Origin of the sequence: Streptomyces sp. NPDC001137, assembly GCF_040298885.1 — a bacterium.
Classification (GTDB): Bacteria; Actinomycetota; Actinomycetes; order Streptomycetales; family Streptomycetaceae; genus Streptomyces.
Genome location: NZ_JBEPBA010000019.1, coordinates 115,344 through 170,047, shown reverse-complemented (window position 1 = coordinate 170,047; position 54,704 = coordinate 115,344). Strand labels below are relative to the sequence as shown.

Here is a 54,704-nt window from a genome sequence, read left to right as displayed (position 1 = left end):
ACCGGTACCCGGCAGCCGTGCCCCCCCGCGGCGGCACACGCTCGAGGCGGACTCGAGCCGACCGGGACATCGTGATCGCGTCAATACGGTGGACCCCACACGGAGGCCGATCATGAGCGCGGTTGTCAGCAGCGATCTCTACTTCCAAGTGCAGCACTTCTACGCCCGGCAGATGCAGGCACTGGACAACGGGCGGCTGGAGGAGCACGCCCACACGTTCACCAAGGACGGCAGCTTCGCGCTCGTCCCGGGCAAGGAGCCCGCGGTCGGTCCGGACGCCATCCTCGAGGAACTGCGCTCGTTCGTGAGGCAGTTCGAGAACAACCCCACGCAACTGCGCCACCACTTCAACCAGATCCTGCTCGACCCGCAGGACGACGGCACCGTCGTCTCCACCGTCTACGCCCTGATCGTGCAGGTACGGCCCGACCAGCAGCCGGAGATCATGGTGAGCGTCGTCCTCCACGACGTCATCGATGTGACGGGCGACCGGTTCCTGCTGCGCTCCCGCTCCGTCAGCTACGACCAGATGGCCTGATCCGGCTGTCCGCACGGCGTCCTGGGCCCGGGCGACGCCTTGGCCCAGGACGCCCGCGCCAGCGCTATGCGGCGTGCGCGTACGGAGTGGAGGAGGGGACTTCCAGGTCGTCCTCATTGGCCAGGATGGCCTGGTGCAGGCGCTGCAACCGGGGTGAGGGCTCGACGCCGAGTTCCTCGATGAGGGCCTGGCGCAGCGCCTGGAAGGCCTCGAGGGCGCGCCAGGGGTGACCGGCCCGGTAGAGGGCGGTCATCAGCTGGGCGGTCAGGGTCTCGTGCAGGGGCTGCCGGCTGACCAGCATGCGCAGCTCGCCGATGATCTCGGCGTGCCGGCCGAGCCTGAGGTCGGCGTCGAGGCGCATCTCCAGCGCCCAGGCGCGCTCCTCCTGCATGCCGATGACCTCGGTGGAGAGGACTTCCCCGACCGGGACGTCGGCGAGGGCCGGGCCGCGCCACAGGTCCAGGGACCGGGCCAGCAGCCCGGTGGCCGTCGCCGGGTCGTTCCCGGCGAGGGCCCGGCCGCCCAGGCGGACCAGCCGCTGGAACTCCAGGAGGTCGAAGGAGAACTCCGCCGGATCGAGATCCAGCCGGTAGCCGCCATAACAAGTCGTCAGGACCTCCTTGGCGGTGCGGCCGGTTTCCTCCACTCCCGTCTCGGTCAGTTTCCGACGCAGTTGCAGGATGTAGGTCTGGAGCGTGGTGGAGGCGCTGCGCGGAATTGCGTCGCCCCACACCTCGGCCATCAGTGTTTCCACTTGTACGACGCGTCCTGCCCGGATCGCGAGCAGAGACAGGATCTGTCGGGGTTTTCCAGCGGTCGGCACAATGGACATGTTGTGGATGCGTGCTTCGAGCGGTCCGAGAACTCCCAATTCCATTGGTCGAGCATCGCAGCATGATTGCGTGTGCAACCAGTGATGCCGGCACGAGTGGGTGTGAAGATCTCATACGCCCTGCGTCGGAGCATCAGAGGTGCAGGCAGGGGCACCCCCGGCTGCCTGATCCAGCCACATACCGACCGGGTTCCCCGTTTCCCGTCGGCGTCCGGCGGTCAGCTGGTAACGTCGTTATCAGGTCCACGGCCGCACAAAGGGGTTCGGCGACGCGAAAACGCGGTTACGAACAACCAGGGGGAAACCGTTGGCTTTCATGGGAATGATCGGCCCGTTAACGGGCCGTTACGATTTCGTCAGAAATTCAACGGCCGGGGTACCTGAATCTCCGGTCCGCATTGATCCGACGGTCCGGCTGGCTCTCGCGCGGCCCAGGTGGACCGGCGTTCTGATCACCGCTCTGCCGCAGACCGTGCTGACGGCACTCGCCGTGGCCCTGGGCCTGACGCCGGACGGCGACCGGCAAAGGGTGATGACCGCCGTGGCGATGGCATGGCTGTGCTGCCTGCCGGTGGTGGTCGTACGGCGGCTGGGCCACTGCCTGATGGTGATCGCCCTGATGACCGCCGCCCTCGGCTTCGTCCTGGACCCCGGTGGACTCGCCTATGTCGCCTTCTGCGCGGGTACCGCCGCCGTGGCCGCGCACTGCCTGCACCGGCTGAGGGCGACCCTCGACGCCTGCCGCTCCCATGTGTACGGCGAACGCCGGCGCGCCGCCCAGCAGCACCGCCGGCTGCAGCGCGATCTGCACGACCTGCTCGGCTACAGCCTCTCCGCGATCGTCGTACAGGCCGAACTGGTCCGGCACCGTCTCGCCGGAGAGCACACCGAGGGGCAGGCCGAGGCCGTGGAGCTGATCTCGCTCTCCCGCCGGGCCCTCGCCGAGGCGCGCTCCCTGGCGGCCGGCCCGCAGCAGCTCTCGCTCACCCGTGAACTCGCCTCCGTCCAGCGGGTCCTGAGGACCGCGGGTCTGGACATCGATGTCGACGTCGATGCTCCGGCGGCGTACGACCGGGAGGTGGAGGCCGCGCTGGCCGCCGTGCTGCGTGAGGGGACCACCAACATCCTGCGCCACAGCCACGCCCGTGCGTGCCGGATCACCATGGGCAGACACGGGAACCGGACGGTCCTGGTGCTGTCCAACGACGGCTTCGAACCCTCCGGCGGCGAGGAGTCGGGCACCGGTCTCGAAAGCCTGTCCGAGCGGGTGGAGGCGGTCGGGGGCACGCTGACGTGGTCGCACGACAAGGGCTGGTTCAGGCTGCGCGCGGTGTGCCCGGCGGCATCGGGCAGGGTGGCTCCCTCGGCTACAGCCAGCCGGCCTGATCCGCGATCCGCACGGCGTCCAGTCGATTGCGCGCGTTCAGCCTCGTCACCGCGGAGGTGAGGTAGTTGCGCACGGTACCCACGGAGAGGTTCATGCGCTGAGCGATCTCGACGGGCTCGGCGCCGCTCGCCGCATGTCTCAGGACGTCCGTCTCGCGCGCCGTCAGCGGGCTGACATCGCTCTCCCATGACGCCAGCGCCAGCTCCGAGGCGATCACCCGGCCTCCCTGGGCTATCTTCCGTATGGCGTTCGCCAGTTCACGCGGCGGCTGGTCCTTCAGCAGGAAGCCGCTGACCTGGGCGGCCAGGGCGCGTTGGAGTATGCCGGGGCGCCCGAGAGCGGTCAGCACCAGGGTGCGGCACTCGGGAAGCCGTCTGCGCAGTGCCGCCGCGGCGGACAGACCGTCGACACCCGGCAGGTCGACGTCGATGACTGCCACATCGGGTCGGCACTCCAGCGCCTTGGGCACGATGGCGTCCCCGCGGTCGACCTCCGCGACCACCGTCAGGTCGGGCTCCGCCTCCAGCAGGACGACCAGAGCCCCCCGCACCATGTGCATGTCCTCGGCCAGCATGACTCGAATCACTGAGCCTTCCCCCGCTTCCCGTTCCCCGAATACGGTCGGCTACGAGGCGATCATACATAGTCAATTCAAGTTACACGCTTGGCCGAAATGCACTGTTCCGGCACCCGGTCGGCCGAATCTCCATTATCAGGCGGAGAGTTTTTGCTAAGTGATTGAATTTCGAGCTAATGGAGGCGCTCAGGGAGCGGGGACCCAGCGGACGGGGAGTCGCCGCGGACCCCGGATGAGCAGGCCCGAACGCCAGGCCAGGGTCTCGGGGGGTGCGTCCAGGGACAGGGTGGGGCATCGGGCCAGGAGTTCGGTGACGGCCGTGGCGGTCTGGAGCCGGGCCAGGGGGGCGCCCAGGCAGTAGTGGATGCCGTGGCCGAAGGCGAGGTGACCGCCTGTCGCGCGGCGGATGTCGAAGCGGTCCGGCTCGGGGAAGCGCGCGGGGTCACGATCGGCGTCGACCAGCGCGATCAGTACCAGTTCACCCCCTCCGGGGACCCACACGCCGGCGATCTCCACGGGCTCGGTGGTGAAGCGGTACGTGGTGGTCTCGACCGGGCTGTCATAGCGGAGCATCTCCTCGACGGCGTTGTCGACGAGGGTGAAGTCAGCCCGCAGCGCGGCGAGTTGGTCCGGGTGACGGAGCAGCGCGAGGACACCAGAGGCGATGAGGTTGACGGTGGTCTCGAAACCGGTGACCAGCAGCAGCCAGGCCATGCCGATGAGTTCGTCCGGGGAGAGCCGGTCGCCGTCCTCCTCGGTGGTACGGATCAGGGCGCTCATCAGATCGTCGTGGGGCCGGGCGCGTTTCTCGTCCACCATGCCGACGAGGTACTGCGTCATCGCGGCCGTGGCGGACGTCCTTATGTGCCGGTCCGGGCTGCTCAGCGCCTGTTCGGCCCACGCCCGGAAGGCGGCGCGGTCGAGGAAGGGCACACCGAGGAGTTCACAGATGATGCCCATGGCCAGCGGGAAGGACAGGGCTTCGACCAGGTCCGCCCGTCCGTCGGGCCGGGCGAGCATGGTGTCGAGGAGTTCGCCGGTCAGGGCCCGCACTCTCGGGGCGAGGGACTCGATACGGCGCGGCGTGAACTCCCTGGCCACCAGCTTGCGCAGCCGGGTGTGGTCCGGCGGGTCGGAGCTGAGCAGGTTCTCGCCGGCGGAGAGCCGGGCCAGGGGCAGGTCGGGTGACGCGTGCCTCCAGGACTTGGACAGCGTGGGGTCGGTGAGGGCGGACCGGCACGCCTCGTGGCCGACCACGAGCCAGGCCTCGGCGCCCTCCGGCACCCGTATACGGTGCACCGGTCCCTGGGCGCGGAGTCCGGCGTACACCGGATGCGGGTCTCTGAAGAATTCCTCGCCGAGCGTCGCGAAGTCTGCCGCGATGTCCGTTTCCATGGTGGCCGGCTTCCCTTTGTCAATGGATGGTTGATGAAAGTGCTTACTGAGCAGGTGTGGCCGATTTCTCTAATACGTCCCCGGCCACCGCGATGGCATTGAGCGTCCGCGGAAATCCGGCGTGGGCCGCCACATGCATCAGCGTTTCCACGACCTGTGCCGGGCTCAGCAGCGGTGCTCAGGCCGTGCCGATCGCGATGACGTTGCCCTCGCTGATGTATCCGTCCGGATCGCGCAGCGGGTGGGCCGGGTGGTCGGGGTCCAGGAACGGGGCCCAGTCCCCGGGGATGTCCAGGCTCGTCGCCTGCCGGGCGAAGCGCGCGCACGCGTTGCCGTAGAAGCGCAGGGCGGCCGGGGACAGCGGCGCGTGGTGCTCCATGAGGATCGTGCGCTGCCGCACCGACGTCAGCCCGGCCGCGCGCAGCCGGCGGTACAGGTCGCGTCCTCTCAGCAACTGCCGGGCGTACCCGTTGGACTCGGCGGACGCGCGGAAGAAGTCGGTGATCAGGAACGGGTCCGCCGGGCGTACGGTGCTCAGGGTGCCGTCCACGTCCTTGACGGCGACCAGGCCCCCGGGTCTGGTGACCCGGCGCAGTTCGGCGAGCGCCCGCGCCAGCTGCCCGTCGTCCAGGTACTGCGTGGTGTTCGCGCACCAGACGGCGTCGAACGTGCCGTCCGCGTAGGGCAGTTCGAGGACGCTGCCCTGCCGTACCTCAAGAGGCGCACGGGCGGGGTGCCCCCGCATCCGCTCGGCGGCGCGTTCCGCGCTCTCCGCGGCCAGGTCGAGGGCCGAGATGCCGCCCTGCGGGCCGACGAGTTCCGCGATCCGGGGCAGGAAGGCTCCGCTGCCGCAGCCCGCGTCCAGCACCTGCCAGCCGGGCTGGATGCCCAGGTCGTCCAGCGCGTCCTCGTAGTAGGCGGCACAGGCCTCGAAGTGCGGGTCCACGATCTCCTCGTGGGTGAAGGCCAGTCCGGTGGAGGTCGTGTATCCCCAGTCTGTGTGGGCCGTCCTCAGCATGCGGACGCCCCCTCCGCCGGCACCCCGGCACTCCCGGCCTTCTCCGCTCGCGTGAGCAGGTCCGTGAGGATCTCCACGGTCGTCTCCGGCGCCTCCAGCGGGGCGAGGTGGCCCACCTCGGGAAGGGTGACGAGCCGGCCCCGGGGCAGTGCGGCCGACGTCTCGCGGGCCTCGGCGAGGGTGACGAGTTCGTCCTCCTCACCGATGACGACGACGGCGGGTACGTCGGTGGCGTGCAGGACGGCCGTGGCGTCCGCCCGTGCCGCGATGGCCCGTTGCGCCCAGGCGATGGAGTGCGGCCGGGCCGCCCGGGCCACATCCGTCACCTCCGCCAGAAGCCGGCGCCGCCCGGCCCGCGTGGTGGCACCCAGCAGGGACGGCGTGGTCTCGGCCACCACCCGGTCGCGCAGGGAGTCGTCCAGGATCAGGTCGGCGAACCGCAGGCGCGCTCCGGCCGCCTGCGGCGTGTCCGCCGTGGCCCGGGCGGCCAGCAGGGCCAGGGCGCGGACCCGCCCGGGGTGGCGGCGCAGGAAGGAGAGCGCCACATAGCCGCCCATCGAGCAGCCGGCGAGGGCGACGGAGTCGATGCCCCGCCGGTCGAGTTCCCGGGCCAGGTCGTCGGCCACGAGATCGAGCGAGGGCGGCTCGTCGGGCAGCGGCATGGTGCCGAAGCCCCGCTGGTCCAGGGCGATGACATGGTGGTCGCGGGCGCGCAGGCGCCGGGCCGTCTCGTCCCACATGGACGCGTCGAGGGGCAGGGCGTGCAGGAGGACGAGCGGGAGAGGGCCGGTGTCCGTACGTCCCGCGGCCTGCGCGCCGGGCCGGACGGCGCTCACCGCCGCGCCGCCCGTTCCGCGGCGGCGACGAACTCCCCGACGTGCTCCGGCAGTTCGCTGCCCCGTAGCCAGGCCAGGGCCACCGGGGAGGGCGGCAGGTCGTGTACCGGGACGACCCTGATGTCGGACGGCAGGACCGCGTCCAGGGACTGGAACGACACATGCATCGCGTCGGTGGTCCGAAGCCGCTCCACCAGGGCGGTGAGAGTCGTCATCGAGTGCACACGGCGGATGGTGCGGCCCTGCGGGGTCCGTGGTGGCACCACCAGGTCCCAGACCTTGGCCGGGAAGTCGCCGGGGCACCGGTAGCCGTCGTAGTCGGCGACCTCCTCGACCGAGACCGTGTCACGGCCGGCCAGCGGGTGGCGGGCACCGACGAGAACGGCCCGCCCGTCGAAGGCGACGGGTCCGCTGACGACGATGTCCGGCTCGAACGGGTCGTACTTGACGATCATGATGTCGAGGTGTCCGGCGCGCAGCGGCGCGAACGGCTCGGTGACCTCGTAGGGGACGTACTCCACCGACGAGCGCGGATGGCCGGCGGCGGCCACGACGCGGGACGCGAGGTGGGCCGAGCCATGGATGCCCAGACGGATGGTGCGCGGTGCGGGGTCGGTGCGGGGGGTGGGCAACTCAGACCTCCGTGGTCAGTCCGGCGTATGCCTGGAGCTGGTCCGGGCGGTGGACATCGCTGTCGACGCGGAGCATGGCGAACCGCGCGCCCAGGCCCGTCAGCCGGGGCACGAACCGCAGCGTCAGGCGGTCCCCGGGGCGGATCAGCCCGTCCATGACGGCCTCGGCGAGCAGGTGGTTGATGTGCACGAGTGCGTGGGCGACGGTCACCTTGGCGGTGGCGATGTACAGGTCGCGGTGGGCCGCGGGGCCGCAGCGCGCGGTGCCGGGCACCGTGACGGCGGCCGGGGGCCGCGCGGTCAGCTCGTCCGGAGCCTCGAGGGCCTTGAGCAGCCGGCGCAGGGGGGCCGTCGCCGCGCCGGGTGCCGGCCCGGCCCAGGCCGTCGATCCGTCGTCGGCGACGTGGTCGAAGGTGAACCGCTCCCGGAGGTTGGCCGGGCGGCCCGCCAGGTAGACGGTGCGGGTGAAGGAGCGCCGCCAGGCATCCCGTTCCCCGGGGGTCAGGGCGAGGGCGAAGGCGCAGGTCTCGCGCACCCACCGGGGCAGATCGAGGCGGCCGACCACGACCACGGCCAGCACCTCGCTCTCGACGGCGCGCGCGGTGTGGAATCCGGCCCTGAGGGCCCCCAGGGCCTGGGCGCTGGACAGGTCGACACGGTCCGCGAGCTCCGGGCGGGCCGTCCGTATGCGGTCCACGGCCACCTTGAGCAGGGCGGCCGAGGACAGGGGATGGGGCGGGGGCGGCGCGAGGGCGGCGCCGGCCGTGGGGTCGAGGGAACTGGTCACAGGTACACCGCCGACAGGAGTCCGGGATCGGGAGCGGGCCGTCTGCTGCCCAGCAGGGAGCAGGTGAGCCGGTAGGGATCGACATAGGTGTGGCCCCGCCGGTGCCGTTCGAGCGTGCCGGGCAGATCGCCCGCTCCGCTCGCGGCGGCTTTGGAGCGGTTCAGGAGCCGGGCGGCCACGGTCAGGCAGTTGCGCAGCAGATCGTGGCGGAACGACTCGTGCTGGCCGGGGCCGAGGGTCGCGATGAAGTACAGGCGCATGCCGAGCCGTACGGCCTCCGCGTCCTCGCACGTCTCGGCCGCGGCTTGCAGCAGCACGGAGGCCGTGTGGCCACGCCAGCCGCCGTGCCGGGCGGAGGCGATCCTGCCGTCGATGGGCACCCGGCCGATCGGCACGCGGCGCACCGCCGGCCCGAACCTGGTCAGGACGCGGTTCAGCAACTGGTAGTCCGCGTCGAGTTCACGGTCGTAGAGCAGGACGACCTCGTCGTACCAGGGGGCGAGCGGCAGCAGCTCGCGCAGGGCGCAGGCGAGGTAGTTGGGGCGGCCGTCCGCGGTGACGATCCGGCGCAGGGGCATGCCGTAGCGGGTGAGGTCCAGATAGACGGGGCCGCCACAGTTGCGCTGGTCGAGGACGAGTCCCGCGGCGGAGAGCCGTTCGGTCATCTCCTCCAGGCCGAGGCCGGGCGGCTGGTGCTCCCTGAGGCCGGGATCGTGCATGCCCAGACGCTCGTAGTGCCCGGCCCACAGCCGCAGCATCCGCTCGCTCGCGGGATGCACCCAGCCGCTGTGCTCGACCGCGTCCCGGTAGGGCTGCAGGGCCTCGGCGCTCTGGGGCTGCTGGGCGGACCGGTAGCGGACGTAGAGGTCGCCGATGTCCTCTTCGGAGAGCTGGGTGCAGTCGGTGTCGCCGTGGGCGCGGTCGAGGTACTCCCAGAAGCCGACCGTCTGCTCGGTGACGTGGTAGGTGGTGTGGCTGTAGCGGTAGGTGACCTCGGCGAGCGGCGCGGTGGCCCGGAACATCACGTCCGTCCACAGCAGGCCCTTGAGATGGCTGGGGGTCAGCGGCTTGGTCGGGGTGATCGTGACCGGTGCCAGCAGGACGTTCTTGCGCGGCGGCATCGTCATCCTCCTTCCTGGGCGGCGATGGCGTGCCGGAGTTCGGCGTGGGTCGGGGGCCGGGGTCCGGACGGCGCGGGCGGTGCGGGGGCCTCGGCCACGGCCCGTACGCGGGCCAGGAAATCCTCGTCGGCGAAGATCTCCGCGGGGGTGCTCAGGCTCGTCTGGACGCGGACGACACCCCGCCATACGACGGGATCGGTGGCGGCGGCCGTCAGCGCGGCCGCCCACAGGCGCCGGGGCACGGCCGGCGCCGGGTGGCCGGTCCTGGCGGGCACGGGCGCGCCGGTCGCGGACCGCCAGCGTTCGATGCGCGACCAGGAGTCGTGCACGGCCTGGTCGTACCAGGGGCGCAGCAGCTCCTCGGCCAGGTCGGCGGCGGCCCGGCTCAACTCCCCCTCCGCCACCGGATGTTCGCGGATCACGTCGGCGAGCAGGAAGGCGTGCGCGAGCGCCAGGGACATGCCGCGGCCGAACATCGGGTCGGTGACACACGCGGCGTCCCCCGTGTGCAGGAGCCCCGTGACCGGGCGCCGTCGGCCGGTCGCGGTGGACCGCAGGATGTTCGGGGGCATGCCGATGACCCGTACCGGGCCGAGCGGCTCCACGACGTCCTCGTCGACCCAGGCGGCCAGGTGGGGGGAGAGCCGGCAGGCGGCGGTGAAGGCGCCGGGCGTGCGCAGGGCCGTCGTCGCCCGGTCGCCGGGCAGGGTGCCCAGGGTGATGGCGAAGACGTCGTTGTCCGCCGGGTGCAGCACGGCGGAGTAGTGGTCCCAGATGCCGCCGGCCGCGTTGCCCCGGTTGAGCGGCCCCGGCCGGGGGCCGCCGGGGTCGCGCAGTCGGTAGAAGCGGCCGAAGGCACGCAACTGGCTGGGCCCGGTCAGGTCGTCCGGCACCTCGACGCCCGCCGCGGTGAGCCAGGAGCGGGACGCGGACCTGCGCCCGGACGCGTCCACGACCACGTCGGCGGGGATCCGCTCACCGTCGGCCGTCACGACTCCCCTCACCCGGTGTCCCGATGGCCCGGACGCCTCCAGCAGCAGTCCGGCCACGGTGGTGCGGTGGCTGACGGTCACCTCGGGCAGCGCCTCGGCGGCCCGGTGCAGTACGAGGTCGAGGACGGGACGGCGGCAGACCAGCGTGACCAGGTCGTCGTCGCCGGGGGCGGCCGGCCCCGCGGGGGCCGCGGTGGTGAGATCCAGCAGCCGGGCGCCCTCCGCCAGGACCGCGTCGAGGACCTCCGGTGCGTGGTGACGGAGCATCCGCACGCCGAGCGCGTTGAGGATGTGGTCGTGCAGTGCCTGCGGAACCGTGGGCCGCCGCCACAGTTCCGCGCTCTTCGCGGCCGGCCCGTCCGGCGGCGGCTCACCGCGTTCCAGCACCCGCACCCGGTGTCCGCGCCCGCCGAGCGCCAGGGCCAGGGCCAGGCCGGCGGGGCCGCCGCCCACGATCACGGTGGTCGCCATGGTCAGCGACGCCTGCCGTGCACGAAGAACACCCGCCGTACGTTCTTCACCTCACGCGGCGGCACCGGGTCGGGCCACCGTCCGTAGTCGGCGTCCGGCTCACCGGGCTGGGCGGCGCGGACGTCGAACCCGTACCGCTCGAACAGGGCCTCCGGCTCGTCGGTGCCGAACACCCAGGGGCAGCCCCAGCCGGCGAACACGTCCAGCAGCCCGCGCATGTGGGGCAGGGTCAGCGCGGCCCGGTTGACGATGTCGGCGGCGATCCGGCTGCCGGGCGCGGAGATCGCGGCGACCCGCTCCAGCACGCGGTGCGCGTCGGCCTCGGGGATGTAGTACAGCAGCCCCTCCAGCAGCCAGGTCGAGGGGACGGCCGGGTCGTAGCCGGCCGCGAGGAGACGGTTCTCCCAGTCGTCGTCGGTGAGGTCGACGGCGACCGTGCGGTGGTCCACCCGGGGCCGGGCGCCGCGCAGCCGCTCGGCCTTGAAGGCGAGCACCGCCTCCCGGTCCACCTCGAAGTAGCGGATGCGGTCGGGCCAGCCGAGGCGGTAGGCACGCGAGTCCATGCCGGCCGGGGCCAGCACGATCTGGGTCGTCTCCGGGTCCCGGGCGGCCTGTTGCAGCAGGTCGTCGAAGAACCGGGTGCGGATGGCGTTGTAGTCGGGGGTGCTGGGCAGGGACCGCGGCCGGTCGGGCGGGAAGGTCGCGGCCCGGATCTCGGCCAGCAGTCCCGGCCCGGTGTCCGCGGCCAGCCGGTCGGCGTACGGGTCCTCGTACAGCCGGTCCTCGCGACGGGTCTCGGCGGCGCGCAGGGCGGCGGTGAGCAGGGCGGTGCGTTCGACGGGATCGAGCACGGGCATGGGGGGCTCCTCGTCGGGGGAGGGGAGGGGCGGACGTCCGGCGCGTGGGGGTGCGTTCGGCAGGCTGGACAGGGGTCAGCTGCCCGGTGTGCCGGTCAGGCGCCGCCAGAGGGTGTCGTCCTGCCGGAAAAGGCGGTCCTTGACCTGGGTCGGGCGGATGCCCGTGCCGACCGTCTCGTGCCAGTCACGGGCGAACGCCTCGCCGTCCAGCAGGCACACGGTGGGCGCCCCGAGCCGGCCGGCCGCCCGGGCCCGGGCGTACCCGTCGGACTCCACCGCCAGGGACCGGTCCAGCGCGAGGGCGCAACGGCCGGTCTCGTCCTCGGTCCAAGCGGTGAGGGGAGCGAGGGCGAACACGTAGTGGCTGGTGCCGTCCGCGTTCGGTTCGACCCGGCACGCGGCGTTGCGCAGGGCGAGTCCGCCGGAGTCCAGGGCGGCGCGCAGGGCCCGGACGACCTGGGCGTCGCGCAGCCGCTCCCCGGCCGCGTCGGACCTGCCGCCCCGGCCCGCGTACTCCACCCGCGGCACTCCTGACGTGTGGTCCACGACCCGGACGACGTCGCCGACGGCGTACCGGTACAGCCCGCCGACATGGCTGAAGACGACGTGGTAGTCCTGGCCGGCCTCCAGTTCGTGCGGCAGCAGGGTGGCGGAGTCGGGTACGAGATCCTCCTCGGCCGGCACGAACTCGTACACGGAGGCCGACGCGACGAGACTGCCCGCCGAGGCGTGCCGGTCCAGCGCCACGCCCACCGGCCCCTCCGAGGCGGCCACCGGCGCGGGCAGCGCGGTGACATTGACGCCGAACTCCTCACGCAGCGCGGGCAGATACAGCGAGGCCACACCGGTCGTCCAGCAGAACAGGGCACGGATGCGCGGCCACACATGGGCGGGGCGCACGGTCCCGAAGTACTCGGCCAGCCGCTCCAGTTCGGCTGCGCGGCCGGGGTCCGGTGCTCCGTGGGGCAGACCGCCGAGCGTGCCGTCGCGCACCTCCTTCACGATCCGCGGCCACCACAGGTTCAGCTGGTGGGGGACGGCGGCGATCATGGCGGGGTTGATGCCGATCAGGCAGCGCACATCGCTCTGCACGGCCAGCCGGAGCCGCAGATACATCCGCTCCAGGTGGTCGCCGGGCTCGGTGGGTACGGGAAGCGTCGCCCAGGGTGCGCCCGTGCCGGGTTCGGCGGAGAGGGGTTCGCCGAAGCGGGCTCCGAAGTCGACCTGGCTGGCGCCCACGTGCGGGCGGCCGTCGGCGGTGGTGGGCGGGGCGGACACCGGGTCGTGCTTGAGGTTGAGGACCGCGTCGGGCCGCTCCAGCAGTTCGGGGAAGTGCTCGGTCAGCGGGGCCCACGCCGCGAAGTAGAACGGCATGAAGGTGGTGCTCATGAAGCGCCGGGTGACGGGCACCTTCTTGTGCGTTCCGGTGCTGCCGCTGCTGGTGAAGTAGACCTCGGGGGCGTCGGCCGACAGCAGGTTGCGCTCTCCGGCGGCCGTCCGCTCGATCAGGGGGGCGTGAGCGGCGTAGTCCTGGACCGGGACGGCCCGGCGGAACTCGTCGACGGTGCGGATACGGCCGAAGCCGTGCCGCCGGCCGAACTCGGTGCCGGCGTTGAAGTCCAGCAGGTCGGCCAGCACGCGCTGCTGGGTGCCCCGCAGGTCGGCGTGCTCGGCGGCCAGCCGCTCGCGCGCGGCGAGAACGCGCGCCCGGTAGCGGCCGGGGTGGCCCGCGGAGTGCCAGACGGAGGGGGCGGAGGGGGCGGGGGCGGTCATGCGGTGAGCACCTCCCGTACGGCGTCGGCGGCGCGGCCGGCGTCGGGCTGCTCCGGCAGCACGGTCACCGGGAGGTCCCTGACCTCCTCCAGCAGGAGCTTCCGCAGGTTCTTCTGGTAGGTCTCGAAGCCCGCCCAATCGGCGCTGTCGCCGTCGTACTCCAGGGCGTTGAGCTGCGTCCCGTCTCCGCGGCGGCGCCAGGCGGACGCGGGCGAGACATCGAGGAAGAGCACCCGGTCCGGCTGTGGGAAGGAGCGCCACCAGGAGTAGATCCGGCTGTCCTGGACGCCGGCCAGCCGGCACTTCGCCAGGATCTTGTAGTAGTACGAGTCCACGAGAACCGGCACCCCGGGCTCCCCCGCGTGCAGCTGGTCCCTGAGGTGGATCACGGCCGTCTGCAGCACGCCGGCAAGGAGGTCGACCGAGTAGGCGGCGCCGAGGCCCGGCAGCAGATGGTCCTCGAGGTCGCGTCGCAGCCGGGTGATCAGTTCGTGTTCGGGGGCGACGAACGCGCTGTCGACCGACACCAGCCGCCACTCGGGCAGCATGCGGGAAAGGCGGCCCATGACCGAGGACTTGCCGGCTCCGTCGGCTCCCAGCAGCACGGAGAACGGACGCCCGCCCGTCATGTCCGTACGCTCTTCGCGTGCTGGGCCAGCCGCGCGCGCAGCTCGGCGTCGTCCCCGACCACCACGGGATGTCCCACGAGGTGCAGCATCGGCAGGTCGGACAGGTGGTCGCCGTAGGCGTAGCAGTCCTGCGGGTCGACATCGGGCCGCGAGGCCAGGAACCCCTCGACCGCGGCGCGTTTGCCCTCGCCGATGACGGGGGTCTCGACCTCGCCGGTGTAGCGGCCTTCGGCGATCACCGGGCGGGTGCACAGGATCGCGTCGGCCCCCACCTCGCGCGCCAGGGGCTCCAGCACCGGCGGGAACGAACCGGAGACCAGGACGAGGCCCGCGCCGGCCGCCCGGTGGCCGGCCAGGGCCCGGCGGGTGGATTCGATGTAGAAACCCCGGGTGGACACGCTGCGTTCGGCGAACCAGTCGTCCGCCAGATCGCTGATCGTCTTCACGGACTCGTCCGTGTAGTGGCTGTAATAGAAGCGGTTGATGTCCTCGCGGGGGACTCCGTCGGCGGCCTTGCGGCGGGTCACGGCCATGATCCGCTCGTACTTCTCCTCGCCGGCCGTGCCGTGCCGGCGCACCAGCTGGTAGTGGAGGAAGTCGAACATGCTCTTGACGGTGATCAGTGTCTCGTCCACATCGCTGAAGACCAGGTAGGGACGATCCGTTGCTGGCATGTACTGGGCTCCTTGTCATGACGGTCGGCGGCCCGCCGCAGGGACGGGCCGCCGCTTCAGGCGCGCCTCTTCGTCCCGGCCATCAGGTACGGACCGCCGGCCTCACCGGGTCCGCGTCCGCCGCCAGGGCCAAGGTCTCCTGGAGGGACCGCTGGGCCGCCCGGGTCTCCTTGGTGTGGGAGACCTGGGTGTCGAAGGCGGTGAACCGGACCTCCATGCCCGCCGTCTCCGACCCGCCCTGGACCACGGAGAGTTCACAGTGGAACGTGGTACGGGTGCGGTGCGGGGAGCGGTGGGAGAGGACGGTGCACCGGACCACCGCGGGCAGCGGGAAGAGGAAGTTGCGGTAGCGGGTGGCGAAGGTGTCGATGACGAAGTAGCTGGCGCCGACCGCTTCGGGCGGCAGGTAGTACTGCTCGGCCACCGCGATGAACATCTGCCGCCCGGCCTCCATGGCCAGCATCCCCTGCATGTGCTGTCCCGTGACGTGGTCGGACATCACCTCGTTGTGGGCGTCCACCAGCAGGACCGACTCGAACCGGTCGGCGCCGGTCGGACTCGGCTCGGAGATCAGCACGTTCTCCGGCCGGTGCTTGTGCGCGATCTCCCGCCCGGCCCGGGTGTGCAGCGCCAGGTCGTCGATGACGACCCGGTCCGCGAGCCCGCGCCGGGCCAGGGTGTCGCGTACGAACCGGACGTCGAACAGGGAGACGCCCTGTCCGAGCGTCACCCGGGTCTCGCCGGCGCCTTCATGGAACATCCCGTCCCTGATCCGGCGCGCGAACTGGGAGACCGTCAGCACGCCCTCGTGGCGGGCGAATTCGGCGAAGACGTCACCGACCAGGAACAGCGTGTCCGGCGGGGCGTCGGTGATCGGGGGCATCTCGTGCACTTCAGCGGACATGGCTGTGGCCTCTCACTCGGCCAGACGCCGGCTCAGTTCGGGAAACTTCGGGTCGCTGCCCAGGGCTCCGCCCTCCGCCCAGCGGTTGCGCGGCACCTCCTGGACATAGACGGTGATCTTGTCCAGGGGGGCTCCCGTGACGCGCCGGACGGTCCGGGTCAGCTCCTCCATGAGTTCCTGGGCCTGGGCGTCGTCCTGACCGTCCCAGGTGGTGACGGAGATGATGGGCATGAGGCCTCTCTCGTGCTCTCGGATGTGCCGTGTCGGTCGGGAAGTCAGGGGTGCGGGGCCGCGGTGGTCCGCAGGTTCTGGAAGGACGGGCCGCGCAGTTTGAGATGGGCGTGGATGTCGCCGCCGAGGCCGAACTCCCCGATGGCGCCGCCGTAGCTGCGCTGGTAGCTCATCCACAGCACGACCACGTTGACGATCCGGTTGGCGCCGGGCAGGTCCGGGTCCGGGAACGGGTTCGGCATCGTGGCGTGATAGCGGCCGGAGCCGTCCGCGTCCGTGACGAACACGTTCGGCACACCGAGCGGCCCCGGCCGGGTCGGCCCGGCCGGATCCAGATCGCGGGCGCGCAGCGACATCACGGTGTACACGCTGTCGGGTACCAGACGGGAGAACTCGAAGTCGAAGGTGCCGCCATGGCCGTCCGGGGTGACCGAGACCCGAAGGGTCCCGCTCGCCCGCATCCACTCGCCGAAGGTCACCGGCTCGGTGACCTTGGGGCCGTCCTCCGGGCGCAGGTCCGGGATGGGCACCTCGTGGAAGGCGTGGCTGGGCCGTTTGACCTGATCCGCGTCGGGCAACTGCTCCGGCGCGAACACCATGGGGTAGTTGTTGCACGGCAGAGGCAGCGGCAACGTGTGCAGCACGATGTCCCGGTCCGCCCCGTCGGGGTCGGTGTCCAGCTCACGCAGCACCGTGTAGGGGGCGAGGTGGCCGAACGGGGGAACCGGGCTGTCCGGGGAGACCACGGCCGCGCCCCACTCGGGCACGGTCCCGCCCTCCGGCGCGGGCCGGTTGATCAGGCCCACCACCACGAAGTTGCCGTCACCGTCCATGACCTCGCTCGGCGGGTACAGCGGGCCCTGGGTGGTGAGGCTGAGCCGGTGGGTCTCCGGGCCGGACTCAGACATCGGCACGCCGGTAGACGCGGGTGTACAGGCCGCTCTCGCCGCCCACGATGTATCGGTCGCCGGCCTGCTGGACGATGTCCTGGTACTCCGGCGAGGTGAAGACCTTCTGGTACTCCTCCGGCTCGACCTCGAAGCCGGACACGAACATCACGCCCGGCTCGGTGCTCAGCAGCGAGTGGTACGCCAGGAACGTCGTGACCTGGTCCGCGCGCCGGACCACGTCGAAGATGGTGTTCTCCCGCCACTCCCGGTAGGCCGTGTACTCCCGGGGCTTGACCTCGATGTGACGCAGCTGCACATACGGGGTCCGCGGCAGCGGGTCCGTGGTGTCCTTGGGTGCCTCGACGAACTCCAGGAGCTGGCGGCGGAAGTCCGTGACGAGATCCTGCGACACGCTCTCCGCCAGCTTCTGCCAGACGGCGTTCAGGGCACCGAGCTGCGCGAGGTCCTCAAGGGGCGTGATCTCGAGAACGTTGTCACCTTCCGCGCTGCGGTACAGCGCGCGGCCGGACACCGGCTCCTTGCTGTTCAGTTCGCTCCATTCGGCCAGAACCTTGTCCACCTTGCCGGGGGCCACGGCGACTTCGTTGAGAACAAGCAGGTTGGCAGACATGGGAATTCCTCTCGATGAAAGGCGTATGAAAGGCGTGTGAGACGTGGAGCGCGTCAGGCTACGGCGACACCCTTGGACACGAGCACCGCGGCCGCCTCGGCGACGGTCTGCTCGGGAACGAGTTCGCCCATCTCGATCTCGATGCCGAAAGACTTCTGCAGGCGCAGGGCCAGCTCTTCCAGCAGCAGCGAGTCGATCTCCATTGCCTCGAAAGTGGTGTCCGGCGTGATATCTGCCGTCGGCACGGCGAGTTCCGCCAGAACGGTGACGATGCGACTGACGATCGAATTACCCATTTTCTTCCTCCGCGAAATCTCTGGGAACGCCCGGTGCATCGCACTTCACTGTGCGGATGGGCAGTTCTGCCAGGAGTGGGGAATTCAGCGTCGGAATTCCCTCGCGTCCCACGGCATCCATACTGGGAGTGCGGCGTGGGCGGAGGAAGTGTCTCCTCATGATGGTGGTACGAACACCACCTGTGCGAGCGCCGGCGTCCCGAGCCGGCGTTCGGTGTCAGACCAGCTCAGTCTCGGGCCGCGGCCGGGCCATGTACAGAGTCAGGAGCGATTCGGGGCACTCCGGCACCCGCATCACCACACGGTCGAAGACCATCACCCCGGCCTCGGGGTGCACGATCTTCCGCACGCCCTGCCGGGCGTCGTCGACCTCGTGGGAGTCCCACAGGCCGGCGAACTCCGGGCTGCTCTCGCAGAGCCGCTCGGCGATCCGGCCGAACTCCGGGTCCTCCGGGAAACGCGCGGACTGTGCCCGGAAGTGGGCGACGAGACACCGGCCCACCTCATCGGTGTCCGGATACTTCGCGCGGGTGGCCGAATCGGTGAAGAACTTCTCCAGGCAGTTGTCACCGCTGGCATTGACCCGGAACAGGGAACGGGCCGACCTGCTGGCCAGTTCGATGCGCCCGTACCGGTCGGTGATGTAGGCCGGATTGAACGACCATCCTTCGACGAGCGCGCGCATCCTTTCGTGTACATCGTCCCAGCGGTGGCCCGCCCTGCGTTGCGGCGGATTGTGGCCGGCCAGTCGGTAGAAGTACCGGCGCTCGCACTCCTCGAGGCGCAGGGCGTTGCTGACGGCGCTCACGATTCCTTCGGAAACGTTGATGTCCCGTCCCTGTTCGAGCCAGGTGTACCAGGACACCCCGACCCCGGCGAGGGCCGCCACCTCCTCGCGGCGTAATCCGGGGGTGCGCCGTCGCTCCACGTTAACGAGCCCGACTTCTTCTGGTGATATTCGCTCCCGGCAGGCCCGCAGAAAATGGCGGAGTTTCGACCTTCGGGTAAGTCCGGATACTGGGGGGAGTGCAGTTGCCTGCATGTATGGGCCTCTTCCCTTTGGTGCCGATCGAGCTTCGGCGGCAGTGTATTGAGTGCCTAAATGGCCTGGGCAACTAGAACCTTCAATTAACATGAAATTCACCGCCCCTCATCCGGACCACTGGTGGTGGCACCACCCGGTTCGACACACACTGCCTGCCACGGGCCTTCGGCGGCAGACTTGCGGCATGGTCCACACAACGGGGAACCTCACGGCGGTCACGGCCGCCGGTACGACCACGGGGCGGCTGCGCCTGTTCTGCTTCCACCACGCGGGCGGCAGCGCCTGGTCGTTCGCGGGCTGGGGGCAGTGGCTCGGCCGCGGTGTGGAGGTGGTGCCGGTGTCCATGCCGCCGCGCTCCACGGCCCCGTCCGGCGCCCCCGGTGCCGTCAGCACGATGGACGCGCTGATCGATGAGGTGACACGGCAGCTCACTCCCTCTCTCGACGAGCCCTACGCCTTCTACGGCCACAGCATGGGCTCACTGGTCGCCTACGGCGTGGCCCAGCGGCAGATCGCCGCGGGACGGCGTCCGCCCGCCTGCTTCGTGGCCGGGGCCCACCGCGCGCCGCATCTCCCGGCGCCGGCGAACGTACGGCTCCCGGATAGTGCGGCCCTAGAGCTGTTGTTGGGCCTGGGTGGAGCCGGGCGCCTGCTGCGGGAGAACCCCGGGCGCATGGAAGCCGTCATGGAGCGGCTCCGGGAGGACCTCCAGGTGAACGGCACCTACCGCTATCCGGCGGCGGGGCACCCCCCGCTGCCCTGCCCGGTCCGGGTCCTGCACGGCAGCCGTGACCCGCTGGTCTCCGCCGCGGACGCCGCGGCCTGGCGCAGGCACGCCGGCGCGCACTTCTCGCTGCGCACATTGCCCGGGGGGCACTTCTTCAACCGGGAGCACAAGGAGTTGTTCTTCGAGGAGCTGGAGAGCGCGCTCGGGACAGCCGTGCGCTGAGGAGCGGACGGCGGTGCGATGCCCGGGACACCGCCCGCGCGCCGGATCGCCGTATTCACGGTGCGTACGGCTCTCAAACCGCCCGGCGTGTGATTCTCGCCGCTGACAGTGAGTGTCCGTGCGGCCTACATTCAGTTGTCATGAACGTCACGCCCTCCCTCAGCGACGGCAAGAACAAGCGGCGCAGCCAGTTGACGCACTTCCTGCGGAGCCGCCGTGCCGCGCTCTCGCCCGAGGACGTGGGACTGGCGACGGCCGGCGGCCGCAGGAAGGCCGGGCTGCGCCGGGAGGAGGTCGCGGTCCTGGCCGGGGTGAGCGCGTCCTGGTACGCGTGGCTGGAGCAGGGCCGCCCCATCAGGGTCTCGGACGGGATACTTGACGCGATCAGCGGCGCTCTGCGCCTGACCGAGCTGGAACGCGTGCACCTGTACCGGCTCGCGGACGCCAACCCCCCGTTACCGGTGCAGTGCGCGGTCCGGCCGGACCGCGAGGTGTTCCAACGCATCGTCGACACCCAGCTGTTGGGCCCGGCCTGCGTCATCGACCGTTACTGGGACGTGCTCGCGGCCAACCGGCAGGCCGCCGAGGTGCTGCACCTGGGCCGCGACGGCAACGAGAACTTCCTGACCAGCCTGTTCGCCGGGTCCCACGGCCAGAAGTATCTGAACTGGCCCCAGGTTGCACGGCAGATGACCGCCCGCTTCCGCCTCCAGGCCTCGTACCTCGCCGACGATCCGAGGTACGAGGAGATGGCGGACCGACTCGCCGAGAGCAATGACGAGTTCGCCAGGATGTGGGCCCGTCACGAGGTCGAGGAGTTCGTGCCGACGACCGTCGAGCTGGACCATGCCGACGAGGGCGGCCTCCCCTTCGTCCTGTTCACCATGGATCTCGACGAAGCCGCCTGCACCCGCCTTCTGGTGTATCTGCCGCCGGGCGTCACCGGCCCCGAAACGGTCTGGCAGTAGGAGCGGGCCGGCAGGGTGGTGGTCGTGGCACCACCGCGGCCACGCATAGCGTCCGCACGGTCTGGTGAGGGTGTGTCCCACCGCCGGATAATCGCCGTACGAGATGGCGTGGGCATGCACGCCGTTCGTGTCAAGCCGCGTCCGCCGACCGTGCGCCAGGCCCACCGTTGACGCGCGTTCCGCGTCCGTCACCTCTCCCCGAGAGTGGAGAACGGCCCTTTCCCCGTGCTCGGCAGCGGCGTCCTGCACCGCGACTCAGGGAGGCCCCCTTGATCCACGTGTTGTCTCACGGACGGCTGGCGGGGGAGGCGGCGGCATGAGCAGAGCGGCGGTCCTCGCCGGGCTCGGCACCTACGTCCCGCCCCGCGTTGTGACCAATGAGGAACTGTCCCGGACCCTGGACACCTCGGACGAGTGGATCCGCACCCGGACGGGCATCACCCGGCGGCACTGGGCCGGACCCGGCACCGCCACCGGAGACCTGGCCGTGGAGGCCGGCACCCGGGCGCTGAAGTCGGCCGGCTCCGGCGACGTCGACCTGGTCGTCCTCGCCACCACCACCCCCGACCACCCGTGCCCGGCGACGGCTCCCGAAGTCGCCTCCCGGCTGGGCCTGCAGACCGTCGCCGCCTACGACCTCGCCGCCGTGTGCAGCGGGTTCGTCTACGCGCTGGCGTCCGCCACCGGTGCCATCGCGGCCGGCATCGCCGAACGCGCCCTGGTCATCGGCGCGGAGACGTACTCCACGATCCTCAATCCCGAGGACCGCACCACCTCGGTCATCTTCGGCGACGGCGCCGGGGCGGTGGTGCTGCGGGCGGGCGACCCCGACGAGCCGGGGGCGCTGCTCGGGCACGACCTGGGCAGCGACGGCTCGCTGAAGGACCTCATCATCGTCCCCTCCGGCGGTTCACGGCAGCCGGTCGCCGCTGCCGGCACCTCCGGAGCACGCCCCGCCGACTCGTACTTCAGCATGCAGGGCAAGCCGGTGTTCCGGCACGCCGTGACCCGTATGGCGGCCTCCTCCCAGGCCATGCTCGACCGCGCCGGCTGGGCCGCGGAGACGGTGGACTGGTTCGTCGGACACCAGGCGAACGTACGGATCCTGCACGCCGTGGCCGATCAGCTCGGGATGGCCAGGGAGCGGACGGCCGTCAATCTCGACCGGGTGGGCAACACCTCGGCCGCCTCCATCCCGCTGGCGCTCGCCGACGCCGTCACCGGCGGCCTGATCACACCGGGCGACCGCGTGCTGATGAGCGCCTTCGGCGGCGGTGTGACCTGGGGTTCGACCGCTCTGGTCTGGCCCGAGGTCGCACCCGGCTGAGCCGCGCCCCGGCCGGCCGCCGGTCAGGAGCGACCGGCGGCCGGCTCCCGGGTCCGGCCGCGGGGCCGGCCTCGGTGTTCTCCGTTTCTCCGTTTCTCCGTTTCTCCGTTTCTCCGTTTCTCCGTTCTACCTCGTACGCATCAACTCACCGAAGAAGTCGAGGAGTTACAGATGGCCGACTCAGCAACACCCCTGGCCGTGGCCGTCCTGGGCGCGGGCAACATCGGCCGCCCGCTCGGCCGGCACTGGCTGGCCGCCGGGCACACGGTGACGTTCGGTTCCCGGGACCCGGACCGGCTCGCCTCCTTCATGGCGACGCTGCGGGCGGGCGCCCGGGCCACGACCCACGCGGAGGCGGTCGACGCGAGTGACGTCGTCCTGCTGTCCGTCCCGCATCCGGCCCTCGAGGAACTGCTCGACCAGCTGGGCGACCGCCTGGCCGGGAAGGTCGTGATCGACGCCACCAGTCCGATCGCGGTCTCGGAGCACGGCCTCTTCGTATCCGGGCTGGGGCCCGGTGCCACCCAGGGGAGCTGGACCGCCAAGCGGCTGCCCGGCAGCCATGTGGCCCGCGCGTTCAGTCACTTCCCGGACGAACTGCTGTGGCCGCGCGGCACCGGGCAGCGGCACTTCTGGGGCATGGCCGTCGCGGCCGACGACCCCGGTGCCCTGCGGGTCACCGAGACCCTGGTCCATGACGCCGGCTTCGTCCCGGTCCGCCTCGGCGGCTTGGAGGAGTCGGCCGCCATGGAGCCGGGCGGCCCGCTCTTCGGCTACTTCTCCACCCCGGCGGGCGTGCGCGCAGCGGCCGGACTCGCCGGCTGAGCGGCCGGGAAAAGGAAAACCGCGACGGGCACACAAGAAACCGCCTGCTCCGGCCGGAGCAGGCGGTCCCTCGTGCACGCGGTGCGATCAGACCTCCTCGCCGGCCCGCTGCGCGGCGAGCGGCAGGGCCTCGGCCAACGGCCGCTGCCGCACCGGCTTCTTCTTCGGGTTGGACCAGCGCTGGGTGATCGGCCGCTCGACCAGTTCGTACAGCGCCCACGACGCGAGGACCGCGACGGCCAGGCTAAGCGCCAGCAGGGCGGCGGCCTCCGGAGCCGAGTACGCCTTGCTGCCGAGCAGCTTCCACACGCCTTCCAGCACGGTGAAGTGCACCAGATAGAAGGCGAACGAGATGTCGCCGAGCCAGACCATCACCCGGTTGCGGAAGAGGGTGAACCTGCCCTCGTCGTCCGCGATGGCACCCGCGGCGATGAGCAGGGCGGCGGGGACGACACAGACCGCGCGCGAGGAGTAGATGTACGGCGTGAAGTAACCCAGCGCGAAGCTGGCGACGAGCAGCGCACCGGACCAGATCATGCCGATGTTGCGCCAGCGTCCCGTCATCACCGAGCGGGCCACCAGAATGCCGAGCGCGAAGTCCAGCACCCGCGGGAACGGCAGGATGTAGGAGAAGAAGTACTGGTTGACCGAGGTGGCGGGCTCCATGGCCATGAACGCCGTGCCCTTCGGGACCAGCAGGGTGGACAGCAGCGGCGTCGCGAGGATGCCGAGGGCCACGCCCACGACCCAGAGGTTCAGCCGGCGCGCCGGGATCTTCTTGATCAGGTACAGCAGCACCGGGAACGAGAGATAGAAGATCGCCTCGACGGCCAGGGACCAACCCGCCGGGTTCACCCCGAAGTTGACCGAGAAGTCCGGATAGTAGACCTGGAGCATGAAGAAGTTGAGCAGCCCGATCTTCATGTCCGTGTGCGGGGCGGCGAACACCACCATGGCCAGCACCCACACCACGAGGTAGTTGGGCACGATCTTCAGAAAGCGACGCCGCCAGAAGCGCGGTGCCGTGTCGGTGGCCCGGGCCGACCAGGTCAGCACGAAACCGCTGAGCACGAAGAAGAAGGTGACGCCGAGGGCACCGGCGTGGTGCACGGCGCGGTAGTAGGAGTGCACGTCCGAGCCGCTGCGCAGCCAGGGCGTACCGAGGAAGGCCAGCAGCGAGGCGTGGTAGAGGAACACCACGAACGCTGCGGGGAAACGCAGTCCGGTGAGCGTGTTGAGGCGGGTCACCCGGGCGCGCCCCGTCGCACTTAGTCGGTCCGTCGACACGTCTTCTGCTCCTTGGGAAAAGGGAATCTGCGGTGTGCGCTTTGCGCTGCGCGTGCGGCGAGTTTTCGTGGCCGAATACCTGGAAGCTACCCGACGGGAAATTGAATTACCGGGGCGGATCCATCCGGTTACTCCCAGCACCACCACCCCGACTACCAGGCAGAAGCCGGTGGGTGGTGGTCCCGACACCACGACCGGAAGACCCTTCCCCCGCACGTCGCGCGCACACGATGATTCACCTGCATGTCATTGCTGCATAGTGATCCGTCGCCGGAAGAAGCACCGGCAGGAAATTAGATGTTCGATGCCGGACAATTCAGTGCCGGAAAATCCACGCGGGAGCAAGGATGGACTCGGAAACCGAAATCCCCGTGAGCGCACCGGCCGGCGCGCCCCCGGCCGCGCCGGAGCGCTCGTCGCTGCGCGGCTGGCTGGCCGTGGCCGGACTGGCCCTGGGCGTCTTCTCCTTCGTCACCACGGAGACCCTGCCCATCGGGTTGCTGCCGTCGATCGCCGAGGGCACATCGGTGTCGGTGGGCACGGCGGGCTTCCTGGTGACGGGGTTCGCGGCGGTGGCGGCGGCGACCTCCGCACCGCTGACCGCGCTGACCGGGCGAATGGACCGCAAATGGCTGCTGGTCGCCCTGATGGTCTTCTACATCGGCGGCAACCTGCTGGCCGCCGTCGCCACCAGTTATCCGCTGCTGCTGGCCGCGCGCATCGTCGTGGCCCTGGCCCACGGGGTGTTCTGGTCCATCGCCGTGTCGATCGCGGTACGGCTGGTGCCCGAGCGGCACGCCGTCCGCGCGACCTCGGTCGTGCTCGGCGGCATCTCCCTGGCCTCCGTCGCGGGCACCCCGCTCGGCACGGCCGTCGGCCAGTCCGCCGGCTGGCATGTCGCCTTCGTGTGCGTCGGGCTGCTGGGCGTCCTGGTCCTGGCGGCGGCCCTGCTGTTCATGCCCGCGGTGCCCGCCCGGGGCAGCGGCGACCTCACCGTGCTGTTCCAGGTGCTGCGGCACCGCGCGCTGCGCGTCGCGATCGGCGTGACCGCACTGATCATGAGCGGCCACTTCCTCGCCTTCACCTATGTGACCCCGTATCTGGAGCAGGTCACCGGCGTACGGCCGTCCCTCGTCGGCGTGTTGCTGCTGGTCTTCGGGACGGCCGGGCTGGTCGGGAACTTCGCGGCGGGCGCGGTGGTCGGCCGGGCCCTGCGCACGAGCCTGATCGGCAGCATCGGGCTGCTGGCCGTCGTCATGGGGGTGATGTACGCGGGCGGAGCCGGGGTTCCGCTGGCCGTCACGATGCTGGTGTGCTGGGGCGTGCTCTACGCGGCGCTGCCGGTCGCGCTCCAGACCTGGGTGCTGCGCGCCGTCCCCGAGGAGAGCGAGGCCGCCTCGTCGCTGTACGTGGCCGCCTTCAACGGGGCCATCGGCGTGGGCTCGCTGGTCGGCGGCCTGATCGTCGACGCGTCCGGGCCCCGGCCCACGATGCTCGCGGCGGGCCTGTTCGCCCTCGCGGCGATGCTGCTGGCGACCGCCCGCGACAGCAGGACGACGTGACCGCGGGGCGCGGAGCTTCCCGTGTACGACCGGCTTCCGGGACGGCGGGCCACGGCCACCGGGGTGGCGGCCCGCACCGGTCGTACACGAGGTGGCGGCGGGGAGGGCTCAGCGGTTGACGAAGGTGAGGCTGGTCTCGTCGTAGCGGGCGCCCGCGATCTGCTCCGGCGAGGCGGTGGCCTCGATCGCGGCGAGGTCCTCGGGGGACAGCTCGACGTCGAGGGCCGCGAGGTTCTCCTCCAGGTACCGCTGCCGCCGGGTGCCCGGGATCGGCACCACGTCGTCGCCCTGGTGCTGCACCCAGGCCAGGGCGAGCTGGCCGGCGGTGATCCCCTTCGCGGCAGCCAGTTCGTTCAGCTTGGCCACGGTCGCCAGGTTCCGTTCGAGGTTGCCGTCGGCGAAACGCGGCTGGCTGCGCCGCATGTCGTTGTCCGCCATCTCCTCGGTCGAGCGGTACTGGCCGGTCAGCAGGCCGCGCCCGAGCGGGGAGAAGGGGACCAGGCCGATGCCGAGTTCGCGGCAGACCGGGGCGATCTCGGCCTCCAGGTCCCGGGTCCACAGCGACCACTCGCTCTCCAGCGCCGTGATCGGGTGCACCGCGTGCGCGCGCCGAATGGTCTGCGCCCCGGCCTCGGACAGACCGAGGTAGCGGACCTTGCCGGCCTGCACCAGCTCGGCCAGGGCGCCGACGGTCTCCTCGATCGGCACCTGCGGATCGACCCGGTGCTGGTAGTACAGGTCGATGTGGTCGACTCCGAGCCGGCGCAGCGAGGCCTCGCACGCCTGCCGCACATAGGCGGCGTCGCCGCGCACCAGGGTGGGTTCGCCCAGACGGTTGGCGAAACCGAACTTCGTGGCCAGCACCACCTCGTCACGGCGCCCGGCGATGGCCCGCCCGATCAGCTCCTCGTTGTGCCCGGAGCCGTAGAAGTCGGCGGTGTCCAGGAGGGTCACCCCGAGGTCGAGGGCGCGGTGCAGCGTCGCGATCGACTGTGCGTCGTCCGTGGCGCCGTAGGCATGACTCATGCCCATGCAGCCCAGGCCCTGTGCGGAAACCTCGAGTTCGCCCAGATACCGGGTGGGGACGTCGTTCATGCTGCTGCCTCCTGAGCTGGTCGGACTCATCCGCCCAGAACGCTAGGTGTTGGAGCGCGCTCCATGTCAAACGTCCCGGGGTCTGCCCCCTGGCCCGACCAGAACGGCCTACCAGGGGGTAGCCATACCGCGCGGTATGTGTCCAGAATCGCCGGACACCCCAACGCTCCGGGAGGCTCCGGTGTACGGCACCATGCAAGACGTACCGCTTCTGATCTCACGGCTTCTGGAACACGGCCGCACCATCCATGGACGGTCGACAGTGACCACGTGGAGCGGCGAGGCAGAACCCCGACGCCGTAGCTTCGCCGAGATCGGCGACCGCGCAGCACAGCTCGCAGGCGCCCTGCGCGACGACCTCGGAGTGACCGAGGGCAGCGTGGTGGGAACGCTGATGTGGAACAACGCCGAGCATGTCGAGGCCTATTTCGCGATTCCCGCCATGGGTGCGGTGCTGCACACCCTCAACCTGCGGCTGCCGGCCGAGCAGCTGGTGTGGATCGTCAACCACGCCGCCGACAAGGTCGTCGTCGTCAACGGCTCGCTGCTCCCGCTGCTCGCGCCACTGCTGCCGAAGCTGCCCACGATCGAGCACGTCGTCGTCACCGGCCCCGGTGACCGTTCCCTCCTGGACGGCGCGCGCCCCCGGGTGCACGAGTACGAGGACCTGATCGCGGACAGGCCGACCACCTACGACTGGCCGGCACTGGACGAACACCGGGCCGCCGCCATGTGCTACACCTCCGGCACCACGGGCGACCCCAAGGGCGTGGTGTACAGCCACCGCTCGATCTATCTGCACTCCATGCAGGTCAACATGGCCCAGTCGATGGGCCTGACCGACCAGGACACCTCGCTCGTGGTGGTCCCCCAGTTCCACGTCAACGCCTGGGGCCTGCCGCACGCCACCTTCATGACCGGCGTCAACATGCTGATGCCGGACCGCTTCCTGCAGCCGGCGCCGCTCGCCGAGATGATCGAGTCCGAGCGCCCGACCCATGCGGCGGCCGTCCCCACCATCTGGCAGGGCCTGCTCGCCGAGCTGACCGCCAAGCCGCGCGACGTCTCCTCCCTCACCCAGGTGACCATCGGCGGTTCGGCCTGTCCGCCCTCCCTCATGGAGGCCTTCGACAAGCTGGGCATGCGGGTCTGTCACGCCTGGGGCATGACCGAGACCTCCCCGCTCGGCACGATCGCCCGTCCCCCGGCCCATGCGATCGGCACCGAGGAGGAGTTCGCGTACCGCCTGACCCAGGGCCGTTTCCCGGCCGGTGTCGAGGCCCGCCTCACCGGCCCCGGCGGCGAGCGCCTGCCCTGGGACGGCGAGTCCGCGGGCGAGCTGGAGGTCCGCGGCAACTGGATCGCGGGCGCCTACTACAACGGCCCCGACGCCGAACCGCTGCGCCCGGCCGACAAGTTCAGCGAGGACGGCTGGCTGAAGACGGGAGACGTCGGGACGATCTCGCCCGAGGGCTTCCTCACCCTCACCGACCGCGCCAAGGACGTCATCAAGTCCGGTGGCGAGTGGATCTCCTCCGTCGAACTCGAGAACGCCCTGATGTCCCACCCGGACGTCGCCGAGGCAGCCGTGGTCGCCGTCCCCGACGAGAAGTGGGGCGAACGCCCCCTGGCCACCGTCGTCCTGAAGGAGGGCGCCACCGCAGACTTCGAGACCCTGCGTACTTTCCTCGCCGACGAGGGGCACGTCGCCAAGTGGCAGCTCCCGGAGCGCTGGGCGGTTCTCGAGTCGGTGCCGAAGACGAGCGTCGGGAAATTCGACAAGAAGGTGCTGAGGAAGCACTACGCCGAGGGCGACCTGGACGTCACCAGGCTCGACTGACGTTCCGGTACGACCGGGCGGCCGGCCCCTGGCGTTCGCCGGGGGCCGGCCCTCAGTTGGTCCCGATCCGCGACAGCAGATCGACGATCCGGCTCTGCACCTCGCTGCTCGTGGACCGCTCGGCGAGGAACAGGACGGTCTCGCCGGAGGCCAGCCGCGGCAGGTCGGCCTGGTCGACGGCGGCGGTGTAGACGACCAGCGGGGTGCGGTTGAGCTGGCCGTTCGCCCGCAGCCAGTCGATGATCCCGGCCTGGCGGCGGTGCACCTGCATCAGGTCCATCACGACCAGGTTGGGCCTCAGCTGCCCCGCCAGGGTCACCGCGTCCGCATCGCTCGCGGCCCGTGCCACCTGCATCCCGCGCCGCTCCAGCGTCGCGGTCAGCGCCAGCGCGATCTCCGCATGCTCCTCGATCAGCAGCACCCGCGGCGGATGCTGCTCGCTGTCCCGCGGCGCGAGCGCCTTCAGGAGTACGGCCGGGTCGGCGCCGTACGCCGCCTCGCGCGTCGCCTGCCCGAGCCCGGCGGTCACCATGATCGGCACCTCGGACGCCACCGCCGCCTGCCGCAGCGACTGGAGGGCGGTCCGGGTGATCGGCCCGGTCAGCGGGTCCACGAACAGCGCGGCGGGGAAGGCGGCGATCTGTGCGTCGACCTCCTCGCGCGACTGCACGATCACGGGCCGGTAGCCGCGGTCGCTCAGCGCCTGCTGGGTCGTCACGTCCGGCGCGGGCCACACCAGCAGCCGCCGCGGATTGTCGAGCGGCTCCGGCGGCAGCTCGTCGTCCATCGGCACCGGACGCGGGGTGTCCGCGATCTCCACGGCGCCACCGGGACCGTCCAGCGGCTCCGGCCCCTCGGCGGCGTTCTCGTCCGGCGCCCCTATGGCGTACGACCGCCCGGTGCCCTCGGTCACCTGCGCCAGCCGCGACTGCCCGGCCAGGGACGGCTGGGGCTGCGCCGCCACGGGCGTCTGCTCGGCCGCCGGGTGCGGACGGGCCGCCTGCTCCGGGGCCGCGGCGGCGGCCTCGGTCCGCGTACCCAGCTTGCGACGCCGGCCGGAACCGCTCGGGTTGTGCGGCGCGGGCGTGGCCGAGGGCTGCTGCACCTGCGCGGCCTGCCGCGTGAACGGCACCCCCTGGCCCAGGGTCCGCACGCTGATCGCCTGGCCCTGCGTGGAGTTCGGGTCGACCGGGGCGACGGGCGCGGCGGCCGCTTCGGCGGGGAGCGGCCGTGCGGGGTGCGCCGGTCCCGTGGGGGCCTCCGGAGGGAGCGGGGTGCCGGGGGCCGGCGTGGACGGACCGGGCGCCGCCTCCACGGGCGCCGCGGGGAGCGGCTGAGCGGCGGCGGCCGGGGCGGCCTGGCCGGTGCCGTTCGGCACGGCGGCCGCCTGAGCGGGAACGGGCGCGGCCTGCTGCACCGGCACCCCCTGCCCCGGGGTCTGTCCGGCGTCCTGCGCGCCGGGCTGCGCCCCGGCACGGCGACGGCGGCCCGTCGGTGCGCTCGTGGGGTGCGGCTGCGGCGGAGTGTGGTCGCCGGACTGGTCGTGCGGAACGGCATCGTGACGGCCGTCGTCGACCGGGCCGTCTCCGGCAGCATCCTGGCCACCCTGTGCGGGGACCTGCGGCTGTCCGGGAACCTGCGGCTGATCGGGAACCGCGACCTGCGGCTGCCCCTGCACCGGTACGGAAACCTGCCCGGGCACCGGCGCCTGCTCCTGCGCACCCGCGGCGGGGACCCGGTCCGCCTCCGCCGGCGGCAGTGCGAACACCGAACGCGGGGCCGCCTCCTGCGCGGCGGCGCGGTCGTTCGCGGCGGCCAGGGCACGGCGACGGCGCCCGGTCGGCTCGGCGTTCTGCACGGCTACGGCCTGCTCGGCCGACGCGGGGCCGGCGGGCAGCGCCGCGGGCAGGGCAGGCTGCTCGCCGCCGTCCCGTCGCGCACGCCGGCCGCCGGACGCGGGCACACCCTGCGGAGGAACGGTCCCGCCCAGGCCCGTGCCCACGGCCGCGGTCCCGGCTCCGTGCTCACCGGCCATGACGACGGCACCCTCGGCGACACCGCCACCGGCACCCTCGGCCGAGCGCCCGCGCCGCCGCCCGGTACCGCCGGAGACCTCCAGCGCTCCGGCGGTCGAGGCCGCGGCGGCCGCCGACTCCTCGACCGCACGCCTGCGACGCCGCCCGGTGGGCACACCGCCCTCCGTGTCGGCCTCCGCCGGGTCACCGGACTCCGCGGGCCCCTCGCTCTCCAGGAACGCGTCGACGGAGGAGCGCCGCCCCCGCCGGCGCCCGCCGGCGGAGGTCTGGTCGGAGGCGAGGGGCTCGTCCGGTCCGGCACCCGAAGCCTCGGCCGCACCGTCGGCCGCAACGGCCCCGGCCCCGCCCCCGATGGGAACCTCCAGCACATACGCGCTGCCGCTCATCCCGGGCACTTCGTGCGTCTGCAGCACACCGCCATGAGCCCGCACGATCCCGCGCACGATCGGCTCGTGCACCGGGTCTCCCCCGGCATACGGCCCGCGCACCTCGATCCGTACGACCTCACCGCGCTGCGCGGCGGCCACGACGACCGTGTTGTCCATGTAACCGCCCGCCGACACGGGCGCGTTGCCGGTCGCGTCGACACCGGCGACATCCGCGACCAGATGGGCGAGCGCGCTCGCCAGGCGCTGCGGGTCGACCTCGGCCTCGATGGGCGGCGCGTGCACGGCGAACTGCACCCGCCCGGGGCCGATCAGCTCCACGGCCCCGTCGACACCGGCGGCGACCACGGCGTCGAGCATGACCTTCGTACGAGTGATCTGCTCGCTTCCGGCGTCGAGCAGCTGGTAGCCGAGGACGTTGTCGATGAGGGTGGTGATCCGCGAGTAGCCGGCCGACAGGTGGTGGAGCACCTGGTTGGCCTCGGGCCACAGCTGCCCGGCGTCGTCGGCGGCGAGGGCGGCCAGCTCGCGCCGCAGCTCGTCCAGCGGTCCGCGCAGCGAGCGCCCCAGCAGGGTCAGCAGCTGCTCGTGCCGCGCGGCGAGGGCCTCGTACCGGTCCTTCTCGCGCTCACCGAGCGCGGCATACCGCTCCTCGCCGGCCGCGAGCTCCTCGTCGTGCTGCTCCTGCAGCTCCTCGAGCTCGGTGACGTGCTTCTGGCGCAGAGCGGTGAGCTCGGAGGCGTGCTCCTCCTCGATCCGCTCCAATTCCTCCGCGTGCCGCTTCTCGGCGGCGGCCTTCTCCTCGGCGAGCGCGTCGTACGGCCGCCGGTCGGCGAAGGTCATCACGGCGCCGACGAGCTGATCACCGTCGCGCACCGGAGCGGTGGTCAGATCCACGGAGACCTTCTCCCCGCCCTTGGAGAACAGCACCTGCCCCCGCACCCGGTGCTTGCGCCCGGAGCGCAGGGTGTCGGCGAGCGCGGACTCCTCGTACGGGAAGGGGGAGCCGTCGGCCCGCGAGTGCAGCACGAGGGAGTGCAGCTCCTTGCCGCCGAGATCACTGGCCCGATAACCCAGTATCTGAGCGGCGGCCGGATTGACGAGCACGATCCGCCCGGCCGTGTCGGTCCCGACGACGCCCTCGGACGCGGCCCGCAGGATCATCTCGGTCTGCCGCTGCGAACGCGCCAGCTCGGCCTCGGTGTCCACGGTCCCGGTCAGGTCGCGTACGACGAGCATCAGCAGCTCGTCGCCGCTGTAGCCGTAACCGTCGTAGGCCTGCTGTCCGTTCTCGAGGTTGGCGCTGGTGACCTCGACGGGGAACTCGGCCCCGTCGGTGCGCCGCGCGATCATCCGCGTCGGCTTGGTCCGCCCGGCGGGATCCATGTGATCGGGCCGCCGCATGGACCCGGGAATGAGCTTGGAGTCGAACTGCGGCAGCAGATCGAGCAGCCCCCGCCCCACGAGAGCCGTACCCGGCGCTTCAAAGGCCTCAAGCGCGATCGTGTTCGCGTTGACGACGGTCCCATTGGCGTTGACCAGCACCAACGCATCGGGAAGCGCGTCGAGTATGGCTGCGAGGCGAGCAGCGCCTCGGGATGGCCTGCTGCTCACGAGACGCTTCCTCCCTGTTACCGCACCTTGCCGACCGCTCGGGCCATCTTGCCAACCGGCCCGCGACGTGTCACGCGAGGGAGTCTAAGGGCAGTGGTTGCGCTCGCGACGCCGGATGAGAGGGAGGTCGCACGACGAGTTGAAGTAGAACGTGTGCCCGCATCCTCTGGCCTGCGCAGGCCTTCGCGAGACCTTCGCCGGACCCTTACGCGGTCCTGGGTTTTCCCCCGGGAGAACCCTGTGCGGGTCCCTACGGTTGCCCTTGGGGCCGCAGATCGGGCAGCAACGGCACGAGCCGGTCCCAGCGGCCGATCTGACATCCGTCGCTGCGGTCGTACGAGGCGTCGACGGGCCGCCCGGCCCACCTCCCGGTGACATGGGCGGTGGCGGGCCCGCCGTACTGCATGGTGCAGACGCTGCCCTCGGGCACGGGCGCGAAGGTGTCCCTGCCCCACCGGGCGACCCGATCGAGTGCTTCGCACGCGCCGCCGACATCGGGATGGTCACCGCCGCCGGGATGGCAGTACAGGTCGAACGTCCCGTCCGTACCGTCGCCCGCGTGCCGGACGGTGACGGTGAGGTGGTCGCCGGCCCGGTCCTCGTCCTGCACGGGAGGTGGCGCGAGGGCGGGGCGGCCGACATCGGCGTGGGCGGCGGAGGGAACGACGGAGGCGGCCGCGGTGGCGGCGACGACGAGAATCCGAGCGAACATGACCTGACTAACGCCCCACCGTCCCGGTCGGCACGGACACGTCGGCACGGACCGGAAGGGCTTTGCTCTGCGGCCTGCCTGCCTAGTACCGTGGGAGTCGATTGGTGACAGCACGCTCGACTGTGTCATCATCTGCACGCACCACTCGCGCTCGCGCGAGCGGCTGTGCTGGAGGCGTCGCCTAGTCCGGTCTATGGCGCCGCACTGCTAATGCGGTTTGGGCCTTCAAGCCCATCGAGGGTTCAAATCCCTCCGCCTCCGCGCATGATCACCGAAGCCCCGGTCCGAGCGACCGGGGCTTCGTCGTTCCCAGAACTGCCCGTAGAGGTGTTTGTGCAGGTCACAAGGGGTGCGGCAAACGGATTTCACATGGCGGCGGCAGTCATGTAATGTTCTTCCTGTCGCCGCGAGCGGGCCGAAAGGACCAGGACCGGCGGGAAAACAAAACAAGCACTCGTAGCTTAACGGATAGAGCATCTGACTACGGATCAGAAGGTTGCAGGTTCGAATCCTGCCGAGTGCACACAGGCCAAAGCCCCCTCGGGATCATTCCGGAGGGGGCTTTGTCGTGCCGTACAGCGGTGAGATGATCCGGCCCGGATCATGATCGGAGTCGGTCTGCCCATTCATCGACCCCGGGCCTGGTAAGGCGGAGGGCGCAGCAGCGGCTGACGCCAACAAGCGCGACTGCCGCCCAAGGGCAGTACGGGACTTGACCCACGGACGAGAGGCCCCGGAGGGATCCGGGGCCTCTTGCGTCAGGGGAGTGCGGCGGTCGTGGGGGGAGAAAGCGCCCGGCGCCCGGAGCTGTGCTCCGGGCGCCGAGACCCAAGTCGGTCAGCTGTGTGACGCGATCAGTGGCTCACCTAATCGCAGGTACTGGAGCCGACGTGGTTGTTCTGACCGCCCGCGTTGCCCTCGCCATTGAGCGCATTGCCCAGAAGGCCGTTGAGCAGCCCGACCTGGCCGAGGATGTCGACATTCAGGTCGTGGGACCTGCATCCGCCGCCTTCATGCATGAGGTTCGCGGGCTGGGCGGTGGCGGTGCCGGTGGCTATGAGGGTGAAGCTGCCGAGGATGGCGGCCGCGACAGCGGCCTTCTGAAGCTTGCGCATTACTCCTCCTTGGGTCGGATGAGCGCACCTCTAAGATCCACTAAGCGCTCATTTGGGAGGCTAATCCGATATGTCCCGCCGCGCTCTTCGGGGCTGGCATACGGGGTGAATGACGCGCAACCGGGCGAATCGGGCGGCGCCGTCTCGGCCGTCGACGGGCCCGAATCCCGTTGGCTCCACACGTATTTGAGGCCCCGAAGGATTCCGGGCCCTCGCGGTCCTCGCGATCTGACACCGACACAGATGGACGAGTTCAAGCGGCGGCAGCCGGGCGGCGGAGGCCTCGGTGGTGCGCGGGCGGGCGAGCTCGGCATGGAGCGGGCGAGCGGTCCGCGGCGGGTCCGGCTCAGTCCGTTCGGCAGTGCTCTTCCAGGTATCCGGCCGCCAGGGCGCTCGCGCGGGTGAACCAGTCCGTCAGGACGGCGATTTCGTCGGGGGAGTAGTCGGCGAAGAGCTCGTTCAGGCGGGCGTAGTACGGCTCGTACACCTCGCGGACGCGGGCCTCCGCGTCCGGCAGGGCGGCCACACGGACCCGGCGGCGGTCCGTCGGATCGGGGCGGCGGGTGACGTAACCCGCGCGTTCCAGACGGTTGAGGATCCCGGTGACCGCGCCCGTGGTGACGTGGGCTCGGGCTGCCAGGTCACCGGCCGTGAGCAGGTTCTCGCCGGCCTCGATGACATAGGCGAAGCAGGTCAGGTCGGTGACGTTCAGGCCGATCTGCTGGGCCATCTCCTGCTGGCCGATCAGGCTGGTCGCGATGAGGTGGTCCATTGCCGACAGCGCCTGGGCCGGGGTGGCGGTCGGGCGCGGCTTGGCTTGCATTCCGGATTCCCTGGTTTCCTTAGATCGTGAGAGGTTTATGAGATAAATTTCTTAGGAGATGAGGGATCTGGCGGGCGTGCTGTCTGGTCGCTGTCCGGATCCCGTTCGTCCTCGGGGAGGTGGGTACATGAGCGCACACCAGTATGACGAGGGGCACACGGTCGCGGGCTGGACCGGTTTCGCGGTCGCGAGCGCGGGCGCTGTGGTGCTGGGGCTGGGGGTGTGTACGGCATCGGTGATCGCGCTGGCCGGAGGGCTCGGCATCGTGGTCGTGAGCGTCCTGGTGACCTGGGCGCTGCACCTTGCGGGGTGGGGCAAGCCGCCGGGGCGGCGGCCCAGGGAGCAGTGGGGATGGCGGGTACGGGATCTGGCGGCGCGGGAGGGGCATCCCGGGTGCGTCGGCTGCCGGCTGGCCGGGCGCGGGCGGGGAGCAGGCCGTACGGCGGAGTCGTACGGCGCGGTGGTCGCGGCCGGCGGCGGGGAGCGGGAGCCTGCCGCCGTCGCTGAGTCAGGGCGCTGAACCGGCTGCACCAGGCCGCTGAGCTGGTCGAATGCCCTCGCCGCGGCCCATTGTCGGTGCCGCCCCCTACTCTCGAAGGCAATGGCACAGGCATGGAAGTGCTCGGGGCTGCGATGGGCGGCAGACGGTCCCGTGCTGGCATGGGACGGCGGGCGGCGCTCGGCGCTGACCTGGGGGAAACGGGTGGCCTTCGGGGTCGCGGACGGGGGTGTGCGGACATGTGTGGGAGCGCGGGGACATGCGTGTCCGGTGCGGGCGGTCGTGCCGGGGCGGAGTACGGGGGCGCGCTGCGAGGAGTGTGCGCGGCTGGACCGGGCGCACTCGGTGGCCGCCGACACGATCGCGGACGACCCGCGGCCGTACCACGTATATCTGGCGTGGTTCGGGCCCGGCATGGTCAAGGTCGGGATCACGGCCGAGGAGCGGGGCTCCGCGCGGCTGCTCGAGCAGGGTGCGGTGTGCTTCAGCTGGCTGGGGGTGGGGCCGCTGATGGCGGCGCGGCGCGCCGAGGAGTTGCTGCGTGCCGCGCTCCAGGTGCCGGACCGGATTCGATACGCCGAGAAGCGGGCCGTGCGGTCCGGGTTGCCGGTGGCGGAGGCGGAGCGGGCGGCAGAGGTCGAGGAGTTGCACGGGCGGGCGCTCGCACTCGACGGCTGGCCGGAGTCACTCGCCCCTGAACCCTGCCGACCGGTCGATCACGCCGAGGCGTTCGGGCTCGCCGACCTGCCGGCCGCCGTCGGCGAGGTGACCGAGCTTGTCGCGGGCGGGGTGGTGAGCGGGCGGTTGGTTGCGGCGGCCGGGCCGGATCTGCATCTGGCGGCCGGGCATGGCGTCATTGTGCTGGATACGCGGTTGATGCGGGGGTGGGAGTTGCTTCCCGTCGAGGGACCTGTAGGAGAGGGCGAACTCACCTTTCCGATACAGGAGTTCAAGCGTCGGGCCGACGCGCAGGACGGTTTGTTCTGAGTTGTCGGTCGAACCTGGACGGGCAGGCGTGCCACGAGCGGCAACCAACGTTTCAACAATCAAGATGAGCAGTGGATTGGCAAACCCGACCAAACGTCTGGGCAACTCCGGCTGTAGCAGGGTGTGAGTGTTGCGCGTTAGGAGGCAGAGGAGGAAATGACGGGCACAAAGCCCTCCTCCTCTGCCTGTCCCTATCTCACGCGGGGATAGGTGTCATGCACACTGGTTGCCGACGCCGTCGCAGTCGCCATCGTCCCCGCCGTGGTAGGCGATCTGACTGGACTGGACCGTTGTGGTCTTCGTGGCGGTGTGAAGGGCGGACGGAGCGGCCATCGCGGATCCGGCCGTGGCTGCGAGAGCGAAGCCAAGGGCGGCGCCGATCGCGAGTATTCGTGACATGGATATCTCCAGGCGTGTTTGGTGTGTTTTTTGCCCCCTCGTCCATCACTCTGCATACTCCTGCGGCAGGTTTCATCTCGGGCGCGGCCAATCGTGTGAGCCCCTGCGGGCTCGTCAGTTCGCCCCCGGCGCTATGGACACCCCGTCCCTCTGCGGTCGATCGTGGACGACATGAGCGATCAGCCCGTTGAGGCCGAGGACGTGCGGCGGTTCTGGCAGCGGCTCGGGCTGCCCGGGCTGGTCGACGTGCACACCCACTTCATGCCCGAGCGGGTGCTGCGCAAGGTCTGGGGCTACTTCGACTCACTGGGTCCGCTGACCGGCGGCGTCGAATGGCCCATCACCTACCGCAAGGAGGAAGCGGAACGGGTCGCGCTGATCAGGGAGTTCGGCGTGCGCCGCTTCACCGCCATGCTCTATCCGCACAAGCCGGGCATGGCGCAGTGGCTCAACGGCTGGGCCGCGGACTTCGCCGGCCGCACTCCGGACTGTCTGCACACCTCAACCCTCTTTCCGGAGACGGGCGTTGCGGCCTACGTCCAGGAAGCCCTCGATGCCGGGGCGCGGATCTTCAAGGCGCATGTGCAGGTGGGGGCGTACGACCCGGCGAGTGAACTCCTCGACCCCGCTTGGGGGTTGCTGGCCGAGGCGGGGGTTCCGGTGGTGATGCACTGCGGGTCGGGTCCCGCGCCCGGCAAGCACACCGGGCCGGAGCCCGTGGGGCGGGTGCTGGCCCGGCATCCCCGGCTGCGGCTGGTCGTCGCGCACATGGGGATGCCGGAGTACGAGGACTTCCTCGACCTTGCCGAGCGGTACCGCGAGGTGCGGCTGGACACGACGATGGCGTTCACGGACTTCGGCGAGCGGCTCGCGCCGTTCCCGCGGCGGGCGCTGCCCCGGCTAGGCGCCCTCGGCGAGCGGATTCTGCTGGGCAGCGACTTTCCCAACATTCCGTATCCGTATGTGCATCAGCTGCATGCGCTGGAGCGGCTGGGGCTGGGTGACGAGTGGCTGCGGGCCGTCTGCCACGACAACGGGGCGCGGTTGTTCGGGCTCTGAGCCCACAGGCAGGTGCCGCAGGTCAGGAGCTTCCCAGGGGTCGCCTGAGAGGCACCTGTGTGTTTCTCAGGGAAATCACAGGTTGTCGAAAGGGTGCTCTCAGAGGATCCCGACAGTGTGTCCACCATGACCACGACCTCGCCCCAGGGGCGCACCGAACTGCTGAGGCCGGACGGGAGCCCCGTCCGAGTGCTTGTGGTGGACGACGAGATGTCGATCACCGAGCTGCTGTCCATGGCCCTTCGTTACGAGGGATGGCAGATCCGGAGTGCGGGGGATGGCACGGGTGCCATCCAGACCGCGCGGGAGTTCCGGCCCGACGCCGTCGTTCTCGACATGATGCTGCCGGACATGGACGGGCTGACGGTGCTCGGGCGGCTGCGCCGTGAGCTGCCCGACGTGCCGGTCCTGTTCCTGACCGCGAAGGACGCGGTCGAGGACCGGATCGCCGGTCTCACCGCCGGCGGCGACGACTACGTCACCAAGCCGTTCAGCCTGGAAGAGGTCGTGGCACGGCTGCGCGGGCTGATCCGGCGCTCCGGTGCGGCCGACCGGCGTTCCGACTCCGTGCTCGTCGTGGGTGATCTGACGCTGGACGAGGACAGCCACGAGGTCAGCCGTGCCGGGGAGGGCATCCACCTCACCGCCACCGAGTTCGAGCTGCTGCGCTTCCTGATGCGCAACCCGCGGCGCGTGCTCAGCAAGGCGCAGATACTCGACCGGGTGTGGTCGTACGACTTCGGCGGGCAGGCCAATGTGGTCGAGCTCTACATCTCCTATCTGCGGCGGAAGATCGACGCCGGTCGTGAACCGATGATCCACACCCGGCGGGGGGCCGGTTATCTGATCAAGCCTGCCGCCTCATGAGCGGACGACGACGGCCGCGTACGCAGAAGCGACGAGCGGGACAGCCGCGCACCCTGCGGGCGCGGCTCGTCGTCGCGTCCGTGGTGCTGATCGCCGTGGTGTGCGCGGTGATCGGTACGGTGACGACGTTGGCGCTCAGGTCGCATCTGTACGGCCAGTTGGACGGGCAGCTGCGTGAGGCGACGGCGCGTGCGTCGGGTGTCTTCGCGCCTCCCGGACTGGGCAAGGACGGGCCCGGCCAGGGCAATCAGCGGGGCCTGAATCGCAAGACGACCGATCTCAGCGACTTCGTCAAGCACGGCCCCGGCCAGCCCACCGGCACGATCGCGGCCACGGTCGTCAACGGCTCCGTCACCGACGGCAAGGTCGGCAAGAAGTCTTCGTCCACCTTCGACATGAGCGCCAAGGACCTCGACGACGCCCAGAAGACCGCCCTCAACCAGGTCTCCCAGGACGGCAACGCGCACACCGTGGACATTCCGGGGCTGGGCACGTACCGGGTCGAGTACAGGAGCGGCTACTACGTCGGCTTTCCCACAGCGGAAACCGACGGCACCATCAACACCCTCATCCTCGTCGAGGTCAGCGTCACCGCCGCCGGCCTCGGCGCAGCCGTCATCGCCGGCTACGCCCTCGTGGGCGTGGCCACCCGCCCCCTGCGCCGCGTCGCCGCCACCGCCACCCGGGTCTCCGAACTCCCCCTCCACACCGGCGAGGTGAACCTCTCCGAGCGTGTCCCGGAGTCCGAGACCGACCCGCACACCGAGGTCGGGCAGGTCGGGGCCGCGCTCAACCGGATGCTGGACCATGTCCATGCCGCGCTGCACTCGCGGCAGCAGAGCGAGATGCGGGTACGGCAGTTCGTGGCCGATGCCAGTCATGAGCTGCGGACACCCCTGGCCTCCATTCGCGGGTACGCCGAGCTGACCAGACGCGGCAGAGAGCAGATCGGGCCCGACACCCGGCACGCCCTCGGCCGTATCGAGTCCGAGGCGGGCCGGATGACGCTGCTTGTCGAAGACCTTCTTCTCCTGGCCCGTCTGGACGCGGGCCGTCCGCTCCAGTTCGAGCAGACCGACCTCATCCCGCTGGTCGTCGACACGGTCAGCGACTCCCGCGCGGCCGGAATGGACCACAACTGGCGGCTCGATCTGCCCGACGAACCGGCGCTCGTGTCCGCGGACGCGGCACGCATCCAGCAGGTGCTGGTCAACCTGCTGGGCAACGCCCGTAAGCACACCGCCCCCGGCACGACCATCACCGCACGCATCCAGCGGCGCGGCCCGTGGATGTGCGTGGACGTCGAGGACAACGGTCAGGGGATTCCGGCGGAGCTGCTGCCGCACGTCTTCGAGCGGTTCGCGCGCGGCGACTCCTCGCGCTCCCGTGCCTCCGGTTCCACGGGCCTCGGCCTGGCGATCGTGCAGGCCGTCGCGACCGCCCACGGCGGCGCGGTGACCGTGGACAGTGTTCCCGGACGCACGGTGTTCACCGTGCATCTGCCGGCGCTTGCCCCGGTGCCGCCCCGCCCGGCCCTCGAAACGAATTGGCAATCGCACTCACAGGCAGACCACAGTGCCACCACATGGGTGCAACAGGGCACTTGACCAGAGTCGATTCCATGCGAACCGACTCTTCTCCCGGCACCCTGCCGGCGCGGGAGCACCTCCCGGCCGGCGACGCCGGTACGCCTGTCCTGGACGTAGTGATCCCCGTCTACAACGAGGAGAAGGACCTCCAGCCGTGTGTGCTGAGACTGCACGACCATCTCAAGCGCACGTTCCCGTACGCGTTCCGGATCACGATCGCGGACAACGCCTCGACGGACACCACCCCACAGGTGGCGGCGCGGCTGGAGGCGGAGATCCCCGAGGTCTCCACCTTCCGACTGGAGCAGAAGGGCCGCGGTCGCGCCCTGCGGACCGTGTGGTCCGCCTCCGAGGCGCCGATCCTCGCCTACATGGACGTGGACCTCTCCACCGACCTCAACGCGCTGCTGCCGCTGGTGGCGCCGCTGATCTCCGGCCACTCGGACCTGGCGATCGGCTCCCGGCTGGCCCGTACCTCCCGCGTGGTGCGCGGGCCCAAGCGGGAGTTCATCAGCCGGGCGTACAACCTGATCCTGCGCGGCTCGCTGCAGGCCCGCTTCTCCGACGCGCAGTGCGGCTTCAAGGCGATCCGGCGTGATGTCGCGCAGGTGCTGCTGCCGCTGGTCGAGGACACCGGCTGGTTCTTCGACACCGAGATGCTGGTCATCGCCGAGCGCGCGGGGCTGCGTATCCACGAAGTGCCTGTCGACTGGGTCGACGACCCGAACTCCACCGTCCACATCGTGAAGACGGCGACCGAGGACCTCAAGGGGGTGTGGCGGGTGGGCAAGGCCCTGGCCGGCGGGTCGCTGCCGCTGGACCGGATCACCCGGCCGTTCGGCGACGATCCGCGCGACCGCGAGATCCAGGACGTGCCGAAGGGACTGGCCCGCCAGCTCGTCGGCTTCTGTGTCGTCGGCGGACTGTCGACCCTCTTCTACCTCCTCCTCTACAGCGTCTTCCGGCAGTTCGGCGGCTCGCAGATCGCCAACGCCCTCGCCCTGCTGGTCTCGGCCGTCGCCAATACGGCGGCCAACCGGCGCCTCACCTTCGGAGTGCGCGGCAGCGGCGGCGCCGTCCGGCACCAGGCGCAGGGCCTGGTCGTCTTCGGTATCGGGCTCGCGCTGACCAGCGGTTCGCTCGCCGCCCTGAACGCGGCGACGTCCGACCCCGGACACTCCACCGAGCTGGCGGTCCTCGTCGCCGCCAACCTCGCGGCGACCGTGCTGCGCTTCCTGCTCTTCCGCGCCTGGGTGTTCTCCGACCGGCGGGACAGCGAGCCGTCCACCGTGGTGGCCTCGCACACACCGGAGCCCGGCCCGTCCTCGCCGACGTACACCACGGCCCCCCAGCACGCCCGGCACCAGCGGCCGTACCAGCCGCTCCCGCAGCGTCCGGTCGCGCCTCCGAACCCGTACCGGACCACCCAGTTCCGCGCCGGTGAGGTCGCGGACCAGCGCTGGGAGGACGCCACCATGCATCTGCAGCCGGTGCGCCCGGCCGACACCGATCCGAGGGACTGACGATGACCACCCACTACGACCAGACGGCCCAGCCGGGTCCCTCCGCGTGGGGCCCGCCACCGACGGCGACCACGGACGTACGGGAGCCCGTTGCCCCGCCGGCCACGCCGGCCCCCGGATCCGGCGAACCCGAGCAGCCGTTCGTCCGCAGACTCCGGCGCGGCCGCCCCGAGGACCCCCGCTGGGTACGCCCGGCCTTCTGGGGCCTTCTCCTGGCCACCGGCCTGCTCTACCTCTACAACCTGAGCGCCTCCGGCTACGCCAACTCCTTCTACTCGGCGGCCGTCCAGGCAGGCAGCAAGTCCTGGAAGGCGTTCTTCTTCGGCTCGCTGGACGCGGGCAACGCCATCACCGTCGACAAGCCCCCGGCCTCCCTGTGGCCGATGGAGCTGTCGGTGCGGATCTTCGGTCTCAACTCATGGGCGATCCTCGTCCCCGAGGTCCTCATGGGCCTTGCGACGGTCGCCGTCGTCCACGCGTCCGTGCGCCGCCGGTTCAGCCCCGCGGCCGGACTGATCGCGGGCGCGGTGCTCGCGCTCACTCCCGTCGCGGCGCTGATGTTCCGGTTCAACAACCCGGACGCCATGCTGGCGCTGCTGATGTCGGCCGCCTGCTACTTCGTGGTCCGCGCCCTGGAGGACGGCCGTACGAAGTGGCTGGTGTGGGCGGGTGTCGCGATCGGATTCGCGTTCCTCGGCAAGACCCTTCAGGCCTTCCTGATCCTTCCGGCGCTCGCGATCGTCTACGCGGTCTGCGCGCCGGTGTCGCTGAAGAAGCGGTTCGGGCAGCTGGCCGCGGCGACGGCCGCGCTGGTGGTCGCCGGCGGCTGGTGGGTCGCGATCGTCGAGCTGTGGCCCGCCTCCTCCCGCCCGTACATCGGCGGTTCGCAGGACAACAGCTTCCTGTCGCTGACCTTCGGCTACAACGGCTTCGGCCGCCTGAGCGGCAACGAGACCGGCAGTGTCGGCGGTGGTGGCGGTGGCGGCGGCACCGGCATGTGGGGCGCGACCGGCTGGAACCGGATGTTCAACTCCGAGGTCGGCAGCCAGATCTCCTGGCTGCTGCCGGCCGCGCTGATCCTCTTCGTCGCGGGGCTGGTGGCCACACGCAAGTACAGGCGGACGTCCGTGACCCGCGGTTCGTTCCTCGTCTGGGGCGGGTCGCTGCTCCTCACCATGGTCGTCTTCAGCTACATGGCGGGCATCTTCCACCAGTACTACACGGTGGCCCTCGCCCCCTACCTCGCCGCCGTGGTCGGCATGGGTTCCGCGCTCCTGTGGGAGAAGCGGCGCGAGACCTGGGCGTCCCTCACCCTCGCGGGCGCGGTCGTGGCGAGCGCCGCCTGGGGCTACGTCCTCCTCAACCGGACCTCGGACTATCTGCCCTGGCTGAAGTACCTGGTCCTGGTCGGCGGCCTGGTCGCCGCGCTCGGCCTGATCTTCGCGGGCCGGATCAGCCGGCAGCTCGCCCTCGGGGCGGCCGCCGTGGGCATCCTGGCCTCCCTGGCCGGCCCGACCGCGTACACGCTGTCCACCGTGAACAGCGCGCACACCGGTTCCATCGTCACGGCCGGTCCGGCGGGCGCGAGCATGATGGGCGGCCCCGGCGGCGGCATGCGGGGCGGCTTCGGCGGCGGCATGCCGGGCCGGCAGAACCAGCAGAACGGCAACGGGAACACCCAGGGCAACGGCAACACCCAGAACGGCAACGGCTTCCCGGGCGGCGGCATGCCGGGTCAGCAGAACGGCAACGGCAGCACCGGGAACCAGCAGGGCGGTGTGCCCGGCGGCCGGACGGGCGGCGGCACGGGAGGCGGCGGTGGCGTCGGCGGCCTGCTGAACGGCGCGAGCGTCGGCTCCGAGGCCAAGAAGCTGCTGGAGACCGACTCGTCCGAGTACACCTGGGTGGCGGCGGCCATCGGCGCGCAGAACGCGGCGAGTTACCAGCTCTCCACCGGCGACCCGGTGATGGCCATCGGCGGCTTCAACGGCACCGATCCGTCCCCGACGCTCGCGCAGTTCAAGCAGTACGTGGCCGACGGCAGGATCCACTACTTCATCTCGTCCGGCACGGGCGGCGGCGGCATGGGCGGCAGCAGCAGCGGTACGTCCTCGCAGATCACCTCCTGGGTCGAGAAGAACTTCAAGAAGGTGACGGTCGGTTCGTCGACCTTCTACGACCTGACGCGGAAGGCGAGCAGCCAGTAGTCGCAGCTGGGGGAGGAAGCGCCGTACACCGCACAGCGACCAGCTGTGCGGTGTACGGCATGTCTACGGCCCCTCAGAGCCGGCCCCGGGGCCGGTCAGTTGGTGGGGGCCGTCGCGGTGCTGCTCGGTGGGTTGTCGGCGGCGGCGTTGCTGCGCAGTGCTGAGCGGGCACACTCGGGGGTGGTGGTCGCCCAGGAGCTCGGGTGGCCCGGACAGCCCCGCGCCCCATGAGGGCGGCTGCCACATGGCATCGTGATCGGTAACTGTAAGGGGAAGGTGCGCCAATGGTGAGGGCAGCCGAGCGGGCGGCGCGGACCAGTGTGTGGCTGGAGGGGAGGGTCCGCCGGGGCGGTCGGGGCGGGCAGCCGTCGGGGCTCGACCGGGACCGGATCACCGAGGTGACCGTCCGGCTGCTCGACGCGGAGGGGCTGGCCAAGTTCTCCATGCGCCGGCTGGCGGCCGAGCTGAACGTCACCGCGATGTCCGTCTACTGGTACGTCGACACCAAGGACGACCTCCTCGAACTCGCCCTGGACGCGGCCTTCGGCGAGATCGTCCTGCCGGAGCCGGATGCCGACGAGGACTGGCGCGACCAGCTGCGCGCGCTGGCCAGGGAGTACCGCTCGCTGCTGGTCCGTCATCCCTGGCTGTCGCCGCTGGCCGGCACCTTCCTCAACATCGGCCCGAACAACCTGGCCTTCGCCCGCGTCGTGCAACGCGTCATCCGCCGCACCGGACTGCCCACGCACGGACTGTCGGCGGCCATCTCCTCCGTCTTCCAGTTCGTGTACGGCTTCGGCACGATCGAGGGCCACTTCAACGCCCGCAGCGCCGACTTCGGCATGACCGCGGACGAGTATTTCAAGCACGCCTTGAGCGCGGTGACGCAGGACCCGCAGGCCGCCGAGGTCGTCAAGGAGTCCGAGGACATCATGGCGGCCCGCGGCGGCGACACCGTGCACGAGATGTGGGAGCGGGACTTCGACTTCGCCCTTGACCTGCTGGTCGCGGGCATCGAGGCGATGGTGGCCCGGGGCTGACGCGTTACTCCCCGGAAGCCAGCCGTGCCGGAAAGCCGCCGGTGGCCACCGGGCCCCACCTCTCCGGTGTGACCCGGATGATCGACTTGCCCTGCTTGACCATGGCTTCCCGATACTCGTCCCAGTCCGGGTGCTCACCCGCGATGTTCCGGTAGTACTCCACCAGTGGTTCCACGGATTCCGGCGAGTCGATGACCTCGGCCGTGCCGTCCACCTGGACCCACGGCCCGTTCCAGTCGTCGCTCAGCACGACGAGGCTGACCCGCTCGTCCCGCTTGGCGTTGCGGGTCTTGGCCCGGTCGGGGTAGGTGGACACGACGATCCGCCCGGAGTCGTCGACCCCGCAGGTCAGCGGCGAGGCCTGCGGGCCGCCGTCGGCCCTGCGCGTCAGCAGGATCGCGCGGTGGCGGGGGCGTACGAAGTCCAGCAGTTCGTCGAGGGAGACACGGGTGTTGGTCGCGATGTTCGGTGCCATGGCGCCAGCCTAGGCGCCGGAGCGCTGCTCGGCCTGTCCCTGCCGGGCGTACGGCTGCCCACAGAACGATTCCGTGGTCTTTACGCCTGCGGCAGCGACTCCCCCTGCACCGCCTGGATGTCCAGCTCGACCTTCAGCGTCGTGCCGATCGCGGCGATCCCCGCCTGGATGACCTGGTTGTAGTTCATGGCGAAGTCCTCGCGGCGGAGTTCCGTCGTCGCCCGGAAGGCGGCCCGCGTCCCGCCCCACGGGTCCGCGCCCGTGCCGAGGTACGCCAGGTCCAGGTCCACCGGCCGTACGACCCCGTGCAGGGTCAGTTCCCCGTGCACGGTCCAGCGGTCCGCGCCCGCCGCCGTAAGACCGGTGGAACGGTACGTGATCTCCGGGTACTTCTCGACGTCCAGGAAGTCCGGCGAGCGCAGATGGTCGTCGCGCATACCGTTGCCCGTGTCGATCGAGGCGGCGCGGATCACCGCCTCCACCCGCGACTTCTCCACCTCGTCCGGGGCGATCTCGACCCGACCGGCGAACTCCGTGAACCGCCCGTGCACGCTGGAGATCCCCAGGTGCTGGGCGACCGCGCCCACCGAGGAGTGCGCCGGGTCGATGGTCCACGGCCCGGGCGGCGGCAGCTCGGTGCCGCCCTGCCGGGCCAGCGTCACCGCGCCCAGCTCGGCCCGTCCGCTCGCCGTGACCAGCGCGCTGGAGGCCACGGGCGCATACCCGACGGCCGTGACGATGACGGTGTACGCGCCCGGGGCGAGTGCGGTGGCATCCCGCACGGCCCCCTCCGCGTCCGCCTCCGCGCGCAGCACCTGGGTGCCGGTCATGTCGGTCACCGTGACGACCGCGTGCGACACGGCCCATCCGTCCCGCGTACGGATCTTCGCGGTCAGGCCCATCTTGACTCCCGTTTCTGCCTGCGGTGCAACTGCTCGTGAAGCTGGTCGTGAAGAGACCGGCCCGTGGCGCCGGGCGCGCACCTCCGCTCAGAGCGCACGCCGTCCGCCACGGGCCGGAGTACCGAACTACTCGCCCGGATGGGCCAGTTCGATGTCGTGGCCGTCGACTCCGCGGCCGTTCACCGTGAGAGCGGTCGCGACCGGCGGGTAGCCCGTCGCGATGACCGTGTAGTCGCCGCCGTTCAGATCGGTGAAGGCGTAGGCCCCGTCCGAGCCGGTGGTGGCCGTCCCGACCACGTTGCCCGCCGCGTCGACCAGGGTGACCCGGGCGTCGGCCAGCGGGCCGTGCGGGGCGCGGACCACGCCCTGGAGCTGGGCGCCCGAGTCGAGGTCGATCTCGATACGGGTGACTCCTGCGCCGCCCACCTCGACGGGCAGGGCGCGCGGCCGGTACCCGGCGGCGTTCACCGCGACGGTCACGGTCCCGGGCACCAGCTCGGTCAGGGAGAACTCGCCCTGCTCACCGGTGGCGGCGGTGGCCAGCAGCTCCCCGCGGACATCGGTCACGATGACCATCGCGTCCTTGACGGGCAGCGCGTTTTCGGCGGCCCGCACCACACCGCTCAGCCCGCTGGTGCCGCTGAGCAGGATGTCGTACGAGACCGGCTCACCGCCCACCACGACCGTGGAGGCCTGCGGCTGGAACCCGTCGGCGGCGGCGATCAGGACGTAACTGCCCACGCTCGGCGCCTCGACGGCGTAGGAACCGTCGGCCTGCGCGACCGACCGGCCCAGCTGCCGTCCCGCCAGCGAGATCAGCGTGACCGCGGCCTGCGGCACGGGCGCGCCCTCGTTGCCGCGGACGAAACCGCGCACCGGGATCCCGCCGGAACCGGCCGGCTCCTCGGGCCGGGCGACGGTCGCCACGGCGGACAGCTTCTGCGTGCCGCCGACGGCGGTCTCCGTGTCGGAGGACACGGCCCAGCTCGGGACCTTCTCGGCGACCGGAGCCGAAGCCCGGGCCGGGGCCTCGACGGCGGCCGGAGCGGCCCCCGACTCGGCGGGCGTCTCCTCCGCGGCAGCGGCCTGCGCCAGCGCGCCCTTGGTCTTCAGCGGGACCTCCTTGATGAACAGGGTGATCAGCAACGCGACGGCCGCGAGGGCGCCGGCGATCAGGAAGACATCGGCGATGCCGTGGCCGTAGGCGCTCTCCATGAGGGTGCGGATGGGGGCCGGCAGCTTGCCCAGGTCCGGGATGCTGTCCGTGGAGGAGCTGGAGCCGGCCAGCGCCGCACGGTACTGCGGGTCGAGGGCGGCGATGCCGTCCTTGACGTAGTGGGTGATCCGGTGGGCCATGACCGCGCCGAGCGCGGAGACGCCGACCGCGCCGCCGAGCGAGCGGAAGAAGGTGACCGTGGAGCTGGCCGAGCCGAGGTCGCTCGGGGCGACCTGGTTCTGGGTGCACAGCACGAGGTTCTGCATCATCATGCCGATGCCGAGACCCAGCAGCGCCATGAAGATCGACATCTTCCAGTACGCCGTGTCGTAGCGGATGGTGCCCAGCAGGCCGAGGCCCGCCGTCACCAGCACACCACCACTGACCAGCCACGCCTTCCAGCGCCCGGTGCGGGTGATGAACTGGCCCGAGACGGTGGAGGAGACGAACAGCCCGCCGATCATCGGGATCGTCATGACACCGGACATCGTCGGGGACTTGTCGCGGGCCAGCTGGAAGTACTGGCTGAAGAAGACCGTGCCGGTGAACATCGCGACACCGACGAACAGCGAGGCCAGCGACGCGAGGGTGATGGTGCGGTTGCGGAACAGGCGCAGCGGGATGATCGGCTCGCTCGCCTTCGACTCGACGAGCACGAAGACCAGACCGAGGACGATCGAACCGCCGACCATCGCGTACGTCTGCCACGAGATCCAGTCGTACTTGTCACCGGCGAAGGTGACCCAGACCAGCAGCAGGGAGACGGCGGCGGCGACGAAGAACGCGCCCGCCCAGTCGACCTTCACGTCCCGCTTCACGACCGGCAGGTGCAGCGTCTTCTGCAGCACGATCAGGGCGATGACGGCGAAGGGGACACCGACGTAGAAGCACCAGCGCCAGCCCAGCCACGAGGTGTCGGTGATGACACCGCCGAGCAGCGGGCCGCCGACGGTGGCGACGGCGAAGGTGGCGCCGAGGTAGCCGGAGTAACGGCCGCGCTCACGCGGGGAGATCATCGCGGCCATGACGATCTGGGCGAGGGCCGACAGACCGCCGACGCCGATGCCCTGGACGACGCGGCAGGCGATGAGCATGCCGGAGTTCTGCGAGAGTCCGGCGGCCGCGGAGCCCAGCACATAGATGACCAGGGCTATCTGGACGAGTGCCTTCTTGCTGTACAGGTCGGCCAGCTTGCCCCACAACGGGGTGGTCGCGGTCATCGCCAGCAGCGAGGCGGTGACGACCCAGGTGTAGGCGGACTGGCCGCCGCCGAGGTCGCTGATGATGTGCGGCAGGGCGTTGGTGACGATCGTGGACGACAGGATCGCCACGAACATGCCGAGCAGCAGACCGGAGATGGCCTCCATGATCTGCCGGTGGGTCATCGGGGCGTACTCGGCGGAGCCTCCCCCGTGCTTGGCATGAGCCCGCACACCGGCTGGTGTGGTCGTTGCCATGGGCTTCCTTCTCTTAAGTGCTTGCGGGTGTACGGGTGGTCGGTTCGAGTTCACGTGCGGGTGGCGGGAGCCGGGGCGGCAGGGCGCGGCAGTCGTCGAAGCTGGCCCGCAGGCGTTCCATGAGCCTGCTGAGCTGGGCGACCTCCTCGTCGCTCCAGTCGGCGAGCCGCTCGGCCAGCAGCTGGGTGGTCCGCTCGGACAGCGCCTCCAGCCGGCCCAGGCCCGCGGGTGTGAGGTGCAGGATCCGGGACCGCTTGTCCGCCGGGTCGGGGGACCGGTCGATCCAGCCGCGCTCGGCGAGGTGGGTGACATGGCGGCTGGTGACGGACATGTCGACGGCCAGCAGCTCGGCGAGCCTGCTCATGCGCATGTCGCCGTGGCGTCCCAGCAGGATCAGCACCGCGGCACTGCCGCTCGAGCAGTCGGACGGCATGATCCGCCCCAGCTCCCGCTTCACCCCGCCGAAGGCGCTGAACTGCCGGAGCAGCTCCTCGTACTGCGCTCGCTCGGCCATCACACCTCCCACTTTCGTTGCTTGGGGCAACCATAGAAGTTATTGGTTGCTACAGGCAAATAAAACGGCCCGGACGGACGATAAAAACTTGGCAAAGGCAAGTATTGCGAAAGTAAATATGCAGGTGAGAGTGGTTACGGCCGCGAACCGCCCCCCACTTGGGCCACAACCGGTGATTCGCTAGGGTCTCGGGCTATGGCTAACCCCCAGGGCCCCCAGGGCAACCACGACCCCGCAGGCAGCACCCAGATGTTCCGCGCCTTCGTCGACGAGGGCCCGCAGGGCCGCCGTCAGCAGCAGGCGCCCGCGCCGGCCGGTCCGCGCATCGGCCTGATCATCGGCATCGTCGTGGCCGTGGCGGTCGTGGCGGCGGTGGCGTGGCTGGCGCTCAAGTAGCGCGTATCCCTACTTCCACCGGACGGTGACGTCCCGCGTCTCGATGTGCATGCCGAGCGGCACACGCCATTCGTCGACGCACACCGTCCAGGTCTTGTCCTTCCGCGCTCCGGCACCGATCGGCACCGGAAGGCGGACGGTCGACTCGACCGTGCCCCAGTCGACGCCGAGCAGCCCGATGATGTGCGTCCCGAAGGTCACCTCACCGGAACGCACCGCGGCCCCACCGGAGTTGGTGAAGGTGAGGCGCACGTCCTCGCACCAGCGCTTGTCGGTGGCGCCGCGGGCCGGCTCGCCCCAGGTGAGCGCGGCGGGTCCAGCAGGTGCCGTACGGCTGGGTGTCGGCGTGGGTGACGGCGAACTCGGTGTCGTACGACCGGACTCGGCGCCGTTGCCCGGCAGGCCGCCGTCTCCCGCGGGTGCCGCTGCCGGGACGCCGGGCGAAGTCCCGCTCCCGGAGCCGGTGTTGCCCTCGGCCGCGGCGGCGTCCCCGCGGTCCTTCCGGGGTCCGTCCAGCGGTACGAACGTCACCGCGCCCGTCGGCGCCACGGCCGTACCGGACGCCTGAGGCGCACCACCCACCGGACCGGTGGCGACGAACCCCTCCGCCCCGCCGCCCCCGCACGCGGCCAGCGCGGCGCCCAGGCAGACGACGGCCGCCGACGCGCCGATCACGGCGCCTCGACGGCCAGGTGTCCATGTCGTCCGAAGCATCGCGCCAGTGTGGCTGACGCTCCGTCAGGAAGGAAGGGTTCAGTCGGAGATGAGCCCCTCCCGCAGCTGCGCCAGGGTCCGGGTCAGCAGCCGGGAGACGTGCATCTGCGAGATGCCGACCTCCTCGCCGATCTGCGACTGGGTCATGTTGGCGAAGAAGCGGAGCATGATGATCTGCCGCTCGCGGGGCGGGAGTTTGGCCAGCAGGGGCTTGAGGGACTCGCGGTACTCGACGCCCTCCAGGGCGGTGTCCTCGTAGCCGAGCCGGTCCGCGAGGGAGCCCTCGCCGCCGTCGTCCTCGGGTGCCGGGGAGTCCAGCGAGGAGGCGGTGTACGCGTTGCCGACCGCGAGGCCGTCGACCACGTCCTCCTCGGAGACGCCGAGCACGGCGGCGAGTTCGGGGACGGTCGGGGAGCGGTCCAGCTTCTGGGAGAGCTCGTCGCTGGCCTTGGTGAGGGCCAGCCGCAGCTCCTGCAGCCGGCGCGGGACCCGCACCGACCACGAGGTGTCGCGGAAGAACCGCTTGATCTCACCGACGACCGTCGGCATCGCGAAGGTCGGGAACTCCACGCCCCGTTCGCAGTCGAAGCGGTCGATCGCCTTGATCAGGCCGATGGTGCCGACCTGGACGATGTCCTCCATCGGCTCGTTGCGCGAGCGGAAGCGGGCCGCCGCGTACCGCACCAACGGGAGGTTGAGTTCGATGAGGGTGTCCCGGACGTAGGCGCGCTCGGGGCTGTTCTCGTCGAGTGCGGCGAGCCGCAGGAAAAGGGAGCGGGACAGGGTGCGGGTGTCGATGGCATCCGAGGCCGGCGGGGCCGGGATGTCAGCGGCCGTAAGGGCCGGGGCCGGTGCGGTGTCGACGGCCGCCATCTCGTCGATGGAGCCGGGCACGGCGTCGGCGGGCGCTGACTCGCTCTTCGTGAGCGTGAGCACCTTCGAGCTGCCCTGGTCTGCGGACATGCCACCCCCTCTGGGTCGCGGGACGGTCGTGGCCGAAGCTCCCCTGGCGAGGAGTTCAGCCTTCACCTGAATACCGGAGCCGAAGCCGCGGCAAACGCGCTTGGGGAAGAATGTCACATGTCGGCAACACGCTGTAGTGACATGTCGACATGCGAGATACGAATCGGCCCTGGAAAAAGGGGGTCTGAGGCTTTTTCAGCGCAGAACTGTCGGGAACGTCCCTGGTGAGCGATTCGCTCGTGACGGTTACGCCTCGATCCTGTTTGCGGATCGCAGCCGCTGGAAGCTACGCGCGAGTAGCCGCGAGACATGCATCTGGGAGACGCCGAGTTCCGCGCTGATCTGCGACTGGGTGAGGTTGCTGTAGTAGCGCAGAAGAAGGATTCTCTGTTCCCGTTCCGGGAGTTGCACGAGGAGATGGCGGACGAGGTCGCGGTGCTCGACGCCGTCCAGGGCCGGGTCCTCGTAGCCGAGCCGGTCCAGCAGCCCCGGCAGCCCGTCGCCCTCCTGGGCCGCCTCCAGGGAGGTCGCGTGGTACGAGCGGCCGGCCTCGATGCAGGAGAGCACCTCCTCCTCGGTGATGCGCAGCCGTTCGGCGATCTCGGCGGTCGTCGGGGTGCGCCCGAAGGCGGTGGTCAGGTCCTCGGTCGCGCTGTTGACCTGCACCCACAGCTCGTGCAGACGGCGCGGGACGTGGACCGTGCGGACATTGTCCCGGAAGTAGCGCTTGATCTCGCCGACGACGGTCGGCATCGCGAAGGTCGGGAACTGCACGCCCCGGTCCGGGTCGAAGCGGTCGATCGCGTTGATGAGCCCGATGGTGCCGACCTGGATCACGTCCTCCATCGGCTCGTTGCGGGAGCGGAAGCGGGCGGCCGCGTAGCGCACGAGCGGGAGGTTGGCCTCGATGAGCGCCCCGCGCACCCGGTTGTGTTCCGGCGTGCCCGGCCCGAGCCCCTTGAGTTCGCCGAAGAGCACCTGGGTGAGGGCCCGGGTGTCGGCACCGCGGCTGCGCGGCGGTGCGGCCTCCGGCGGGGCCTCGGCGGCCTCCAGGGGCGGTGCTTGAGGCGCAGTACTGGCCGGCACGGTCAACTCCACCTCGCAATCGATCAACGGATTCGGCAAAAGCGGTCATAGCATCACAAGAGATGTGCACTGTGTGCAAGCACCGCATAACGCCGTGTTGAGGGCAAGTTGGGGCCCAATACGCATAAAGGCCCTGCGCCTTTGCGGCGCAGGGCCCGGCGGGGTCCGGCTCAGTACTCGTAGTCGGCGATCACCCAGGTGGAGAACTCCTTCCACAGCGTCACGCCCGCCTGGTGCTCCGGGTGCTCGACGTAGCGCCGCAGCGCGGCCACGTCGTCGAAGCCGGAGTTGATGGCGAAGTCGTACGCGATGGGGCGGTCGCTGATGTTCCAGCCCAGCTCCCAGAAGCGGATCTCGGGGATCTTCCCGTCCAGCGACCGGAAGGCGTCGACGCCCTCCAGGACGCGCGGGTCGTCGCGCTCGACGCCCTCGTCGAGCTTGAACAGGACGAGATGGCGGATCATGTGCGCTCCTAGCTGCGGGCCTAGTGGGCGCCGTTGGCGAGCCAGGTGAAGAAGTCGCCTATGGCCTTGGCGGCGTCCGATATGCCCTCGAACCCTATCTGGACGTAGTCGGCCGCCCTGGCCGGGTCCGTGATGATGACGTACAGCGCGAAGACCACGAGCACATAGACGGCGATCTTCTTGGCATTCACCGCCATTGCGGCCTCCCCAGTCACTGTTGCCCCACGACCGCACATGATCGCACGAAGGGCCCCGTCTCTCGACGGGGCCCTTCCCAGAGCGGTAGCGGAGGGATTTGAACCCTCGGTGACTTGCGCCACACTCGCTTTCGAGGCGAGCTCCTTCGGCCGCTCGGACACGCTACCGAGGGAGACCTTACAGCACGCCGGGCAGTGCTTTGAAATCGGTATTCGGGGTCGGTGTCCAGGGGGAGGTCGGTCTTCAGCGGGAGCGGAAGAATTCGGTGAGGATCCGGGCGCATTCCTCGGCGAGCACGCCCTCGATCACCTCGGGGCGGTGGTTGAGCCTCCGGTCGCGTACGACGTCCCAGAGGGAGCCGGCCGCGCCGGCCTTCTCGTCGCGGGCGCCGTAGACGACACGGTCCACGCGGGACTGCACGAGGGCGCCCGCGCACATCGTGCAGGGCTCCAGCGTGACGACGAGGGTGCAGCCGGACAGCCGCCACTCCCCGAGGTCGGCCGCGGCCCGGCGGATCGCGAGGACCTCGGCGTGCGCCGTCGGATCACCGGTGGCCTCGCGTTCGTTGTGTCCGGCGCCGAGCACGGTGGTGCCGTCCGGGGCCAGCACGACGGCGCCCACGGGCACGTCGGCGCCGGCCCGGCCGGCCTCGTCCAGGGCGAGCCGCATCGCGGCCCGCCAGCGGTCGCGTACCGGGTCGGGGGTGCCTCCTTGGGTCGCTGCAGCGGTCAGCGGACGGTCTCCAGGACCTCCGAGGCGCCCAGGGCCTCGGCGATCGTGTTCAGGGCGTCCTCGTCGAGGGTGCGCAGCTCCTTGGCGCCGACACCGAGGTCGTCGAGGATCTCGGCGTCGCCGACGGGGCTGTGCGGCACGGACTCGGCGGACGGCGTGTCCTCGTCGCCGTCGTCCTCGTCCTCACCGTCCTCGGTGCCGTCGAGGTCGAGGGAGTCCAGGTCGGGGTCGTCGTCGCCGGGCTCCCTTCCGAGCAGTTCGTCGGTGAGCAGGATCTCGCCGTAGCTGCTGCGGGCAGCGGCGGCGGCGTCCGAGACGTAGATACGAGGGTCGTCCTCGCCGTCGACGCGGACGATGCCGAA

55 protein-coding genes and 3 tRNA genes (2 of these 58 cut by a window edge) are annotated in these 54,704 nt (G+C 70.9%); 20 read left to right on the top strand and 38 right to left on the bottom strand.

The genetic code is table 11. The annotated features are described in order from the left end of the window. Position 1 carries a 1-nt sliver of a flavin reductase family protein gene (locus ABT254_RS32030; RefSeq protein ID WP_351477682.1) on the top strand. 503 nt of this gene lie to the left of the window's left edge, so a 1-nt sliver of its 504-nt coding sequence is all that appears in the window; the start codon falls outside the window, past its left edge; the stop codon is cut by the window's left edge — 1 of its three bases falls inside, at position 1. Between the two features lie 111 nt (positions 2 to 112). Further along, entirely contained in the window at positions 113 to 538 is a 426-nt protein-coding gene (locus ABT254_RS32025) for a nuclear transport factor 2 family protein (protein ID WP_351477679.1), read from the top strand. 64 nt (positions 539 to 602) lie between these two features. Here the strand turns inward: ABT254_RS32025 and ABT254_RS32020 are convergent, their stop codons facing one another. Beyond that, positions 603 to 1,370, bottom strand: coding sequence for an AfsR/SARP family transcriptional regulator (locus ABT254_RS32020; RefSeq protein ID WP_351477676.1), 768 nt, complete (start codon positions 1,368 to 1,370; stop codon positions 603 to 605). Between the two features lie 472 nt (positions 1,371 to 1,842). Here ABT254_RS32020 and ABT254_RS32015 point away from each other — a divergent pair, with 472 nt between their 5' ends. Next, positions 1,843 to 2,817, top strand: coding sequence for a sensor histidine kinase (locus tag ABT254_RS32015; protein WP_351477673.1), 975 nt, complete (start codon positions 1,843 to 1,845; stop codon positions 2,815 to 2,817). Here the strand turns inward: ABT254_RS32015 and ABT254_RS32010 are convergent. The 18 genes from ABT254_RS32010 to ABT254_RS31925 form a co-directional block, all read right to left on the bottom strand. Then, entirely contained in the window at positions 2,738 to 3,343 is a 606-nt protein-coding gene (locus tag ABT254_RS32010; RefSeq protein ID WP_351477670.1) for a response regulator transcription factor, read from the bottom strand. The two genes, ABT254_RS32015 and ABT254_RS32010, sit on opposite strands and share 80 nt — an antisense overlap. A 177-nt stretch (positions 3,344 to 3,520) precedes the next feature. Continuing rightward, complete coding sequence (locus ABT254_RS32005; protein WP_351477668.1) at positions 3,521 to 4,729, bottom strand: cytochrome P450 family protein; 1,209 nt, start codon at positions 4,727 to 4,729, stop codon at positions 3,521 to 3,523. Between the two features lie 178 nt (positions 4,730 to 4,907). Continuing rightward, on the bottom strand, positions 4,908 to 5,747 hold the full coding sequence (locus ABT254_RS32000) for a methyltransferase domain-containing protein (protein WP_351477665.1): 840 nt from the start codon (positions 5,745 to 5,747) through the stop codon (positions 4,908 to 4,910). Then, positions 5,741 to 6,583: an alpha/beta fold hydrolase gene (locus ABT254_RS31995; RefSeq protein WP_351477662.1), complete on the bottom strand. Its 843-nt coding sequence runs from the start codon at positions 6,581 to 6,583 to the stop codon at positions 5,741 to 5,743. The genes ABT254_RS32000 and ABT254_RS31995 overlap by 7 nt, the downstream gene beginning before the upstream one ends. Further along, positions 6,580 to 7,215, bottom strand: a complete 636-nt coding sequence (locus ABT254_RS31990; protein WP_351477659.1) for a LysR substrate-binding domain-containing protein — start codon at positions 7,213 to 7,215, stop codon at positions 6,580 to 6,582. The genes ABT254_RS31995 and ABT254_RS31990 overlap by 4 nt, the downstream gene beginning before the upstream one ends. 1 nt (position 7,216) lies before the next feature. Continuing rightward, on the bottom strand, positions 7,217 to 8,002 hold the full coding sequence (locus ABT254_RS31985) for a DUF6182 family protein (protein ID WP_351477656.1): 786 nt from the start codon (positions 8,000 to 8,002) through the stop codon (positions 7,217 to 7,219). Further along, complete coding sequence (locus ABT254_RS31980; RefSeq protein WP_351477653.1) at positions 7,999 to 9,129, bottom strand: hypothetical protein; 1,131 nt, start codon at positions 9,127 to 9,129, stop codon at positions 7,999 to 8,001. The genes ABT254_RS31985 and ABT254_RS31980 overlap by 4 nt, the downstream gene beginning before the upstream one ends. Beyond that, the gene (locus ABT254_RS31975) at positions 9,126 to 10,586 is read right to left on the bottom strand and encodes an FAD-dependent monooxygenase (RefSeq protein ID WP_351477650.1); all 1,461 of its coding nucleotides are present in this window, start codon (positions 10,584 to 10,586) and stop codon (positions 9,126 to 9,128) included. The genes ABT254_RS31980 and ABT254_RS31975 overlap by 4 nt, the downstream gene beginning before the upstream one ends. Before the next feature lie 2 nt (positions 10,587 to 10,588). Continuing rightward, complete coding sequence (locus tag ABT254_RS31970) at positions 10,589 to 11,443, bottom strand: class I SAM-dependent methyltransferase (protein WP_351477647.1); 855 nt, start codon at positions 11,441 to 11,443, stop codon at positions 10,589 to 10,591. Positions 11,444 to 11,518: 75 nt separating this feature from the next. Then, the gene (locus ABT254_RS31965) at positions 11,519 to 13,216 is read right to left on the bottom strand and encodes a GH3 auxin-responsive promoter family protein (protein ID WP_351477644.1); all 1,698 of its coding nucleotides are present in this window, start codon (positions 13,214 to 13,216) and stop codon (positions 11,519 to 11,521) included. Continuing rightward, positions 13,213 to 13,845 (bottom strand): nucleoside/nucleotide kinase family protein, encoded by a 633-nt coding sequence (locus tag ABT254_RS31960; RefSeq protein ID WP_351477641.1) that lies wholly within the window; start codon positions 13,843 to 13,845, stop codon positions 13,213 to 13,215. Before ABT254_RS31960 ends, ABT254_RS31965 begins: the two co-directional genes overlap by 4 nt. Next, positions 13,842 to 14,519, bottom strand: a complete 678-nt coding sequence (locus ABT254_RS31955; RefSeq protein WP_351477638.1) for an HAD family hydrolase — start codon at positions 14,517 to 14,519, stop codon at positions 13,842 to 13,844. Before ABT254_RS31955 ends, ABT254_RS31960 begins: the two co-directional genes overlap by 4 nt. Positions 14,520 to 14,601: 82 nt before the next feature. Further along, on the bottom strand, positions 14,602 to 15,423 hold the full coding sequence (locus ABT254_RS31950; RefSeq protein ID WP_351477635.1) for an AfsA-related hotdog domain-containing protein: 822 nt from the start codon (positions 15,421 to 15,423) through the stop codon (positions 14,602 to 14,604). Positions 15,424 to 15,435: 12 nt separating this feature from the next. Beyond that, on the bottom strand, positions 15,436 to 15,654 hold the full coding sequence (locus ABT254_RS31945; protein ID WP_351477632.1) for a tautomerase family protein: 219 nt from the start codon (positions 15,652 to 15,654) through the stop codon (positions 15,436 to 15,438). A gap of 44 nt (positions 15,655 to 15,698) precedes the next feature. Beyond that, positions 15,699 to 16,562, bottom strand: a complete 864-nt coding sequence (locus ABT254_RS31940; RefSeq protein WP_351477629.1) for a hypothetical protein — start codon at positions 16,560 to 16,562, stop codon at positions 15,699 to 15,701. Beyond that, positions 16,555 to 17,175, bottom strand: a complete 621-nt coding sequence (locus tag ABT254_RS31935; RefSeq protein ID WP_351477626.1) for a hypothetical protein — start codon at positions 17,173 to 17,175, stop codon at positions 16,555 to 16,557. The genes ABT254_RS31940 and ABT254_RS31935 overlap by 8 nt, the downstream gene beginning before the upstream one ends. A gap of 53 nt (positions 17,176 to 17,228) precedes the next feature. Then, positions 17,229 to 17,471, bottom strand: a complete 243-nt coding sequence (locus ABT254_RS31930) for an acyl carrier protein (protein ID WP_351477623.1) — start codon at positions 17,469 to 17,471, stop codon at positions 17,229 to 17,231. 217 nt (positions 17,472 to 17,688) lie between these two features. Further along, the gene (locus ABT254_RS31925) at positions 17,689 to 18,513 is read right to left on the bottom strand and encodes a helix-turn-helix transcriptional regulator (protein ID WP_351477620.1); all 825 of its coding nucleotides are present in this window, start codon (positions 18,511 to 18,513) and stop codon (positions 17,689 to 17,691) included. Positions 18,514 to 18,700: 187 nt separating this feature from the next. Here ABT254_RS31925 and ABT254_RS31920 point away from each other — a divergent pair, with 187 nt between their 5' ends. From ABT254_RS31920 to ABT254_RS31905, 4 genes are all read left to right on the top strand, one after another. Beyond that, positions 18,701 to 19,465: a thioesterase II family protein gene (locus ABT254_RS31920; RefSeq protein WP_351477617.1), complete on the top strand. Its 765-nt coding sequence runs from the start codon at positions 18,701 to 18,703 to the stop codon at positions 19,463 to 19,465. Between the two features lie 140 nt (positions 19,466 to 19,605). After that, a complete protein-coding gene (locus tag ABT254_RS31915; protein ID WP_351477615.1) occupies positions 19,606 to 20,433 on the top strand; it encodes a helix-turn-helix transcriptional regulator in 828 nt (275 codons plus the stop codon). A 316-nt stretch (positions 20,434 to 20,749) separates the two neighbouring features. Further along, a complete protein-coding gene (locus tag ABT254_RS31910) occupies positions 20,750 to 21,760 on the top strand; it encodes a beta-ketoacyl-ACP synthase III (RefSeq protein WP_351477612.1) in 1,011 nt (336 codons plus the stop codon). A 171-nt stretch (positions 21,761 to 21,931) separates the two neighbouring features. After that, positions 21,932 to 22,585, top strand: a complete 654-nt coding sequence (locus tag ABT254_RS31905) for an NADPH-dependent F420 reductase (protein WP_351477609.1) — start codon at positions 21,932 to 21,934, stop codon at positions 22,583 to 22,585. Between the two features lie 87 nt (positions 22,586 to 22,672). Here the strand turns inward: ABT254_RS31905 and ABT254_RS31900 are convergent, their stop codons facing one another. Further along, positions 22,673 to 23,872 carry an acyltransferase family protein gene (locus ABT254_RS31900; protein ID WP_351477606.1) on the bottom strand — a complete coding sequence of 400 codons (1,200 nt, stop codon included), beginning with the start codon at positions 23,870 to 23,872 and terminating at the stop codon, positions 22,673 to 22,675. A 347-nt stretch (positions 23,873 to 24,219) separates the two neighbouring features. Here ABT254_RS31900 and ABT254_RS31895 point away from each other — a divergent pair, with 347 nt between their 5' ends. Then, on the top strand, positions 24,220 to 25,434 hold the full coding sequence (locus ABT254_RS31895; protein WP_351477603.1) for an MFS transporter: 1,215 nt from the start codon (positions 24,220 to 24,222) through the stop codon (positions 25,432 to 25,434). Positions 25,435 to 25,542: 108 nt separating this feature from the next. Here the strand turns inward: ABT254_RS31895 and ABT254_RS31890 are convergent, their stop codons facing one another. After that, positions 25,543 to 26,529: an aldo/keto reductase gene (locus ABT254_RS31890; protein ID WP_351477600.1), complete on the bottom strand. Its 987-nt coding sequence runs from the start codon at positions 26,527 to 26,529 to the stop codon at positions 25,543 to 25,545. A 181-nt stretch (positions 26,530 to 26,710) separates the two neighbouring features. Between ABT254_RS31890 and ABT254_RS31885 the strand changes: the two genes are divergently transcribed. Next, positions 26,711 to 28,369, top strand: a complete 1,659-nt coding sequence (locus tag ABT254_RS31885; RefSeq protein ID WP_351477597.1) for a long-chain fatty acid--CoA ligase — start codon at positions 26,711 to 26,713, stop codon at positions 28,367 to 28,369. Between the two features lie 52 nt (positions 28,370 to 28,421). On the opposite strand, the gene ABT254_RS31880 is transcribed toward ABT254_RS31885, so the two are convergent. Both ABT254_RS31880 and ABT254_RS31875 read right to left on the bottom strand, forming a co-directional pair. After that, on the bottom strand, positions 28,422 to 32,405 hold the full coding sequence (locus ABT254_RS31880) for a hybrid sensor histidine kinase/response regulator (RefSeq protein WP_351477594.1): 3,984 nt from the start codon (positions 32,403 to 32,405) through the stop codon (positions 28,422 to 28,424). Positions 32,406 to 32,655: 250 nt separating this feature from the next. Then, entirely contained in the window at positions 32,656 to 33,117 is a 462-nt protein-coding gene (locus tag ABT254_RS31875; RefSeq protein ID WP_351477591.1) for an SSI family serine proteinase inhibitor, read from the bottom strand. Positions 33,118 to 33,287: 170 nt separating this feature from the next. Between ABT254_RS31875 and ABT254_RS31870 the strand changes: the two genes are divergently transcribed. Further along, positions 33,288 to 33,378 (top strand) — tRNA-Ser (locus tag ABT254_RS31870). Positions 33,379 to 33,567: 189 nt separating this feature from the next. Next, positions 33,568 to 33,640, top strand: a tRNA-Arg gene (locus tag ABT254_RS31865). Positions 33,641 to 33,983: 343 nt separating this feature from the next. On the opposite strand, the gene ABT254_RS31860 is transcribed toward ABT254_RS31865, so the two are convergent. Both ABT254_RS31860 and ABT254_RS31855 read right to left on the bottom strand, forming a co-directional pair. Continuing rightward, positions 33,984 to 34,232, bottom strand: a complete 249-nt coding sequence (locus ABT254_RS31860; RefSeq protein ID WP_030938646.1) for a hypothetical protein — start codon at positions 34,230 to 34,232, stop codon at positions 33,984 to 33,986. Between the two features lie 346 nt (positions 34,233 to 34,578). Continuing rightward, on the bottom strand, positions 34,579 to 35,055 hold the full coding sequence (locus tag ABT254_RS31855; protein WP_351477588.1) for a MarR family winged helix-turn-helix transcriptional regulator: 477 nt from the start codon (positions 35,053 to 35,055) through the stop codon (positions 34,579 to 34,581). Positions 35,056 to 35,182: 127 nt separating this feature from the next. Between ABT254_RS31855 and ABT254_RS31850 the strand changes: the two genes are divergently transcribed. Both ABT254_RS31850 and ABT254_RS31845 read left to right on the top strand, forming a co-directional pair. Next, positions 35,183 to 35,575: an HGxxPAAW family protein gene (locus ABT254_RS31850; protein WP_351477585.1), complete on the top strand. Its 393-nt coding sequence runs from the start codon at positions 35,183 to 35,185 to the stop codon at positions 35,573 to 35,575. An 81-nt stretch (positions 35,576 to 35,656) separates the two neighbouring features. Beyond that, positions 35,657 to 36,541, top strand: coding sequence for a DUF2797 domain-containing protein (locus tag ABT254_RS31845; RefSeq protein ID WP_351477582.1), 885 nt, complete (start codon positions 35,657 to 35,659; stop codon positions 36,539 to 36,541). Between the two features lie 213 nt (positions 36,542 to 36,754). Here the strand turns inward: ABT254_RS31845 and ABT254_RS31840 are convergent, their stop codons facing one another. After that, on the bottom strand, positions 36,755 to 36,940 hold the full coding sequence (locus ABT254_RS31840; RefSeq protein ID WP_351477580.1) for a hypothetical protein: 186 nt from the start codon (positions 36,938 to 36,940) through the stop codon (positions 36,755 to 36,757). Between the two features lie 171 nt (positions 36,941 to 37,111). Between ABT254_RS31840 and ABT254_RS31835 the strand changes: the two genes are divergently transcribed. The 6 genes from ABT254_RS31835 (at position 37,112) to ABT254_RS31810 (ending at position 45,225) form a co-directional block, all read left to right on the top strand. Continuing rightward, positions 37,112 to 37,999, top strand: coding sequence for an amidohydrolase family protein (locus tag ABT254_RS31835; RefSeq protein WP_351477577.1), 888 nt, complete (start codon positions 37,112 to 37,114; stop codon positions 37,997 to 37,999). A 126-nt stretch (positions 38,000 to 38,125) separates the two neighbouring features. Next, positions 38,126 to 38,866: a response regulator transcription factor gene (locus ABT254_RS31830; RefSeq protein ID WP_311736776.1), complete on the top strand. Its 741-nt coding sequence runs from the start codon at positions 38,126 to 38,128 to the stop codon at positions 38,864 to 38,866. After that, the gene (locus ABT254_RS31825) at positions 38,863 to 40,473 is read left to right on the top strand and encodes a sensor histidine kinase (RefSeq protein WP_351477573.1); all 1,611 of its coding nucleotides are present in this window, start codon (positions 38,863 to 38,865) and stop codon (positions 40,471 to 40,473) included. Before ABT254_RS31830 ends, ABT254_RS31825 begins: the two co-directional genes overlap by 4 nt. Positions 40,474 to 40,487: 14 nt before the next feature. Continuing rightward, positions 40,488 to 41,978, top strand: coding sequence for a bifunctional glycosyltransferase family 2/GtrA family protein (locus tag ABT254_RS31820; protein ID WP_351477570.1), 1,491 nt, complete (start codon positions 40,488 to 40,490; stop codon positions 41,976 to 41,978). Positions 41,979 to 41,980: 2 nt separating this feature from the next. Then, a complete protein-coding gene (locus ABT254_RS31815; protein ID WP_351477568.1) occupies positions 41,981 to 44,185 on the top strand; it encodes a glycosyltransferase family 39 protein in 2,205 nt (734 codons plus the stop codon). Between the two features lie 284 nt (positions 44,186 to 44,469). Further along, positions 44,470 to 45,225, top strand: a complete 756-nt coding sequence (locus tag ABT254_RS31810; protein WP_351477565.1) for a TetR/AcrR family transcriptional regulator — start codon at positions 44,470 to 44,472, stop codon at positions 45,223 to 45,225. A 4-nt stretch (positions 45,226 to 45,229) separates the two neighbouring features. Here ABT254_RS31810 and ABT254_RS31805 read toward each other — a convergent pair whose 3' ends face one another. From ABT254_RS31805 to ABT254_RS31790, 4 genes are all read right to left on the bottom strand, one after another. After that, the gene (locus ABT254_RS31805; RefSeq protein WP_351477562.1) at positions 45,230 to 45,700 is read right to left on the bottom strand and encodes a PPOX class F420-dependent oxidoreductase; all 471 of its coding nucleotides are present in this window, start codon (positions 45,698 to 45,700) and stop codon (positions 45,230 to 45,232) included. An 80-nt stretch (positions 45,701 to 45,780) separates the two neighbouring features. After that, positions 45,781 to 46,602 (bottom strand): YceI family protein, encoded by an 822-nt coding sequence (locus ABT254_RS31800; protein WP_351477559.1) that lies wholly within the window; start codon positions 46,600 to 46,602, stop codon positions 45,781 to 45,783. Positions 46,603 to 46,728: 126 nt separating this feature from the next. After that, a complete protein-coding gene (locus tag ABT254_RS31795) occupies positions 46,729 to 49,203 on the bottom strand; it encodes an MFS transporter (protein WP_502972080.1) in 2,475 nt (824 codons plus the stop codon). Between the two features lie 85 nt (positions 49,204 to 49,288). Beyond that, the gene (locus ABT254_RS31790) at positions 49,289 to 49,789 is read right to left on the bottom strand and encodes a MarR family winged helix-turn-helix transcriptional regulator (protein WP_351477553.1); all 501 of its coding nucleotides are present in this window, start codon (positions 49,787 to 49,789) and stop codon (positions 49,289 to 49,291) included. A 195-nt stretch (positions 49,790 to 49,984) separates the two neighbouring features. On the opposite strand from ABT254_RS31790, the gene ABT254_RS31785 reads away from it, so the two are divergent. After that, the gene (locus ABT254_RS31785) at positions 49,985 to 50,185 is read left to right on the top strand and encodes a hypothetical protein (RefSeq protein WP_351477551.1); all 201 of its coding nucleotides are present in this window, start codon (positions 49,985 to 49,987) and stop codon (positions 50,183 to 50,185) included. A gap of 9 nt (positions 50,186 to 50,194) precedes the next feature. Here the strand turns inward: ABT254_RS31785 and ABT254_RS31780 are convergent, their stop codons facing one another. The 8 genes from ABT254_RS31780 to ABT254_RS31745 form a co-directional block, all read right to left on the bottom strand. Next, on the bottom strand, positions 50,195 to 50,899 hold the full coding sequence (locus ABT254_RS31780; RefSeq protein WP_351477548.1) for a hypothetical protein: 705 nt from the start codon (positions 50,897 to 50,899) through the stop codon (positions 50,195 to 50,197). 39 nt (positions 50,900 to 50,938) lie between these two features. After that, on the bottom strand, positions 50,939 to 51,862 hold the full coding sequence (locus ABT254_RS31775) for an RNA polymerase sigma factor SigF (RefSeq protein ID WP_351477545.1): 924 nt from the start codon (positions 51,860 to 51,862) through the stop codon (positions 50,939 to 50,941). 246 nt (positions 51,863 to 52,108) lie between these two features. Continuing rightward, the gene (locus ABT254_RS31770) at positions 52,109 to 52,948 is read right to left on the bottom strand and encodes an RNA polymerase sigma factor SigF (protein ID WP_351477543.1); all 840 of its coding nucleotides are present in this window, start codon (positions 52,946 to 52,948) and stop codon (positions 52,109 to 52,111) included. A gap of 170 nt (positions 52,949 to 53,118) precedes the next feature. Next, entirely contained in the window at positions 53,119 to 53,412 is a 294-nt protein-coding gene (locus tag ABT254_RS31765; RefSeq protein ID WP_351477540.1) for a Dabb family protein, read from the bottom strand. A 20-nt stretch (positions 53,413 to 53,432) separates the two neighbouring features. Next, complete coding sequence (locus tag ABT254_RS31760) at positions 53,433 to 53,609, bottom strand: hypothetical protein (protein WP_351477537.1); 177 nt, start codon at positions 53,607 to 53,609, stop codon at positions 53,433 to 53,435. A gap of 83 nt (positions 53,610 to 53,692) precedes the next feature. Continuing rightward, positions 53,693 to 53,777: transfer RNA gene (locus ABT254_RS31755), tRNA-Ser, on the bottom strand. A gap of 76 nt (positions 53,778 to 53,853) precedes the next feature. Next, on the bottom strand, positions 53,854 to 54,279 hold the full coding sequence (tadA, locus tag ABT254_RS31750) for a tRNA adenosine(34) deaminase TadA (protein ID WP_351477534.1): 426 nt from the start codon (positions 54,277 to 54,279) through the stop codon (positions 53,854 to 53,856). Positions 54,280 to 54,338: 59 nt separating this feature from the next. Then, on the bottom strand, positions 54,339 to 54,704 hold the 3' portion of the coding sequence (locus tag ABT254_RS31745; RefSeq protein ID WP_351477531.1) for a tRNA adenosine deaminase-associated protein. It continues 162 nt past the right edge of the window; only the last 366 of its 528 coding nucleotides appear in the window; the start codon falls outside the window, past its right edge — the gene reads right to left on this strand; its stop codon occupies positions 54,339 to 54,341.

What these genes read in the sequence shown, in the direction of transcription:
- ABT254_RS31890 (WP_351477600.1), bottom strand. Translation starts at nt 26,529, where the DNA reads ATGAACGACGTCCCCACCCGGTATCTGGGCGAACTCGAGGTTTCCGCA.
- ABT254_RS31795 (WP_502972080.1), bottom strand. Translation starts at nt 49,203, where the DNA reads ATGACCCACCGGCAGATCATGGAGGCCATCTCCGGTCTGCTGCTCGGC.
- ABT254_RS31775 (WP_351477545.1), bottom strand. Translation starts at nt 51,862, where the DNA reads ATGTCCGCAGACCAGGGCAGCTCGAAGGTGCTCACGCTCACGAAGAGC.
- ABT254_RS31945 (WP_351477632.1), bottom strand. Translation starts at nt 15,654, where the DNA reads ATGCCCATCATCTCCGTCACCACCTGGGACGGTCAGGACGACGCCCAG.
- ABT254_RS31835 (WP_351477577.1), top strand. Translation starts at nt 37,112, where the DNA reads ATGAGCGATCAGCCCGTTGAGGCCGAGGACGTGCGGCGGTTCTGGCAG.
- ABT254_RS31940 (WP_351477629.1), bottom strand. Translation starts at nt 16,562, where the DNA reads ATGTCTGAGTCCGGCCCGGAGACCCACCGGCTCAGCCTCACCACCCAG.
- ABT254_RS31845 (WP_351477582.1), top strand. Translation starts at nt 35,657, where the DNA reads ATGGCACAGGCATGGAAGTGCTCGGGGCTGCGATGGGCGGCAGACGGT.
- ABT254_RS31860 (WP_030938646.1), bottom strand. Translation starts at nt 34,232, where the DNA reads ATGCGCAAGCTTCAGAAGGCCGCTGTCGCGGCCGCCATCCTCGGCAGC.
- ABT254_RS31780 (WP_351477548.1), bottom strand. Translation starts at nt 50,899, where the DNA reads ATGCTTCGGACGACATGGACACCTGGCCGTCGAGGCGCCGTGATCGGC.
- ABT254_RS31980 (WP_351477653.1), bottom strand. Translation starts at nt 9,129, where the DNA reads ATGACGATGCCGCCGCGCAAGAACGTCCTGCTGGCACCGGTCACGATC.
- ABT254_RS31875 (WP_351477591.1), bottom strand. Translation starts at nt 33,117, where the DNA reads ATGTTCGCTCGGATTCTCGTCGTCGCCGCCACCGCGGCCGCCTCCGTC.
- ABT254_RS31960 (WP_351477641.1), bottom strand. Translation starts at nt 13,845, where the DNA reads ATGACGGGCGGGCGTCCGTTCTCCGTGCTGCTGGGAGCCGACGGAGCC.
- ABT254_RS31790 (WP_351477553.1), bottom strand. Translation starts at nt 49,789, where the DNA reads ATGGCCGAGCGAGCGCAGTACGAGGAGCTGCTCCGGCAGTTCAGCGCC.
- ABT254_RS31975 (WP_351477650.1), bottom strand. Translation starts at nt 10,586, where the DNA reads ATGGCGACCACCGTGATCGTGGGCGGCGGCCCCGCCGGCCTGGCCCTG.
- ABT254_RS31895 (WP_351477603.1), top strand. Translation starts at nt 24,220, where the DNA reads ATGGACTCGGAAACCGAAATCCCCGTGAGCGCACCGGCCGGCGCGCCC.
- ABT254_RS31850 (WP_351477585.1), top strand. Translation starts at nt 35,183, where the DNA reads ATGAGCGCACACCAGTATGACGAGGGGCACACGGTCGCGGGCTGGACC.
- ABT254_RS32000 (WP_351477665.1), bottom strand. Translation starts at nt 5,747, where the DNA reads ATGCTGAGGACGGCCCACACAGACTGGGGATACACGACCTCCACCGGA.
- ABT254_RS31905 (WP_351477609.1), top strand. Translation starts at nt 21,932, where the DNA reads ATGGCCGACTCAGCAACACCCCTGGCCGTGGCCGTCCTGGGCGCGGGC.
- ABT254_RS31800 (WP_351477559.1), bottom strand. Translation starts at nt 46,602, where the DNA reads ATGGGCCTGACCGCGAAGATCCGTACGCGGGACGGATGGGCCGTGTCG.
- ABT254_RS31910 (WP_351477612.1), top strand. Translation starts at nt 20,750, where the DNA reads ATGAGCAGAGCGGCGGTCCTCGCCGGGCTCGGCACCTACGTCCCGCCC.
- ABT254_RS31765 (WP_351477540.1), bottom strand. Translation starts at nt 53,412, where the DNA reads ATGATCCGCCATCTCGTCCTGTTCAAGCTCGACGAGGGCGTCGAGCGC.
- ABT254_RS31785 (WP_351477551.1), top strand. Translation starts at nt 49,985, where the DNA reads ATGGCTAACCCCCAGGGCCCCCAGGGCAACCACGACCCCGCAGGCAGC.
- ABT254_RS31855 (WP_351477588.1), bottom strand. Translation starts at nt 35,055, where the DNA reads ATGCAAGCCAAGCCGCGCCCGACCGCCACCCCGGCCCAGGCGCTGTCG.
- ABT254_RS31840 (WP_351477580.1), bottom strand. Translation starts at nt 36,940, where the DNA reads ATGTCACGAATACTCGCGATCGGCGCCGCCCTTGGCTTCGCTCTCGCA.
- ABT254_RS31805 (WP_351477562.1), bottom strand. Translation starts at nt 45,700, where the DNA reads ATGGCACCGAACATCGCGACCAACACCCGTGTCTCCCTCGACGAACTG.
- ABT254_RS31925 (WP_351477620.1), bottom strand. Translation starts at nt 18,513, where the DNA reads ATGCAGGCAACTGCACTCCCCCCAGTATCCGGACTTACCCGAAGGTCG.
- ABT254_RS32005 (WP_351477668.1), bottom strand. Translation starts at nt 4,729, where the DNA reads ATGGAAACGGACATCGCGGCAGACTTCGCGACGCTCGGCGAGGAATTC.
- ABT254_RS31825 (WP_351477573.1), top strand. Translation starts at nt 38,863, where the DNA reads ATGAGCGGACGACGACGGCCGCGTACGCAGAAGCGACGAGCGGGACAG.
- ABT254_RS31965 (WP_351477644.1), bottom strand. Translation starts at nt 13,216, where the DNA reads ATGACCGCCCCCGCCCCCTCCGCCCCCTCCGTCTGGCACTCCGCGGGC.
- ABT254_RS31760 (WP_351477537.1), bottom strand. Translation starts at nt 53,609, where the DNA reads ATGGCGGTGAATGCCAAGAAGATCGCCGTCTATGTGCTCGTGGTCTTC.
- ABT254_RS31830 (WP_311736776.1), top strand. Translation starts at nt 38,126, where the DNA reads ATGACCACGACCTCGCCCCAGGGGCGCACCGAACTGCTGAGGCCGGAC.
- ABT254_RS31930 (WP_351477623.1), bottom strand. Translation starts at nt 17,471, where the DNA reads ATGGGTAATTCGATCGTCAGTCGCATCGTCACCGTTCTGGCGGAACTC.
- ABT254_RS31915 (WP_351477615.1), top strand. Translation starts at nt 19,606, where the DNA reads ATGAACGTCACGCCCTCCCTCAGCGACGGCAAGAACAAGCGGCGCAGC.
- ABT254_RS31950 (WP_351477635.1), bottom strand. Translation starts at nt 15,423, where the DNA reads ATGTCCGCTGAAGTGCACGAGATGCCCCCGATCACCGACGCCCCGCCG.
- ABT254_RS31815 (WP_351477568.1), top strand. Translation starts at nt 41,981, where the DNA reads ATGACCACCCACTACGACCAGACGGCCCAGCCGGGTCCCTCCGCGTGG.
- tadA (WP_351477534.1), bottom strand. Translation starts at nt 54,279, where the DNA reads ATGCGGCTCGCCCTGGACGAGGCCGGCCGGGCCGGCGCCGACGTGCCC.
- ABT254_RS31955 (WP_351477638.1), bottom strand. Translation starts at nt 14,519, where the DNA reads ATGCCAGCAACGGATCGTCCCTACCTGGTCTTCAGCGATGTGGACGAG.
- ABT254_RS32025 (WP_351477679.1), top strand. Translation starts at nt 113, where the DNA reads ATGAGCGCGGTTGTCAGCAGCGATCTCTACTTCCAAGTGCAGCACTTC.
- ABT254_RS32020 (WP_351477676.1), bottom strand. Translation starts at nt 1,370, where the DNA reads ATGTCCATTGTGCCGACCGCTGGAAAACCCCGACAGATCCTGTCTCTG.
- ABT254_RS31935 (WP_351477626.1), bottom strand. Translation starts at nt 17,175, where the DNA reads ATGTCTGCCAACCTGCTTGTTCTCAACGAAGTCGCCGTGGCCCCCGGC.
- ABT254_RS31920 (WP_351477617.1), top strand. Translation starts at nt 18,701, where the DNA reads ATGGTCCACACAACGGGGAACCTCACGGCGGTCACGGCCGCCGGTACG.
- ABT254_RS31820 (WP_351477570.1), top strand. Translation starts at nt 40,488, where the DNA reads ATGCGAACCGACTCTTCTCCCGGCACCCTGCCGGCGCGGGAGCACCTC.
- ABT254_RS31810 (WP_351477565.1), top strand. Translation starts at nt 44,470, where the DNA reads ATGGTGAGGGCAGCCGAGCGGGCGGCGCGGACCAGTGTGTGGCTGGAG.
- ABT254_RS31970 (WP_351477647.1), bottom strand. Translation starts at nt 11,443, where the DNA reads ATGCCCGTGCTCGATCCCGTCGAACGCACCGCCCTGCTCACCGCCGCC.